The sequence below is a fragment of the Candidatus Enterococcus moelleringii genome (genome assembly GCF_017377575.1).
GTDB classification, from domain to species: Bacteria; Bacillota; Bacilli; order Lactobacillales; family Enterococcaceae; genus Enterococcus_A; species Enterococcus_A moelleringii.
In genome coordinates, this window is record NZ_JAFREM010000040.1 from 1 (window position 1) to 50,474 (window position 50,474).

Here is a 50,474-nt window from a genome sequence, read left to right on the forward strand (position 1 = left end):
GTTAATCTCTTTATAAGTTACACATAGTTAATTAATATGTGTTTAATAAACGGATAGTAAGGAGTTGTAAGAGATGCCAATCATTCGTTTAGAGTCAACTAAGTTAAGTAAGGAACAAAAAGAGCAGCTGGTAAAGGATTTTACCAAAAACGCAGCCAGAATCATGGAGAAACCAGAAGCCGCGTTTCATGTGATGATTCAAGAATACGATTCAGACAATGTGGGAGTCGGCGGACAATTATTAAGTGAAAGAAGGAAAAATGAATGACAACAATTGAAGAATTAGCAGCACGGCTGGAATTAAAGGAACTGGTGGATCGTTTTGCCATTGAATCTGACGAAAATAATTTAGAGGCTTACCGGGAGATGTTTACCGCGGATTGCCAGGTTAAAATCTATTTCAATCATCAATTAGGAATGGATTTGAACAGCATCGATGAGTTAATTGAGGCCTTTGAAGGATTCGGCACGCCAAAGGATTCTTTCCATTTTAGCGGATTGCAGGTAGTAGACTTTCAAGACGATACTCATGCAAGCGGTCAATGGTACCTTTTAGCTTCACTCGTAGATGAAGTAGAAGGCAAAGAGCTGCTGACAACTAATCGCGTTCGCTGCGAAGACAGCTATGTGAAGGATGCGGGTCAATGGCGCATTGCCAAAAGAGAACAGAATTTTGTGTTTTCTGATACGAAGGAATTAGCTTAAAAATCAGATAAAATAATTTACAGGAAAGTTCAATTGCCTGGTTCCAGGAGTGAACGAATCGGAGGGATAGTATGTTTTTAGAAAAGATAAAAAGTCCAAAAGAGGTAAAAGAATTGTCCGGCCAAGAGCTGCAGGTGCTGGTAGATGAAGCTAGAGCCGCTTTACTGGAAAAAGTCAGTCAATATGGCGGACATAACGGTCCCAATTTAGGGGTCGTAGAAATGACGGTGGCGATGCATTATGTCTTCGATTCACCCAAGGATAAATTTATTTTTGATGTATCTCATCAATCCTATATTCATAAAATGCTAACCGGACGAGGTCAAGCATTTACCGATCCTGATCATTATGAGGATGTGTCGGGGTACACCAATCCGCAAGAAAGCGAGCATGACCTATTCACCATCGGGCATACCTCCACTTCACTTTCATTAGCCAACGGTGTGGCAAAAGCGCGGGATTTAAAAGCAGAGGACTATAACGTTGTAGCGGTGATAGGCGACGGCTCCTTATCTGGTGGACTGGCTTATGAAGGACTGAATAATATTATTGAAGTGGGGACAAATACGATTGTGATCGTGAACGATAACGATCAGTCGATTGCTGAGAATCATGGCGGGATTTATAAGAACCTGAAAAATCTAAGAGACTCCAATGGTCAAGCAGAGGATAATTTCTTTAAATCGTTAGGCTTTGAGTATCATTATTTGGAGGAAGGAAACAATGTGGAGCAGCTAATCGGTTTGTTTGAAAGCGTCAAGGATGCCGATCATCCAGTTCTGCTGCACATCCATACTATTAAAGGTTTTGGGTTTAAATATGCTGAGGAAAATCGTGAGGATTTCCACGCTGGCGGTCCCTTTAGCTTGGAAACCGGCGAGTATCTTTCCAGCGGTCCGGCTGTTCCAACTTATACCAGCGCAACTGCGGATCTTTTGATTGATAAAATGGCCAATGATCCTAAGGTTGTGGTGGTAAATGGCGGTACCCCGATGATCCTATTTAGCCAAGAGCAGCGCAAGGCATTAGGAAAACAATATGTGGATGTAGGCATTGCTGAAGAACATGCCATGACCATGACTGCTGGCTTAGCTAAAAATGGCGCGAAGCCGATTTGGGCAGTGTTTTCTACCTTTATGCAACGCAGCTACGATCAAATTTCCCATGACCTGGCCTTAAACCATCTGCCAGGAACCATTTTAGTCTTTATGGCTTCGGTAAATGGCATGAATGATGAAAGTCATTTAGGTATTTTCGATATCCCGATGCTAAGTCACATTCCGAATTTAGTGTACTTAGCACCCACTAACAAAGAGGAATACTTGGCGATGCTGGATTGGTCGATTGAACAGTCAGATCACCCAGTAGCCATCCGCGTACCAATGGGCGAATTAAAAGAGACCGGCGTGGCGGATACGACCGACTATTCCCAGCGTTATAAAAATGAAGTTACTCAAAAAGGTGCTAAAGCTGCAATCATTGGGGTGGGCAATTTTTATCAGTTAGCCCTAGAGGTTGCGGAAGAATTAAGTACTAAACACGGCATTAAAGCTACCCTGATCAATCCCAAATTTATTTCCGGTTTGGATCAAGAATTACTGGATAGCCTAGAGAATAATCATGACCTAGTTGTAACGTTAGAAGATGGTGTTTTAGAAGGGGGCTACGGCCAAACAGTAGCCAGCTATCTGGGAGATAAAGACGTAAAAGTGATCAATTATGGCGTGGATAAACTGTTCCATGATCGATATGATGCACCTGAGCTGCTGTCACAAAGCGGGATGTCCGTAGACAAGATTGTTCAGCGGATTTTAGCCAATGTTGACGTATCACTAGCCGATCAGCTTGCTATTATCTAAAAAATAAGGGAAAGATACAGTATTGATGGTTACGCTGCTGTCAGCGAAATTATTTCTTGTTGAGCAAAACAATCTAACCGATCGACAAAAGCCCAATCCTTCCACCAGAGGATTGGGCTTTTCCACTGCAAAAAAAGAACACCCCACAGGATGTCCTTCAAAATCTCCGCTACACATCTTCCGTTTCAATATACTGGAAGTTATTGATAATTATTGTAATTTTGAATAGACTAGATACTTACCAAAAGATACATAAAAGCATGAAAATTATTACTTCAAATATCAATAAAATATAGGCTCCTTTCAGCATATAACTCCGTTTGTAATAAATCGAATTTTCTTCTTCTTCCTCAATAAAATGTCCAGTTGAGGCAGTTGTTTTATCTTTTTTAATCATACCATCACCTCTTCTGATTGCTGCTTACATGAGTGGCCTTCTTAGTAATTCTAACTACAAGTTTTCTTAAAGTCAGTTGGGAAGTACATCGCTAAGAAATATAGTTATTGATCCACAAATGACTAGACCTAGTGAGAACCACAAAAGGAATGCTATAAATTGGATGATAATAACTCCTAAACACGAAAGCAACATTTCTCCAAGACTATATTCATAGACATATGACGGAATTTTTGAGTAGGTATTGCTGAGCAACAAAACTAAGAAGGGGAAAATTATCACTATTTTCAAAGGTAACATATTGCGGATCAACAAAACTGAGATTAACGTGTAAATAACCATCAAAAATTGCAGATATAGAATCGATTGAAAGTTTGATGGTGACAGCGCAGTTGTCCAGAGATTATATTCAAATAAGTAATATGCACAATAGCCAAAACAGTAAATGGTAAAGACGATAAACAATATCCCTCTTATTAATTTAATCATTGCTATCCCCCGTTACAGCATACATGGTGACAAAGTTTTTTAAATAACCATTAGGCTTGAGGTAGCTTATATCGCTACCTCACTAGAAGTTTAAATGGGTTCAACGTCTTTTCTATCAGTATAGTTTTGTCGTTGCTCTTGGTAGTTTTCTTTAGCAACATCCATAGATTCTTTGAGTATCTGGTTGAAAGCTTGATAGGCTTCTCGGTCTAAGTCGCGCAACTCTTTTTGCAAGGCTTCACGTTCAGTTTTTACTTGGTGTTTCAACTGAATAATTTCCAAAGACGAAAGTAATGATACTATGCCCAAGTAGACTAAAAACAATACGCAACATATTAATAGTATTAACAATATAGTCATCATATTTACCACCTGGCTAATCTATTGCTGGCACCCATTACATAACTATTTACAATGTATTGGTAACGTTCAGCGGCTTGAGGAGTAATATTCGTCAAGTGTTGTTCCAATGCTGACAAGGTGCCAGCGTGTTCCAGTGCAGTATAAGTTAGATAAGCTCTTCCATCTTCATGGAGCTTGGAAAGCATCACTTCCTTTACTTTCTCTCCGCCTTGCTTTTGAATTGCCCACTTGGTTGCCATTGGTAAATTGTCGGTGTTGCTGCGGTCAAAGATGCTTAAGTGGTTGTCCATTTTTGATTTCCTCCTATTTGAATATATTTAATCACTTGAGAATTAGTCATCGTGCATATAACTAGCTTCTCAAGGGTGATTACTACTTATCTTGTTAAGGCCAAAGACAATGTGCAGTTGCCTTTGGTATAATAAGGTGAGTTTACTATTGGCTCGGTCTTCGTATCTTTATTAAAACAGATTTTATAAGTGCCAATCTAGTGATAGAATAGTGAAATTCTAGTGAAACTTAATGAAACGAAGATTTTTTTGGGGGTGAAGGTATGTATTCTAGTTTTGGATATGCTGTATTTGTAGATTTGCTTGATAAGTCATCTTACGATAATAAAGACTTCAATAAATCTGACTTTACAAGAAATCTTATATGGACAATTGACGGCAAGGATAGCGAGTTTTTAAATATACAAAAAAATCAAGACTATGTTTGGAGACTGAATAATATGAGGTGTCAGACAAAAGCTGAACTAGCCTTGAAACTACATGAAGAAAACCCTGAATTGGAAAAATTCATATCAAAGACTTTAAATGAAAATATTCAGCAAGCTGAGTTCAAACAACTTATTATTGCAGCTATTAATGTAACGGATTTTAACGTTGGACAGAAAGAAAAATTATTAGCTTGTTCAGATGAGCCTATTGAAGTGTTCACTACTAGCGTGTTAGAAGAAGTGCTAAGGACCGGTGAAAACTCAAAGAAAAAGAATTTGAAGCACTACAAAACAACTGTTACGGATATTTTAACCTTTGGAAAATTCAGGGATAATGAACTAGGAAAAAATAAAACTGAACAAGTTGATGAAAATGATGAGCGGAAAAAGTACGAAGAGGATAAACAGAAACAAGTGGGGCAACGTACTCCTAAAGCTCCGATTCAGAAGCCCTTAAACAAAAAAACGACTAGGCAAACGATTCATATTTGGGTGGCGATAATTTGCTTAGCTATATCGATTATTCTCTTCATAAAAAATCAAAATACATTCAATAAAATTGCAAGAGGCGATACTTCTTTAAAAACTGAGATTTCTGAAGTTCAAGAAGTGAAGGCTGGTTGGGGTCCTGCTAGAAAAACTTTTTCGTCGTTGAATTTGCCGGATGAAGTCGTTTTTAATTCTATAGAAAATGCTAATCTGTCTGGTTTTTTTTCAGGAGATGAAAGAAACTTTTGCGTAATCAAGAAAGTAGATAGTAGCGAATGGAAAGATGAAGTAGTTTTAGAGGTAGGTTCTGAATATAAAGTTATCAATTTTTTTCACAACAATTCTAAAAGTATTACCGCTGAAAATGTTCTAATGCAGGCTAACATTCCGCAAACAGTAAAGAAGGATGAAGCTAAGAAGATATACGCGATCATCGATGCTAGCAATGCCAAACCAAAAGAAGTTTGGAATTCCGTTGTAATTAGATCGATGGAAAATGTGTCATTAAAACTTATTCCAGAATCTACGCGGATAATAAGCAATGGACCAGTAAATGATAGTAAAGTTGATGACAGCTTCTTTTCAGACGGAGCGAAAATTGGTTTTGATCATTTAGATGGTACAATTCCACCGAATGAATACGGTCAAGTAGTATATAGGTTCGAGGTTGTTCAGCCCAATTTTAAAGTGACTATTCGAGTATCAAGACACAATGAAAATGACTGGCAGCCAACACTGGACGTTAAACATGGCGAGCTTGTAGACTTTCTAGTTGAATTTAAAAATACCGGACATACGGATATGGAAAATGTGATTATAAAAATGGAATTACCAAAAGAATTAAATTATGCGTTAGATAGCACTCAAATAGCAAATGGTAGTTCTGAATTTGAACCGGTTGATGTTAGTGATGGCATGACCACTGGTTACAATATCGGTAATTATTCTCCTAATTCAAATGCTTTTATCAAATTTTCTGCAAAGTTACTCTATAGAGATAAAGAAAAAGGCGAACTTATAGAAGTTAAAGCAATTACTAGTACTTCTTCTGAAGAAAAGGATAGTATTTTAAAAATAGCAATAGACAAATAATTTCAATTCGTCTTTTTAATAGTAGCTTTTAGCAGATGAGCTAGCTTGTCATGGAGAATTCAATGTACATTTCGTAACTAAAAAAAAGAATCATTTAGAGGAAAAGTGTCCACTTAGCCCAATCCTTCACACCAGAGGATTGGGCTTTTCCACTGCAAAAAAAGAACACCCCGCAGGATGTCCTCAAAAATCTCCTCTACTCATCTTCCGTCTCAACATACTGGAAGTTCTTGGTATAGGCTTTAAAGTTGTATTTATTCCCCAGGATGTACTTAGCAATATGCAGGGTACGATCACTGGAACGTTCTAGATTCGAGCTGATGTCGATGAATACGACACTGTCGCCTGCTCGGCCTTCGCCGGTGTTCATCAGGCGAATGTATTTCTTCCGCAGTAATTCTACCAGTTGATTGACTTCTTTTTCCCGTTCTAAAATTCTTTCGGCCAATTCAGAATCGTCTTCTTCCAGAACAGTCAGGGCGTCGCGGATATTTTTCCGTACCTTGTCAAACAGCAATTCCAAGTCCTCATCGTAGAGAATATAGCTTTGACGGGAGCTGGTTTTTTTGTCCCGTTTGTCTCTTTGGCGTTGCCGTTCTTCCCGGGCGATGGATTCCTCAATGTAGCGAATGATGTTGATACAATGATCGCCCATCCGCTCGAAGTCCTTGGTGAATTCCATCAGCATCGCCTGCTCCTGACTCTCAAGCTCAGACAATTCGGCTGTTGAAATCTTCACCAGATATTCCGTCAATTCCACGTCAAAACGATTGATCGCCTCTTCGTATTGACTAACATCTTCCTGCCATTCGTTTTTCGGATCCAGATAAAAGCTCTTGGCCGCATCCATTGCCGACAACACGTAACGACCCATTTGCACGACTTCACTAGATGCTTGTTCGATCGCCATATTCGGCGAGGTATAAATCAACGCATCGCTCAAAGCTGTTGGCCGGATGTTCAAGTTCTTTTCGGTTCCTGGAACAATTTTCTTCACCAATGCCTCAATTTGCGGAATGAACCAGAATTGAATTGCCAGGTTGGATAAGTTGAACAGCCCATGGGCAAAGGCAATTTGCATCGCCGGATTCAGGTCAAAGGTATTCGACAAAAAGATCACCACTTGCGTAAATGGCGTCAACAAAATAGTAAAGATCAACGCACCAACTAAATTGAAAATCACGTGTGACGCGGCGGTTCGTTTAGCTGCCACACTGGCTCCCAAAGAAGCGATAATTGCGGTAATTGTTGTTCCAATGTTGTCACCGAATAAAATCGGCAACGCAGCTGACAGTCCAAGACTTCCTTGCATGTACAACTGCTGTAAAATCCCAATAGTGGCACTGGAGCTTTGCAGCACCATTGTTAGTAAAGTCCCGATTCCCACCCCTAAAACAGGCATGTGAGAAACGCTGACCATCAAATCATTAAATTGCGGCAGATCTTTTAGCGGGTCCATGCTGCTGCCCATTAATTCTAAACCAAAAAACAGCGCACCAAAACCAAATAAAATCTGTCCGATATATTGCAGCGATTTTCGTTTCGTAAAAAATAGCAGCAGGGCACCGACACCCATAATTGGCAGGGCGTATTCACTCAGGTTAAACCCGATGATGAAGGCGGTTACGGTAGTCCCGACGTTGGCCCCCATGATTACCCCAATTGCCTGCTTCAAGGTCATAAATCCAGCACTCACCAGACCCACGGCAAGTACCGTTGTCCCTGAACTGCTTTGAATCAAACCTGTGACGATAATTCCAGCTAATACAGCCCGCAAAGGTGTCGAAGTAAATCGATTCAAAATCTCCCGCAGCCGATTGCCGGCCGCCTTTTGCAGACCATCACCCAAATACTTAATACCAAATAGGAAAATTCCTAAGCCGCCTAAAAACATAAAAAACATTTCCTGATAAGACACGGCACAACCTCCATCACATCTTTTAAACCACCATATCTAACATAATAAAAAAAAGGGCTCCTGTAAACTGTTTTTTGCATTTAAAGCGAAATTCTTTTGTAAAATAGAAAAACGGAAACGGTTTTCCAGATGAGCGAGGTGAATTTCGACAAAAATAGCGAATCCGTTCGTATATTTTGTCTTTTTTGATCATTTCAGCTAATCTAAAGGTTGAAAAAGATGATAAAAGGAGAGAGGAAAGTTGAAAGTTGTTTTTCATGTCGATGAGTTAACCAAACTCAGTGAAGCCCGTCACAACATCAAAAATCTATTAACTGCCGATAAAAATGCCACCATCGTGTTAGTTGTCAATGGGGAGGCTATTCAAGGCTATCTGTTGCCAGCACAGGTGGAATTTATGAAAGAATGCCCCAAGGTGAGCTACCATGCTTGCAACAACGCCATGAATGCTTATCATATTGCAAAAGATGACTTGTTGGAAGCCATCGAAGTAGTGCCTGCTGGGGTGATGGACCTGGTCCGACTGCAGCATGAAGGCTATGCGTATATCAAACCCTAAAAAATCGCCGAACTGGATAAAACAGTTCGGCGATTTTCTTCTATTATAGTTCTGAGTTCTCTGCTGAAAAAGCACCCTTAAATTTTATCTGTACTCTCCAAAGTTTAAAAGTAAACTCAGTGAAGGAATGCTATAATAGTAGCAGGACAGTAAGGTAATTAGTTGAATGACGGTGGCTATCTTTTCGAAAAGTGGGGTGGTTTTTATGAACACACTTCGAAAATCTGGAGAAAGGAGAAGCCTTTTGTCAGCATATGAAACAATACAAGTAATCCTTGGCTTTGGTATGTTTACCATTGCTCTGGTAAGCTTGGTTGTTAAGTTGCTTAAAAACGACAAAGAAAAATAACCGTCACCTTTAGCCGAAGGACGATTATTTTCTTTAAAAATAGTTAAATTTGGCCACCGTCTTTAGCGGTGCTGTCTCAAGGGAAGTTGTTGTAGCAACTTCCCTTTTCGTGTTTATTATACCATAGCTCAGTAAAAACTTATACCGACAATTCCTCCAATTTTGACAATTAGCTAAGAGAAATGTATTGTGACTACAATCAACCTCAATATTTTCTCAGAATTTACATTACCGCACCTCTTTTGTCCAGATATTTATTTCACTTCTCCAATAATTCGATCCATCACTGCAAGCATCTATGCATAAAATTTTAAAGCAACTCTTCTTTTCTCCGCCAAATGATATAAAATGGCGGAGAAAAGAGGTGATGGCGGAGAAATAATTCAATTATCACGAGCTGAAAAAATTGACCAATCTAAACTTTATTCAGATCACGGAAAGTTACATATAAAGATGCTTTACAACCATTTTAATATTGCAAACAGGGGTTTTAGCTGTTGTTTCACAACGTGCTTGATTACCAGTACTAGTAGCTTGATAAGACAACCTAACGATACTATTTCTTCGCCCAAACCTTCGATCGAGCTCTCTTTCCTTCAGTTACGATTCTATTTGCCTACGTTTTTCAGCTGTGCAGGTAAAACTAAAAACATGATATAATGTACAGCAATAAGCAGTTTAAAAGAAAAAAATACTCGTACTGTTATGCGTTTTGCCGGTCTAATTGCGAATGCTAAAGTTTTTCATCCCTTTTTTTCGGACTCCAGATAGTCCCTCTAAAGCCACCTCCAAGCTCTCGTTATCCTCCTCTAATTGTTCAATCCTTCTATATATAAGCTGATTTCAGTCAAGACGTGAAATTTTCGTTTTAGATGCAGTTGTCAAAATGCCTCTAACCATAACTAATAAACTTGGAGGAACTCGCAATTCTTTCGAGTTTTTTGTTTTGCATTCATAGACAAGGAGGTCGAAATCCTAGCAAAACGCCTGCGATAAGGATCTTGGATTACCTCTATGTAACTAATTTCATTTTCCGTATTCGAATTAGAATATATTTCAAAAACCTATTGACTTCCTTTGCGGAAACCGTTATCATTCAAAGTGTAATATGTTTCATCTTTAAAAATATTTTAGTAACAAATTCTAAAAAAGCAAGATTAGTACCACACAATTGGTTATTCTTTGGTGATAGGAGAATAACGGAAAAAGGATTGAAAAGCGTCAAGAACAAATTCATTTAACAACATCTATTGCACTTATTTTTTTCAATCAAGCAGGAATAAGGAAAGGAAAATGACTGATGAAATATGAAGAGCTGGCACGGACGATCGTGCAAAATGTTGGGGGAAAAGAAAATGTAAACGATCTCGCTCACTGTATGACTCGTTTACGATTCAAGTTAAAGGATGAAAGCAAGGCAAATACAGAGATTTTGAAAAATACAGAGGGTGTTGTTTCCGTCGTTCAAAGTGGGGGGCAGTATCAGGTAGTTATTGGTAATTCAGTAGGAGATGTCTACAACGATATCAATACTATTTATAAAATTAATGAAGGCGACAATTTTGTAGATGAACCAACCGATGACAAGAAGCTATCGATTTTTGATCGTTTTATTGATCTAGTATCCGGTGTATTTACGCCAACCTTAGGAATTTTGGCAGCAACCGGGATGATCAAAGGGTTAACGATGGTTTTTGTCGCAACTGGGCTATTGGACATGACTTCCGGAACGTATCAAGTCTTGAGTATCATTGGCGACTGCTTCTTCTATTTCTTCCCGGTGTTCTTAGGCTATACTGCGGCACAGAAATTTAGAGGCAATGTCTTTATCGGGATGGCGATCGGAACCGCAATGGTTTATCCGACACTGGCAGGTATTATGGCAGAGGAGCCTTTGTATACCTTATTTACAGGAACGATTTTCGAATCACCAGTTCACTTGACCTTCTTAGGAATTCCAGTCATTTTGATGAGCTATGCATCAAGTGTTATTCCGATCATCGTTGCCACCTGGATCGCCGCAAAGGTCGAAGGCGGATTGAAAAAAATTGTACCAGATGTCGTGAAATCTTTCTTTGTAACTGCTGGAACGTTATTAATCGTGATCCCGCTGACCTTCATCGTTATTGGTCCAATTGCGACCTGGGCTTCGCAGCTATTTGGGGCAGGAACCCAAGCTTTGTATAACTTGAGTCCGGTCATCACATCTGCTGTCTTAGCAGGAGTAATGCAAATTTGTACGATCTTCGGCGTTCACTGGGGCATCGTACCAATCACCTTGAACAATTTAGCTGTACTTGGCTATGATATGACGATTCCAGCCACAACCATCGGCATTTTTGGACAGGTGGGCGCAGTCTTGGCGGTTATGGTAAAAACTAAAAATAAAAAGCTGAAGGCTATGACTTATCCAGCATTTATTTCAGGCATCTTCGGGGTAACAGAGCCGGCGATCTACGGGATCAATTTACCTAGAAGAAAACCATTCATTTTAGGCTGCGTCAGTTCAGTAGCCGGTGGATTGATTGTTGGATTGATGGGAACGAAGGGCTATTCATTGATTGCTGGAATCTTCTTGCTTCCTAGCGTGATCGGACCAAATGGGATTGATCAAGGCTTTTATGGATTGGTAATTGGAATCATCGTGACGATGGCACTGGCTTTTGCCCTGGTGTACTTCTTCTGGAAAGAGGAAGAAGAAGTGGCGTAATCCTTACTAATTATCAGGATTGAATCAAGAAGAGGAGAGTAATTATGGCTACATTTAAAGAGAACTTTATGTGGGGCGGGTCCGTCTCAAGCATGCAGGCAGAAGGTGCCTGGAATACAGATGGCAAAGGTCCAACTGTCTACGATACTAAGAAAAAATCTACTCACGCGAAAACCTCGTCAGACTGGGAAAATGGCATCGATTTTTACCATCATTACAAGGAAGATATTGCCCTGTTTGCTGAAATGGGCTTTAATTCGTACCGCTTTTCACTAAGCTGGGCGCGAATTTTACCAGACGGTGAAGGGGAAGTGAATCAAGCAGGGTTAGACTTTTATGACCGTGTCATCAATGAACTGATTGCACAAAAGATCGAGCCGATCATTTGCTTGTATCACTTTGATCTGCCGGATGCATTAGCTGAGAAGTATGGCGGCTGGCAATCAAGAAAGGTTTTGGAAGCCTATCAGAAATACGCGGAGGTCGTGATCAAGCACTTCGGCAAAAGAGTGAACTACTATATTCCAATTAATGAACAAAATGTCGCGCACACTCTGACAAGCGATCTGCTGCCGAAGGATACCGATCCTAAAGAGTTGGCGCGCTGTGAGGCAATGGCGCAGCATCATTCATTCTTAGCGTCAGCCGCTGTGAAGCACTTAGTCAAGGCATTTGCCCCTCACGCTCAAGTCGGCGGGATGGTTGCCTTCTCACCATTTTATCCAGAAACGTGTCATCCAGATGCGATCCTAAGTGCTCAGATCGCCAATCGCCGGATGACCTATCAATCAACCGATGTCTTTGTCTATGGGGAATATCCGCAAGACCTGCTTCATGATTGGCAAAAAAATGAAATCATGCCTGAGATCACTGAAGGAGACAAGCAGTACTTAAAAGAAGGAACAGTCGATTTCTTACCCTTTAGTTATTACCAAAGCGCAATGGCTAAAACCGGTGCCGATATCACTGTTAACTCCTTCTTGGATTCCTTCTTAGACGGAACACAGCCGAAAAATGAGTTCTTGGATGTAAGCGAATGGGGCTGGATCATTGACCCAAGAGGCCTGCGATTAGCAGCGAAGGAGCTGTTTGATCGGTACAAAATGCCAGTCTTTACAGTAGAATGCGGGATCGGCGTCAAGGAAAGCTTGAATGAGGATTTGACGGTTGCAGATGATTATCGGATCGATTATTTAAGGGACCATGTGGAGCAATTGCGTTTAGCCGTAACTGAAGACGGCGTTGATTTGATGGGCTTTCTAACGTGGGGCCCCATCGATATCTTAAGCTCGCAAGGCGAAATGAAGAAACGCTACGGCTTTATCTATGTGAATCGCGATGAAACGGACCTAAAGGATCTGAAACGCTATAAAAAGAAGAGCTTTGAGTGGTTTAAACAGGTGATCGCTAGTAATGGCGAAGACCTTTGGGACAAAACGAATCCATTGACCTATCAGCAGGCCTCCCACTAACAGACGATAGGCAGAAAAGGGGAAATCAATGAGAAAAGTGAAAAAACGTGCTTTTTTATTGTTGGTATTAGTAGGGTGTGTCGTGTTTAGCGGATGTCAGACAAAGGCTGGAGATACAGCCGATAGTAAAGGGAAGGTTAAGGAGGATGCGGTCATGAAGGTAAAAAGCGAGGATGTCACTTTTGAATCCACCAGAGGCACAAAGATTTATAGTACGATAGTTACGCCAGCGGAAATGGAGGACGAAAGCTATCCAGTTGTCTTGTTCTCTCATGGATTCGTCGGATCAAGAGATGGCGATGGCGCCTTTCCGAAAATCGCTGAGAAGTTAGCCGAAGAGAATATCTTGTCTATCATGATTGATTTTGCTGGGAATAACGAGAGTGAAGAGCCGTATACCAATTACACGATAAAAAATATGAGTGACGATATGGATACTGCACTTACCTATATGGAAGAAAACTACAAAATCGACCAGGACAAGATCGGCCTGATGGGACACAGTATGGGCGCTCGCATGACTGCGCTGAAGCTGAATGATCAGATTAAAGCAGCGGCGCTCTGGGCACCTGCTGCTGCACCCGGGCTCGAAGGCATCTATGATTTTATGGGCGGCAAGGAATCTGTTGAAAAGTATTACCAAGAAGCACAAGAAAATGATTACGCCGTATTCGATTTTTATGGCGAAGAGTATGCCATTGATATGAGCTTGGCTTTCTTTGAAGAAGTCAAAGAAAGTAATCCTGTAGAAAAGATCAATGATTACCAAGGCAATCTCTTTATCGCAGTAGCGGAAAAAGATCCCGCGATTCATAAGGAAACAACCGACCAAGCAGTTAGAGCAGCGACGAATGTAAAAGAATTATCTGTCTGCACAATCAAGAATGCTGATCACGGCTTCAAACATATTGAGGATGAAAAGGATACTAGTGTACAAGGCTATACGATTGATCGGACGGCTGATTTTCTAATCCAAAAATTGAAATAATGACGCAGTTCTAACTAGTAGATAAACTATGCAAGGGTGAAAGGAGAAGCAAATGAAGCGATTCAAAAAGATGATCGTCGGAATGTTGTCAGTAGGCCTGTTAGCAGGGTGTTCAGGAGGGGGCGCTGCGACAGATTCCACCGATGCCGCTTCTGAGAATAAATCAGAAGAAGTTACTGTTTATTTCACACGTCACGGGAAAACAATGCTGAACACTACCGGCAGATCACAAGGCTGGAGTGATGCCCCATTAACGCCGGCCGGTATAGAAGTAGCAGAGGATGTCGGTACTGGTATCGGCGATAGTATCAAATTTGACAAAGTCTATACCAGCGATAGTGGGCGAGCGATCGAAACAGCAGAGATCCTCTTAGACAAAGCCGGGCAAAAAGCAGAAATAAACAAGGACAAACGCTTGCGGGAGTTCAACTTTGGCACGTTTGAATCAACGCTAGGGGCCGAATCAGTAGAGGCGATTGCCAAGCGGAAAGATTTAACAGCCGAGGAATACACTGAAAAAGCAGCTAAAGAAGGCGGCGGCTATAACGGCTTTATCAAAGAAATCTCAAATGATCTAGCTGAAATTGACAAGGAAAATGTCAAAGAAAACGAGAATTGGCCAGCGGAGGATTACGATACCGTAGCGAAACGTTCGAAAGCAGCATTGGATGATATCGTCAAAGAGGCAAATGAAAACGGCGACCAGTCAATCTTAGTCGTCTCTCACGGAATGACCTTAGCAACACTGCTGAATGAATTAGATTCGAGTGTCGCTAGTGAGATCCCAATGTCTGGTTTAGAAAATGCAAGTATTTCCAAAGCGACCTACAAAGATGGCAAGTGGAAAGTCGAAACAATCAATGATATGAGTTACGCTGAAAAGGGCGCAGAAGAATAGTGACTAGATGAATCACGTAAAAGATTCCGTACCCGAAGTTCAGCCATTAACGAGATGCATATAATGAAAAGGGAAGGCGAGTAATCAGCTTTCCCTTTTTTCGCTGTGCAAAGACCACAATAAAAGCTGTCGACACCTTCACATCACAGGATTGACAGCTTTAGTTGATTATTTTTTTGTCTTTTGTTCTCGTTGATCACCGATCCAGTTGAAGTAATAAGAAATAATTTCTGAAAACAGGAACATTTCAAAGCGTACATCCAATTGGCGCAATGAGCCGTCTTCTCTTAAAAAGGTGGAAGCTGCTGGTAAGACAAAGGATTTGGAAACCTTTTTCGCTATTTCAGCATCTTTGTTCATAGTGATTAGGATGGTTTTGGCACCAGCATCATTGGCTGCGTCGATCAGCTCACTGTATAGATCCATGGCAGTAACCGAATAAATGATGTAGACCCATTCCTTCTTTACTGACTGACTTAGATAGTGCATTTGTGTTTCTGTTGTGATCGCCTCATAAAAGACTCCTTGAGAGTAAAGAGAATAGACCAGCTGCTGAGCGGCCAAGCCCGTGTTGTCAAAGCCGATGCATTTAACATCCTGGGAATCATGCATCCATTCTACAAACTCGATAATGTCCTTTTCCATATCTAATTCCTTCAGCTTCGAAAATGAACGCTCGTAGGTATTGATGACTTCATGGAATAAGGAAGATTTATGGACAGGTTTTTCTTGGTTTTTGTCATTGACAAATGAATCCAGTGCCAGCTTAAACTCTGGATATCCGCTGTAGCCGATTTTTTTGATCGCTCGCAAAATAGTGGGGGAGCTCACATCAAAACGATCAGCCATATCATGAATCGACAGCCCCACATATTGTGCAGGATCAGCCATTATTTGCTCAAAAATCTTTTTATCAGTTTTAAACATCTTGGTATAATGAATCGTGATTGCTTCTTCGATATTGTGCATCATCTCAACATCCTTTCCCTGTATTCTTACCCTTATCCTACCAAAAAACGTAACAAATTTCAATCGATCATAGCACCTAGAAATATATTACAGAACGACTTGACTTCGCTGCGAGAAAACGGTATCATATATGTAACATATTACATAAGAAATTACCCGTGAGTAACAAATTACTAAAAGGTCGTGTCCGCAAATTGTTTCCTATCACCAAACAATTTACTGGTGCGACCAAATGATAAAAAGGAATTGAGGACCATGCTAACTTTAAATCCATTATTAACCGATAATGTGGTATTACAGGCAGAAAAGGATCACTTGATCAATGGCGTCACCGACCCTCATCTTCAGGTCACGCTTACGATTAGTGAACTATCTTTAAGTCAAATAAGTGACTCAAAGGGAGCCTTTGTTTTCACTGTACCGCCGCAACCATACGGATTGATCGCTGGGATGCGTATTGAAACCAAAAACGAGATCCAGGAATTAACTGTTCAATATGGCGATGTTTTTCTCTTTGCAGGTCAATCCAATATGGAATACACAATGGCCCTAGAAGCTCATTATTCAGAGGAACTAGCTCAAATCAAGCAAGACAATATCTTCTTTCACGTAGTTCCGATGCCTGAATTCCAGCTGGAGCTGGAGAAAGAGTCTCTCGGGAGTTGGGAACAGCTGGGCTCAGAGAACTTAGGTACGTTATCAGCAGTTGCTTACTATGCTATAAAGGAACACCGTAAGAACTACCCTGATCGGATCATCGGTATTGTTGTTTGCAGCAAGGGCGGAACCAGCGCCAGCTGTTGGGTGAGTAAAGCCGATCTGTCGGAAGATTCAGTGCTGAATGAGCAGATTTTAGCCCCGTTTGTTGAAGCAACGAAAGGAAAAGAGAAACAATATTTTGATACAGAATTTGCCACCTACTTGGCAACTTATCAGGCATACACTGAAAAACGCACTGCCTGGGTTGAAGATCACCCTGAACTGACTTTAGGACAGATCAAAGAACAGATCGGACATTCACCTTGGCCGCCGCCAGCCAATCCGTATCTCTTCAATCGACCAGGCGGACTTTATCAGAAGATGTTCAAACGAATCGCCCCCTTTACCTTTTCATCCGTGATCTGGTATCAAGGAGAAGAGGATACAGTGATCGGCTCGCTCTATGATCATTTATTGAAACGGTTGATCCTGCGCTGGCGCAAAGATTTAATGGAGCAGGTTCCGTTTTATCTCGTTCAATTACCGATATTTAAAGACAAACCGCAGCATGATTGGCCAAGTGTTCGGCAGGCACAAGCACAGGCTGCTCAAACCTATCAAGATAGTTTCCTAATCACCACCTTGGATTGCGGCGAAGTAGAGGATATCCATCCAACCGAAAAAGCTGTCCTTGGTCAACGCGTCGGTGAGATCTTAGACAATGTCTATTATGACAACGCACCTGTCGCAAGAGTAGCCAGTTGGAGTGATACCAAGATCGTAATCACAGTGGATCAGGCCGCCTCTTTGAAATTGCTGGAGGAATCGGCAATTAAATCAGGTGGAACAATCGAAAAGATTTCTATCGAAGGAAATCAATTGATTATCGAAGGAACTGGTCATACTATCAGCTATGCTTGGGAGAATGCTCCTGTGGTTGCTTTATTTAATGAAGTCGGCTATCCGGTTGCACCCTTCAACTTTGAAAAGTGATGAACTAGAATCTATTTCAAAGCAATAACTTAACAAAGAGAAGGAAGAGATGTCTATCTTCCCAAATTTGTAAGCTTTACTGTGTTTGATGATGTACCAATACATCAAAAAAGCACCAAACTCATATAATAAAAAGAAGTCCTAAAGTGAATATGCTGCCAAATACGCTTTTATAAATCGTTGCTTATTTTTATAATAAGTAGCGATTTATTTTTATTTACTGTTATAATTGGACGTAACAAACATAACGGAGGAAAATCCATGGATTCAAAAAATATCTTCGATAGCAACCGGTCTGCGTGGAATGAAGCCTTAAATTACCATCAAAAAGCCAGAAGTAATTCTTTACAAGAAGGATTCCAAGATTCTGCTTTTACGACCTTTGACAGAGATTGCGATGCTGTACTATTAGAAAAACTAGCTGAAATTGATTTAACGGATAAAGTGATTGGTCAGTTGCCTTGTAACAACGGAAGAGAGTTACTATCCTTGATGAAACTTGGGGCAAAAAAAGCAGTTGGTTTTGATATCTCAGACAATGCAATCCTAGAAGCAAGACAACTAGCAGAAATAGCTGAAATGGATGCGACATTCGAGCGAATCAATATTTTGGACATTGATGATAAATACAACAATTATTTCGATTTCATTTATATATCAGAAGGCTCACTTCAATGGTTTCCAGATTTGAATGCGTATTTTGCAGTCGTTAGCCGCTTGTTGAAAAAGGGTGGGCAACTGCTGATTTTTGAAATGCATCCCATTGCTTACCTATTTGAAGTCGACTTTGATGCCCAAAAGCCCGATTTTGATTTATTAATCCCATACTTTGAAAAAGGACCTTATCAGTATAAGGACGGTCTAGATTATATCGGTGGTGTTGAATATGAATCCAAGGAAGGTTATTGGTTCATGCACAAGCTATCAGATATCTTGAAAGCCCTTATAAAGAATGGGATGATTTTGGAAGATATCGAGGAGTACAATTTAGAGATGGCGAATAATGAGTCTACAAAGGTGTTGGATAAGTTTCCGTTGAGTTATATGGTTGTGGCGAAAAGTGATAGATAAGAACGATCAATATTTGTATTTGCTAACTTATACAATATAAAATGATAGATTGGTTTTTACCCAGTTGGAAAATACAAAAACTAAAAATGTATGTTTGGAAAGAATAAATCACTCTTGGCAAAGCAATTAGCATTTCAATAAGTAGCATGTAGTCACAGCATTGCAACTACACCCCCACAAAATATCATTTACGATTATGATGAGTCAAAAATAGCCGTGCTGAACCAGCGCGGCTAAAGCTTTTCATTCCATTTTTTCGGACTCCAGATATTTCCCTCTAAAGCCACCTGCAAGCTTTCGTTATCGTCCTCCAGCTGTTCGATGTAGCGGAGCGTTTCTTGGATAACCAGCTTGTTTTCTTCATTTTGCAACGACTGCAATTGTTCAGCCAACCAGGTATTTCGCATGTTTTTCACCTCAAAGGGAGTGTAACACAACTTAGAAATTTGGCGGGCAGGTATGCTTGTTAAAGGTCGAGCAGGCTGAGTTTCCTCCGCCAAATAATCTGAAATGGCGGAGAAAAGTGGTGCTTGGCGGAGAAAACCTACTCGATTCCTTGGCGCTCCTGATACGTCTTCGTCTCATACAACGGCGCCGTCGTCTGTCCGCCATGTTGCGAATAGACACTCCGAGATTCACCAGCTAGTTCAGTTTCCGCTTTTTCCAATCGTCCCAGCGAATTTTTGTAGCTAAAGTCAGCCGGATCGACCGGTGCTAATTGCTCATTGCTATAGAAGCGCAGTAAATCTCCATTATTGATCTTATCGGACATTGCCAGCTGCGTAGTTACCGCTTCTTTAAGGCCATCCGCCGCTGAAGCATCCTCTGCTAATTCTCCGGTTTGTGTCTGGTACAACGATCCACGATGAGAGGTGTACTCAGGAGAAACAAAATCGCCATTACGAAAGGCCACGGTCTGGTTATGTTCTGCTGAGAATAAATCCTGTCCTAACAACGGATAGTCCTGGCTGTTAACCCCCAACAAATGCAGCAGGGTAGGCAACACATCCACTTGACCACCATATGTCGATTGAATTCCGCCATTTTCGGCCCCAGGAATATGGAACATCAGCGGTACTTTTTGCATCTCTGCTTGATTAGCGCCGTTCCAAGTTTCGCTGTCTTCACCTAGCAAACCTGCCAAGTTTTTATTCCGCGATTCAGAAATACCATAATGATCCCCATAAAAAACCAAGATCGAATTTTCGTACAAGCCGCTGTCCTTCAAGTAATTGACAAATTCCTCCACCGATTGATCCAAATAATTCTCGGTAGCAAAATAACCGTTGATCGTCTTATCCTCGGTCGTCGCCATTGGAAATCCGGCATTGTCACCTTCTAAATCCGCATAAGGGTAGTGATTAGATACCGCAATAAATTTGGCATAAAAAGGCTGTTGCAAATGCTCCAAATAAGGTGCCGATTGCTGGAAAAATGGTTTGTCATGAAGCCCATATTGGAAAGAATTGTCCTCATTCACGTCATAATAAGAAGCATCAAAGAAATTTTGATAGCCAAAGCGCTTATAAGTCTCGTTGCGATTCCAGAAGTTCCCAGCATTCCCGTGGAAAGCCGCGCTGGAATAGCCCTTCGTCTGATTCAAAATCGCCGGCGCCGCATAAAAGGTATTTTTATCCCCCAATTGGCTGAACAACGATCCCTGACTCAAGCCGAACAACGAAGTTTCCAACAGCGTCTCCGCATCGCTGGTTTTCCCGGCACTCACCTGATGATAGAAATTTTCAAAGCTGAAGGTGCTCTTATCATGATACATGCTGTTCACAAACGGCATCACCTCATGCTCCACACCAGCTTCGTCCTTTAATTTGTAATCAATCACAAACTGCTGAGTACTTTCCAGATGGATGTAGATGACATTTTTCCCTTCAGCCAGCCCAAACATCTCTGGGTTCGGTTGGGCAAAGTGATCCGCCATATAATCCTGAACCTCCACCAGCTCATTGGGACTAGCCTCCGCCCGAACCTGATACGTATTGTAAGTCTGAATCCCATCCAGCACGGTGTACACATTCACACCCAAATATTTCACTAAATAATTGCGGGAAAAATTCCGCGTCAGAAGGCCAGTGCGACTAGTTTCTGCTAAAAACAGATTGCCGGAAAACAGCAGTAAAGCCAACGCAGACATTGAAAGCGCCCGACGTGCACGAATTTTCTGAGTGGAAACCTGAAGCTTCTTTTTCCAAAACAGCAGCGGAAAAATTGCTAAGTCAATAAAGTACAACAAATCCCGACCATGCAAGAGCTGCATCGCACTTTCACCTAAGCCGCCGCTAACCTTGCCCACGCCTAAGATTGTGTTCACCGTTAAAAAGTCCGTGAACTCGCGATAATACATAATATTGGCAAACAACAACACCAGCTGCAGCGCATACAAAACGAAGGCCGTAACATACGCCAGCTTTTCTCTTCTTATATAGAAGGAAATCGATAAAATTAGTAAGCTGGATGCCAGCGGATTGATAAACAGGATGAAATATTGCAGCGCATTATCGATCCCCAAATCAAATTCCACAAAATAAGCAAACAACGATTTGAACCAAAGTAAGCAGACTAACAAAACTACCAAACCAATTCGGGTGTTTATGAACCCCTTTAATCTATTTTTCAATTGACGAACCCCTTTTTTCAAGAAAACAACTTTCTATTAGTTTACCATTTTGAGAAATAGAAAAGGGATTTTTGTTAAAATTTACAACTTTTACTAATATCTTTTGAGGAATGTGTGAATCGATAACTGGTCATGATGGATTCGATTTATCGGGTGAATAACTGGTATAATAGAAAAAAACCGCAAATATCACGGATAGTTGAATAGATAAATACAAAGTGAGGGACGATAATGGGACTATTTGATCGATTCAAAAAGAAAGCGCAACCTGCACCAACTGTCACAGCTCCTGAACCCTGCCAACCAGAAAAGCCGCAAAGACCTAGTTCTGCCAGCAAAAAGCGAAAAACCTTGCCTAAAGACTTTGACGAATTGTTGGAAGGCAGAGATATAGACGCGCTGAAAGCAGTATTCGACAAATGTGCTTTGGATGCTTATAGCAGCTACAATAAACAGACCGCACTGGCCTTTCGCGGCATTCCGGATGAGCTTGCCCGCTGGCTGGTGGATCAGGGCGCGGACATTAACGCAAAAGACAGCTACGGAAACACACCTTTACACCGCCAAAGTGCCGTTTGGCATAGCAATGTTCAGCTGTTTATTGATTTGGGTGCCGATATTGAGGCAGTTAACAATCAAGGGGAAACACCGCTGCACACCGCGGCTTGTGCCTATATCCCCAATCATGTGCAGACACTAGTTGCCAACGGCGCAAACATAAATGTACGAAACAACCGTGGGCTAGCTCCGCTTTCGCTGGCCTTGGGTCAATGCCAGAACGCGCACATTAGCCGGATGGCGGAAGTTACCGAAATTTTACTGAAAGCCGGGGCACCAATCACGGAGGAAACGAGACAAGAAGTAGAACGCATCGGAAAATCCTTTGAGTTTGCCCGAAGTAACTTTAATCCAGACTTTTTAGAGGAAACGGAGGCAGGCTTGGAATCGTTGTATGAAGCTTTTGACGTCTTACCCGTTTTCAAGCGGAAAGTCCACGACGGCCATTCACCTATTACAGTGACCGCTACTCGCTGGCAGGATCAACATCAAGAACTGTGGAATCTGCTCGTTCCTGCAAGTGGACATGCCAAGACAGTGCAAGGCGAGGCCATTCGCATAACAGGCCGCATCTCTGACGAAATCTATCGAAACGGCAGCGCCAATTGGGATGCGGATTATCGTAAAATGTTGGAGGCACTGCAGAAGTTCCTCGGTTCAGGCAAAGCGCTGCCTGCTGAAGAATTAAAAGAAACCGCCGCGCTAGTTGAAGCTCTCTGTGACGGGACAGGTGAGGAAGAAGCTGCTCGGTTGACTGAACTGGCTGTGAAGTGGGTGCTGGAGAATCCGGAGCCTATCACAATGGAGGAACCGGGGTATAAGCGGTAAAAATCTAGGGAAAATTAGGGCACCAATACTATACAAGGAGTTTGACATGTTGATGAAGAATTTTACCTACAATTCCGCAGCAAAGGAATATCGAACGCAACAAAATGGTCTGGAAGTTTGTCTAGATAAAGAGATGATGAATCAAGAAACTGCTGATTACACTGTAGAAATTTTAAAGGCGTATCCAAACCGCTTGAACACTATTTGTGATGTGTTACTGGCTGATGAGGGTTTTAATGAGTTTTTCCCGCATGCCAGCAAAGATAGGATGCCGCAAAAGCTGCATGAACCATCGATCAGGATTCTTGATAAGAATGCAGGCATTATCAGTTATTGCAACCACGAGTACGACGGCACACATATTATTGATATTGAGTTTTCTGGTATTTTAGCGAGCTTCGATACCGTCAGTATTGATGGATAATCGGTTGTTTCTACTATTGTTTAGGACTAATTAGACACGGTTTTTTCGTTTTTGTATTCGCAAAGCGGAAGAAGACTTATGGTGAGCTTGACTTGATTATACGATCAAAAAATAGAGAATCCAATACCAAATAAAATTGTCTCGGCCTTTATTTGTAATTTTAGTATATAAATGTAAAATATAATTATCAAATACGAACGGAGACGTAAAATGCAAGAAGTCTTTTTATTTTTCGATGATTCCGGAGTGCTGCATAAAAACGCTCCAAATAGATTTTTCATCTACGCAGGCTTGATCTTTGTTGGAAAAGATGCTAAAGAAAATGCTAAACGCAGATATTGTGGAGTAGTGAAAAGAATAAAAAGCAATAAGAATTTAGAGGGAGAACTTAAGGCAAGTTTACTAAAACCCAGTGATAAATATGATTTATATAGAGTGTTAAAAGATGAACAAAGTATGGGCTTGACTGTAGATATCAGCAAAGTTCATCAAAGTATATTAAAAGAGAAAAATTCGATACACAGGTTTAAAGATTACGCTCTGAAGCGATTAGTGAAGGCGAAAATGGAAGAGCTTATTGCTAAAGGCTTATTGGATGCAAATGAAGATGTGAGAATAAATATATGTGTTGACGAGCAAGCTACTGCAACGAATGGGTACTACAATTTCAGGGACTCAGTATACGAAGAGTTAAAAAACGGGATAATAAACTACAATTATGAAACGTTCCATCAGCCTATATTTTTTGGAAATGTAGAAATTTCAGTCAGTTATTGCGACTCCAAGCACAATTATTTGGTGCAAGCGAGTGATATTTTGGCAAATAGACTTTGGACATCCTTTAAGATAAATCAACCGTCGATGAGAAATATTCCTAACCATTTATGCTTAAAACTGCCTTAATTAATTTACTTTAAAACTTGCATAATCTGAATCGATTGGTTATGATGTAAGTACAGATAGACATATGTTCTATACTGCGTACATGTAGGATTTGATAATAGTTATTAAGCGTAATGTAAGTACGCCAACCTACATGGGAAGTCGCCTTGAGCGGCTTTTTTTTTGTAGAAATTTAGTATAAAAAGTACTTTTTTAATGCGTTAATAGCCTATGATTAGAGATTTGAACCATTAGAAATCTTTGCAACACTGGTGATTTTAAGCAAAGTAAAATTTTGTCAGTTGAGGCTAATGCCAAAGTTGCATTTTGAATATGTTGTAAGGGCTTACTGCTGATGCCATAATGAAAGTACAGAAAGACAAAGGAGGAAACAAGAATGAATTCAGCAGTAAAATCAAGAATTCAAGCGTTTGGCGGTTTCTTAACGGGGATGGTACTGCCAAACATTGGGGCATTTATTGCATGGGGGTTGTTAACAGCATTATTTATGCCAAATGGTTATTTTCCAAATGAAACATTAGATGCTATGCGACCGTTTATGCTGAGATTTATGCTACCGACGTTAATGGCGTATTCTGGTGGTAAAGCAGTGTACAAGAGTCGAGGCGCTGTAATTGGGGTAATTGCTACTTTCGGTGTCATTGCTGCAGCTGAAGTTCCGATGTTCATTGGAGCGATGGTGATGGGACCACTGGCAGCTTTAGTATTAAAGAAATTTGATGGTTTGATTGATGGAAAAATAAAATCAGGATTTGAAATGTTAGTCAATAATTTTTCATTAGGTATTATCGGAATGTTAATTGCTATTTTAGGAAATCTAACATTTAGTCCAATGATTCTAGGTTTGAATGAATTCTTTAGAATAGCGGTTGAAGCTTTAGTCGACAGAAATTTACTATTTGCTATGCCAATCTTCACCGAGCCAGCTCGTATGCTGTTCTTAAACAATGCGATTTCTCAAGGTATTATGAATCCTATGGGAATACAGGATGCTGCGGAAGCAGGACAGTCAGTGTTCTTCTTGCTTACTTCTAATCCTGGCCCAGGTTTAGGGTTATTGCTTGCTTACTGGAAGTTTGGAAAAGGAAATGCAAAAGATAATGCGCCGAGTGCTGCTATTATCCACTTCTTTGGTGGTATTCATGAGATGTACTTCCCTTATGTGCTGATGAAACCAGTATTGATTATTTCGACAATGGTTGGTTGGATGTGTTCAAATCTTTTCTACAACTTAACCGGAGCGGGTTTAGTAGCTTATCCTTCACCAGGAAGCTTTATCTCTTATATGCTGATGACGCCGCCTGGAGAGCATATCAAAATTATTACCGGAGTTGCCATTGGAATTGTTGTCAGTTTTGCTATTGCTTCTCCTATTTTAAAAGCGGACAAAAAAGTCTATACAGAAGAAGACTTAGCGATTTCCACTGACAAGGTTCAAGAATTAAAGGGCAAGAAGAAACCCGCTACTTCACAACCAGTCGCTGAAGCTACAACTGTATCAGCAGTAGCATCAGGAATTCCTATGACAAAAGATGTCAGTTTAATTGTCTTTGCCTGTGATGCCGGTATGGGATCAAGTGCTATGGGATGTTCTGTACTGAAGAAAAAAGTGAAAAATGCAAGACTAGATATAGAAGTCATTCATTCGGCTATCGAAGAAATACCTGCGGATCGAGCACAAATTATTGTTTGTCATGAAAGTTTGAAGGATCGGGCAAAAAGAATTGCTCCAGAAGCCTATTTTGTCACGGTATCCAACTTTGTTAACGCTCCAGAATACGATAAACTAGTGAGTGACTTGTCAAATTAATACTCAGGCCTCAAGAATTTCTCCCACAGGATTTTTTTGAGGCTTTTAATGAGGAGGTGGTAATATGGACAGTCAAACCTATCAAGTTCTTACAATTTTAGTCAATGAGCTTGACTATGTTACTTACAAAACGATTTCGAAAAAAATAAATGTAAGCAGCCGAACGGTAAGTCGCATAATTCCCACGGTGATCACCTTTCTTGAAAGAAACAATTTTAATTTTAGTGTAAAAAAAGGCAGAGGGATAAAGCTAAATTTAGACGAAAACGAGCGAAGCAGGCTAGAAGAATCACTTGTTTCCCAAAACGTAAACTATTATTCATCAGAAGAGAGAATCGCATTCATTATTACTGAATTGTTAGATTCGGATGACTCGGCTAAAATTGATTATTTCGCAAATGTATTAGGAGTATCTCCAATGACAATTCATAGCGATCTGGCCACCATAGAAAATCGCATGAGCAATCTTAATTTGAAATTATGCAAGCAACGAGGTAAAGGTATTACTGTTGAAGGAAGCAAGTTTGACAAGGCAATGTTTTACTCGGATTTCCTATATGGAAATATTGATGTTAGATTGATTGAATTTACGCAAGCCAATCCATTTTCTATTATCATGTTTGGCAATCATTTATCGTCTTCAATCAGGGAAAAACTATATAAAAAGCTGCCGATCGAAGAAATGCGGACAATTCACTCCCGTTTCGAAAAAAGCGGGACTAGATTAAGATTTCTTTTAGCAGATGGTGGGTATTTTAAATTAGTGCTTACTACGAGTCTCTTAAATAGGAATTCAGAGTCTACCACGGAATATAGCAAAAAGTATAATGATTTAGTTGAAGAGATTATCGATATTTCACTGAGTCAATCAAAGAAAATTGTTTCAGAAGAAGAAGCCGAATTTATTGATCGGTACATTTCTTCTGCTAGAAAGACTAACAATACCGAAAAATGGAGCAGTAAATTCTCTGTTTCAGAAAATTTTGAAGAAGAAATAAACCGTGTTCGTTCTGCCTTTTACCGAATCTTCGGTAATAAGATTGATATGACTAGTGTATTTATCAAATCTTTTGATAATCATGTCTACCTTTTTCTGCAACGATACAATAGCAACCTGCAAGTGAAAAATCAATATACACATATCTTTAAGGAAGAGTACCCTCAGATTTTTATCAGAATTCATGATCTGGTGGTTGAACTTGGGTACGAGAAAATCATCGATGATGAAGTAGTGTTTTTAGCTATGCATATTTTGGGTGCGATACTGGATAAAAACAATTCTTCCAATACAAAGAGAGTAGCCGTAGTATGCTCCAGTGGATTTGGTACATCGAAAGTATTGAGAGAATCGATCAAGAAACGATTTCCTCAAATTGAAATTGAAGACGAGTACAACGACAATATTATCAATGAATTTGAATTCATTAAAAAAAATATTGATTTGATCGTTTCTACCATACCAGTAGATACAATTTTTGTTCCCAATGTTATGGTAAATCCATTTTTATCGCAAAATGATGTAATTAAGATAGAGAACATTCTAAACTTAAAAAATTCTGACATTGATTATCCAGTATTTGAAACGGACAATTCGATAGAAAAGATACCTGTATCAAACGAAAGAACGAGATTAATAGATAGAGTCTTAGAGACGTTCTATTTTAGTGAGCTGTCAGAAGTTGAATCAATTGATCAAGTGATTGAAGAAATATCAGCAGCCACAATGCCAGCCGATAAGGCACCTTTGCTTGCGGAAGCTCTTAAGGAACGAGAAAAGTTTGGTAGTTCTGTCATTGATGATCACGGTGTCTTACTATTGCACTGTAAATTTGATGATCAAATTCAACTGGGAGTTATAAGAATTGATCGGCCGGTGGAGTATCATACAATTGATGGACTGGTTAAAATTGACACGATTATTTTAATGGTTGTTCCTACTAAAAAAAGAAATGAGATTGTCCAACTTTTCGGTACAATTAGTTCATCCTTAGTATTGGACGAGAACTTTTTGAAAAGTGTTAAGAGTTTAGATTTTGAGAAACTATCTAGTGCACTTCGATCTTCAATGGAAAAAATGGGCTAGCTACAAAATAGCAGCTGGCATTCTAAAGAAAAATGGTAAAACTTTAGGTTTGCATAGTTTTAGTTCTTACTGTTCTTATAGATTTGGCACTTTGGAGAACTGACAAAAATGCTGCTGATTTATGTGGTAAAGAGTTTCACTAAGTGCCAGAATAAGAGTACAAAAATGATGAGGTGATCGGATGAGTTCAACAATATTAAAAAAAGAAAACATTGTACTAAATGTAGGGCAACTTACAAAAGAAGCAGCCATCAACAAAGCAGGCAGATTGCTTGTTGAGAGCGGATATGTAAGTGAAGCATACGTCAAAGGAATGTTTGAAAGAGAAGAAGTATTTAACACCTATATAGGAAATGGCGTAGCTATCCCCCATGGAGTGAGTCATTCAAAAGACGAAATCAAAGAATCCGGAATTGTTGTTTTACAGTCAAAAGAAGGGATTGACTATGGGGATGAAAAGGCCTATTTAGTCATTGGTATTGCTGGAATAGGAGACGAGCATTTAGATATTTTATCCAGCATTGCGCTTACAGTACAGGATGAAAGTAACGTTCAGAAAGCCGTTGAATCGGATTCTGTTGATGAAGTTTATGAGTTGTTGACATCAGAATTGTAAAAGAAAGGTCGTTAACTATGAATAGCACACTAATTATCGGAGCTGGAAAAATTGGTCGGGGCTTTATTGGACAGCTGATGAATTTAAATGGTTGGCATATCTATTATGCAGAATATGATCAATCTTTAGTTGATGCCTTGAATCAAGAAAATCGTTATGAAGTTCATATTTTAGGTAATGAGGAAAGAAATAGCGTAGTAGATAATTATGAGGCTTTCAGATTAAATGAGGCTAAGCTAAACGATGCTTGGAAAAACTCTTCTTTAATTTTTACAGCGGTAGGAGGTAAGAATCTGCCATCAATTGCGAGGGGATTAGCGGAAGCGTTTAAAGCCAACCCTGAAGCAGGATTAAAAAACATTGTGACCGGAGAAAACTGGAAGAATCCGGCAAGCGATTTAAGAGATGCGATTTATGAACACTTATCGGCTGACGACATTCGCTTGTTTGAGTCGCAAGTCGGTATTACTGAGGCAGTGATCATGCGTATTGCAGTTGAGTCTAGTAAAGAACAAAAGGAACAGCATCCAGCCGATGTATGGGTACAAGATTTCTGGGATTTACCAATTGATCGAGCAAGATTTTTAGGAAACCCGCCGAAGCTAGAGTTTGTAGAGTTTATTGACAACTTTGGCAGCTTCTTGGAAAGGAAACTTTATACAAATAATACCAGCAATGCAACGATTGCTTATATGGGTTATCAAAAAGGATTTGAATATACCGCTGATGCAGCGAATGATCCTAGTATAGAAAGAGTTTTGGATAAAGTTTATGACGAAATAAATGAAATGGTCGTACGTGAATTGGGTGTGGATAAATCTGATCAAGAGGACTTTGCCCAAAAAGCCAAAAAGAAATACTCGGATAAAACAATTGTCGATCAACTCTACCGACATGCGGCCGATCCTATCCGAAAGCTAGGACCTAACGACAGGTTAATTGCTCCCGCAAAAATGGCTTTAAAGAATGGCATTCAGCCAACCGCGATGGTTCAAACAATAGCAGCAGCCTTGCAATACGATTACGAAGGAGATCCGATCGCTCAAGAGCTGCAAAAAACCATTCAAGAAAAAGGAATTCCCTACGTATTAAAAAATATTTCAAAGCTTAATGAAGAAGAGGAACTTTATCAGTTGATCATTGAAGAATTGAAAAACCAGAATATAGAGGTATAAATCAATGGAAAAAAATAAAGTGATAATTATCGGAGCGGGTCAGACCGGCAGAGGATTCATCGCACCATTTGTAAAAAACAGTGAGAAAGAAATTGTTTTTATCGATAAGAATCCGGAATTGATCAATAAATTAAATGAAGAAAGCAAGTATACAATTTCTTATTGTGGCAATGCCTGTGATCCGATCATTATCGATAATTATTCAGCATACGAACTAAATTCCAATGAAGCGGTAAAAGCTGTTAGTGAGTCCGATTTAGTCTTAACAGCAGTAGGTGGAGACAACATTCAAGAGTTAGTGCCATTATTTAAGAAGGCATCGGAGGAAAGAAAAGCACCAGAAAGACTCACTATCGTTTGTTGTGAAAATGGTATTGATGTCAAACGACCTTTAATTAATGCAGAAATAAAGGCTGCCGTTACAGAAGGAATCATTTTTTGTACAACACTTGCTCAGGATGAAAATTCTCTGGCGTTATTGACAGAATTGTATCCGAGTATTCCTTATGATGCAGCAGTGAGTGAAGTAAAAGTGGATGTTTCGGGATACATTCCAGAAATGAGATTTTCTGATTTAATTCAAAGAAAGATCTATACCTACAACTGCTTAAGTGCGTTTATTTCTTATCTAGGATCGTATAATGGATATGAAGTTTATAGTGAGGCTGCAAATGATGAAGATATTAGTTATTTGATGGAGAAAGCAGCTATCCCGTTAAACAAAGCGATTAGTTTAGAATATGATGTTCCATTAGCTGATCAGACGGAGTTTTCAGGATTAGCGATTAAAAAGTTCAAGAATCCGGATATTGTAGACACGATTTCAAGAAATGCTCGTGATGTTCTTAGAAAAATGGGACCTACTGAGCGCTTAATACGACCATTACGTTTAATAAAAAAATATGAGTTGGAAGATACTTATCTGTTAATCGTTATCGCAGCGGCCATGTACTATGCAAAAGGTGAAGGGGATTTAGAAGAGGATACTTTGGAGAAAATTTCGGAAATTTCAGATTTACCTGGCACAATACAGAGAATCAACGTCCTTTTTGATTTATTTGTAAAGGGAGCATCAGTGAAAGATATAATTGAATTCGTTTAGAGTGAATAATTTAATGACTGACTATAAAAAATTAAGGGAATTCGAATTTTAACCACCGACTTCATTAAGCCGGTGGTTAAAATCATTTATCAACAATCTTCTATTCCCGAATCGGAAGCTCTGGAAATTCTTCGCGCCTCATCTTCTCCGGTACAATATACACAAGTTTCTCTTCATTGTAGAGTTCGTACTGACCATCGTCCATTCTAACAAGATAAGAGTTATCTTTGGTGATGCTCATAGTCGTTCTTTCTATTTCTTCTGAAACATAATAAGGTTCAAAAATAACGCTGCTAGACAAGACAAAACAGAATAAGCCGACAAATACCATAGACAAAATCTTTGGCTTTTTTTTCGTAGTATGAAGAATATTCCTGGAACGAAGCAGCAGGTAGGATTGGCTTGTTCCAGAAAAGCTGGTAACTAAACCATGTGCATCTTTCTGACTGGTATCAATAAATTTCCCCAAATTTATCAACGCTTGCAGGTATTCGATTCTTCTTTCTGTTGAAAGATTTTCAATTACTTGATCATCAACCTTTAGTTCGATAATCAGATCCAAGTGACTTCTGAATAAATGTACGATGGGATTCCACCAGTAGATGACCGCTATCAGCTCGTACAGGTACTTGATGAATAAATCGAAACTTGAGATATGCAGAAATTCGTGTTTCAAGATCAGTTCGATTTCCGATTCTGTTAGTGGTACGTTTGGCAGTATGATTGTTGGATTGAATAGTCCCACTACACAAGGCGAAATAGGTTTGTTGACGAAAACAATTTGAGTTTGCGGGTAAGAGTGATCTCGCTTTGCGTCAGCCAATTTCTTCAGTGTAGAAACTTTCCTTAGTCTAAAAATGAATTTGTACCCAAAATAAAGCGAGCCGATCAACCAGAAAAAACAGATCAACTCAAAAAATCTGAAATGGGCGTTACCAACTGTGTAGAAATTTTGTTCTAAAGCCATGCTTAATGCAGGCAAAACTCGATAAGATGGAAGGGAACGAGTAAAGAAAAATTCAAAAGGAAACATCAGCCGTATCATAAAGACTAAGCTGATCATCATCAGAAATTTTGATGAAGTGATCTTATTATAGTTGATTAACTTCACAAGAATCATCGCGATCAACGCAATGATTGAACTTGTCACCAACGTAATAATTAATGAAGTCGCAGAAAGAATCATTCATCCAGCAGCTCCTTCTTTTTCTCCTCTAGTAACTTTTCAATTTTAGAAATTTCAGCCCCCAACTCTTCTTTAGGTTGCTTAACCAGAAACCCGGCCAATAGTTTTGACATACTGAAGTCATCATATTGGTCCAGGATGAAGGTTTCTTCGTCCACAATAGGAGAGTAGCTTCTAGTAAGAACGGTACCGCTATAAACGATCTCGGCCGTTTCAATCAGTTTATTTTTGGCTAATTTTTTCAGCACACTTTGAACTGTACTCATTCCTAATGAAGGATTTTTTTCGATTATTTGCCGCGCTGTTAGCGGTTTGTCACTCCCCCACAAGATAGTCAGTATTTCCAATTCTTTCTTAGTTAACTTGTACTTTGACATAGCTCATTCATCTCCTTAGACGTTCTAATTAATTGTAATTATAGCATAAAAAAAGGCAGCCTTTTTCAAAAATAGATCAGACAAGGTTGTGATACTTAAAGAGATTTACTGATGTAAGATTTCTTTTTTCAATTGCCTAACATTGTATTATACTTAACTTGAAAAGTGTCATAAGGTATAGTCACTACATTGGACATAAGGCATTACTTGAAAGTTACTAAAAAATTTTGTCGCCACTTAATTTGATATATAAAAGGAGGTATTAAAGTGACGGATAAAGAGATGGTGGTAAGTGAAAGCGGAGCTCAACTATTGGCAGAAAGTAAATTTAAACCGTTCATTCCTGGACAGAGACAAGAGAATAATAAAAAACAATTGGTCGAACTATTCAGTAAAAGCTCAGCAGCTAACATTGAAAAAGAAACAGTTAAGAAGTAGCTGTTTTGCTGAATCCTAAAATGAATGACTCGTTTCCACGATCAATCGTAGGAGGCGAGTTTTTATTTGACCAAAAAAAGCACCAGCAACCTCTAGTCACTGGCACTCCCAAATCATTCCTCAACACCCTCATTCATCTCCGGTTCGGGTGAATCTGTCACAGGCTGACTGACAGGTTCTTGAACTGGTTGGATATTCCCCAGGCTGATGCCAATTGTCAGATGGGTATCCATCGGCACGTACTCGCCGTAGCGACTCATCTCAATGACCGTTCCCTTCGGCTTATCGGAGTCCATATAATAAACATCATAGGTAATATTGGCTCCCTTGGCCGAATAGGTTTCGAAAAACAGCTTTGGCAGATCGCCTTCAAGCGCGTTGTCACGCAGGTCTTTAATGTAAGGTCGGCCCTCAGAATAAGTCACTTCAATCGTTGGCGGGTTATCCTTTTCATCAAATTCGGTACCGGCGGCGATGTTTTGACTAATAAAGTGACCAAATGGCACGGTTTCCGAGTAAACACTTTTCAGCACAGCGGTGACTTTATTGGAAAGTTCCCGGGCTTGTTCCAAAGTATAGTTCTGGTAATCAGGCACGACTAGCGGTTTGCCTTTAGAAATCTGAATCTTAAACTCATCTTGTTTGGCAATTTTAGCGCCGGCCGCAGTGGATTGAGAAACCACACTGTCTATTGCAATCGATTGAGAAAAGACTTTTTCAGTCACCAGCTTCAGCTCGTTTTTCTTGGCCCAATCCGTGACCTCCGTCAACGTTTTGTTGGCGAAATCTGGGACTTCGATGTTCTTTTCGAAGTTCTCTTTACCTCGGGAATAATAAACAGAAAAACGATCTTTGCGTTTGTATTCCTGCAAATTCAGTTCCTTATCAGCGGCTTCCTGTTTAATGAACTGACCTTTGCCGATCGTGTCATGGTACTGTTGAACAACTGAGACGTTTTCTGCCTTATTCTCCTTGATCCAATCTTGAGCCGCTTCAATAGTCATGGCTTCGAAGTTTGGCAAGGACAGCTGTTCTTCAGGATCAGGTCCTAAGCTAACCGTCAACGTCAGAGTATCGCCTTTTTTGATCTTATCGCCAGCTTTGACATCTTGTTTCGTCACGTTATTGGTAGCAATGTCGAAATCATACGTGTTTTCGATCTTCAAGGGAACGCCTTCTTCAGCACTCCATTCCCGCGCCTGAGCAATTTCCTGCTTCAGAAAATCTGGCACCTTTACTCGAGTGAACTGATAATAAGCGATGAAAATCCCCAGCAGTAAAACTAGACCGCCTAAAGAAAACAACAGAATCTTCTTTTGTCTGCGCTTCCTATAAGTAGGATCAAATTCCACGTGCTCATCGGTTGGTTCAGACTCAATCAGGGGAGGAGGGGCAGGAACTTCGATCGGTTCGACTTCCTGCTCTTCCTCAACTTCTTTTTCCGGTTCTTTGGCTTTCTTTTTTTCCTGATCGTCGAAATTATCATTGGTAAAGTTAGATAAGAAATCACTCATAACGACTCATCACACCTTTGCGCAATTGAAGCACCTCGTCGGCCTGTTGAGCAATTTCGCTGGAGTGGGTAACTAGAATGACACATTTTTGATGCTTATGAGCCAGCTCTTTAAAAATATCAACGATTTCCTGCTCCAGCTCTTCATCCAGATTTCCGGTCGGCTCATCGGCTAGAATAATGTCACCATTCATGGACAATGCCCGAGCAATCGCCACCCGCTGCTGCTCACCACCTGAAAGCTGAGTCACCAGACGATTGGCCTTGTCTTCGGTAATGCCGATGTATTTCAATAAGTTGTAGGCGACTTCTTTTTTCTCTTTCGGCAGGTCATTTTGGGTAATCGCCATGGGGATCAACACATTTTCCACGGCAGTCAAATATGGAATCAAATTGTAGCTTTGGAACACAATGCTGATATCATTTTTGCGAAACTTCTCATGACCGATCGTGGCGATATCTTGGCCGTTATACAAAATTTGGCCCTCTTTCGGCGTATCTAAGGCACTGATCAAGGATAAGAAGGTGGTTTTACCAGAACCGGATTTTCCTAAAATGCTGTAAAGCTTGCCTTTTTCAAAACCAACGGAGACCTTTTTCAAGATAAAACGCCGTTGATCGCCATCCTGATAGTAATAATCGATATTTTTTGCCTCTAATAATGTCATTGTCTTTCCTCCCTACATCATAATTTTCTTCGGATTCAGGCGAAGAATGTACAGCAGTGGCAAAACGGCCGAGAGCAGCACGGTACCTACACCCACCAGCAGATAAGTCACGATGTAGCCGATGCTGAAGGTTACTTTGTAGGCTTGTTGAATATCCATGAAGGAAAGATTGTTTTGCATCAAATTGTTGCCGTAATAGACCATGCCTTCTTGGCTTGAGTTGCTGATCCAATCCGATTGAATCAAGGACTGAGAAATCGCGCCGCCCAAGAAGTTACCAGTAATTAACGAAAGAACCAGCGCGATACTGCTGATCATCAAAAGCTCCAGCACAATCTGCGTAATCACTTTGCCGCGGCTTTCGCCAAAGGAAAGGTAGATGCCCAGCTCGTGTTTGCGATCTCGCATGAACAATAGAACAACCAACGAAAGAATCAGCAATGTCGCAATTACGGCCACAATCACCACATATTTGGAAATAGTGTTCAGTTTGTTTAGGCCACCAGCTACTTGATCATATTGGTCACTGGAAGCAATAACTTGGTAATATTCTGGCAAGAGGGCGTTGGCATCTTCCCGAAAGGCTTCGATGTCATCCGGTGAATTCAGCACGTAGGTTGCTTGATAATTATCCTCCATATCTTCTAAAGGAGCGTCCGTCCCACTTGAATAGGCCTCACCCAGCTTTTTGCTCAGGTCGCGGGCCGCACCCTCGGTGGTATAGATGGTGTTCAGTTGCTCCAGCGCCCGCCACTGATTTTCTGCCGCCTGTTCTTGGCTTTGTTGGGCATCCGGGTCTTTTTTCACAACCGTAAAAATCCCAGACACCTTCATTGGGAAATCGAAGGAAACGGTTTTCGGCTGCGGTAATTCTCCTGACTCACTAGACTGTGCTTCAACGGAATCATCCATCACCTGGTTAGTTGCATCTAAAACAAAAGAATCGCCAACTGATAAGCTGTTGGCTTCAGCGACATCCAAACTGATAATGGCAGCATTCGTCCCATTTTTGATGTCGTTATCCGTAAAGCCCTCGCCTTGCGTGATTTTCACTAGTCCTTCAGTAACATCCAGAAATTCTTTTTGGTTGAAGCCTTTAATGTTAAACATGTAAGGTGTACCGCCATACCCAACATTGTCATCAGTCGCGCTTTTTAATTTAACGGTACCTGTGCCAGTGGTAAGAAAAAGATCGTAGCGCTTCACATAAGAAAGATCACCGATCTCCCGATAGACTTTGGCTTTCGGAGGCTGCGGATAGGCCATGTTCATCATTTCTTCTTCGGAAACATTACTCATTTTTTTATCATAAGCTTCGTAGTCCATCTGGACACTCGTGACAGCACCCATGCTGCGCTTGGTTTCTTTTTCAACATTCACGGTGGATTGCTGAATTGCCACCGCTCCGGCGATCACATTTCCTAAAATAAATACAACAAAAAACAGAATCAGAGATTTGCCTTTCCGTCTGGTGATACTCTTGAGTGCTCGTTGTTTAAAGTCCATTGCTTCGCTCCTTCTAATTATATTTTAATCTAATTATTCCATAAAGTTTAATGAGTTACAATAATGAGTTGAGTGGTTCTTGCAAATATTCGCCCTTAATGAAAAAATCTAAGGTTAAGAAAATTATAGCGCCTTCAATTTACTTTTTTCTTAGCTAGCAACATGCCATCCTTCAACAAGATTTTTAAACTTTCTAGTTGTATGGCTAATAAATAATTCACCTCCTAAAAATAGTATACAATACGAATTCAGCGAGTGTCTATAAAATTATTGATAATACATTTTTTTGTAACGAGGAACCGAATCACTTTATTTTGCCTTCTGGCTCATGGGTAAGTTTCGTAGGTCTTATTGATTAATTCGGACAAAATGCGAGATGTGAAGTAGAAAATTCCACAACAATAACCGTGTATGCAAAATTGCTAAAGAATGATTTGCTTGTTATCATAGAATTATCAAATAAAATTAGGAGGGAAAAATGAAAAAGCTAAGTATTATTCTAACAAGTGGGTTAAGTTTGGTGTTATTATCGGCGTGCACTGGGGGAAGTAATGAAACTGCACAGGAATCTTCTAGCAATGTTGTCTCTACATCAACTAGTAGCAGTATTTCGAGCAGTACCACGCAATCAAGTCAGACCGAAAATGAGAAATACGACGAACTACCACAAGAACTAAAAATAGTAGCAATGGCTGATATTGTTGACTCACGTATAAAAGACTATCCAAATTTAGAAGGGCTTACTTTGCATTATTTGGTAGACAATGACGATGTTTATCTTTTTATCACAAGTGGTGTAGGTAGTGGTCACCCAATCTATAAACTTTCTGTTAGTGAAGAGGGAGTGACACCTGTGCAAGGTGTAGTCTATATGGGGATGTCAGGTGGATACGAGGAAGCCGAAGTAGATAATCAATTAGTAACGAAAGAAACACTTCTTGAAAATTATAACGATGACAAAACGAATTTTGATAACTCATCTAAGAACGTAGAAGAAGATACACACCTGAAAGAACTCTTTAATGAACAAATGAATCAAGTCAGCAATCCATCTCAACAAACTAACGCTGCTGCTGAGCCAACTGGTACACAACCTTCAGATGACGAAATGCTCAAATACTTCGTTGATTATGTTCTAGATGATGTTGGTGGTTCCAGTAGTTCCATAAAGGATCAAGCTAACTATGGTGTTGACGAAAATGGTGCTAAAATGATTCGCTATGGGGGTAGTCAAGGTGCCTATGCAACAATCGAGGGTAATCGAATTATTTATACTGCTTACTCATTTGGAGGAGTTTCTGATGATGGAACGGTGGCTAAATCGAGTCTTTATTCAGCCTATTACGACTTCGTAACTGGCGAACATGGTATGTTATAGACCATGTGGTATCCATCATGGCAACAATTACATTTAAATTAAGCGATAAAGACAAACTTTTTGGAAAACAGGGCAAAATTCAAAGGAGATTTCTTGTATGAAGATAAAAAAGCAAAAACCTCTAAGTGAAAAGAAGAAAAAAGCGCTGAAAACATGGTGGTTCCTTGTAGTCATAGGACTCGTACTCTATAAAACGATTGATTACTTCATTTCATTTACTTACTTACCGCTGATATTTCTATTTTACCTTGTCGGTGTGTATGTATATTTGTTCCGGAGGTATGATCGCGCGTAGGTTCCACCGCTGAAGCAAAGCCACATGTATCGAAGTTCCGAAAAATACTTATACTATAGAAGAGATAGCCATTTGCTAAGAATGGTTATCTTTTTTCCTGCTCACAATTTTAAATTAGGTAGGCGAGTTAGTGAGTATCTCAATCCATCACAAAAATATTGATTAATTCCGATTCACAGGTAATAATTAGTATAACAACAAAAAACAGATTAAAAAGAAGGTGGGAAATAAACATGGCATTAATAAATCGTTGGTATCAACTATTGCAGCAGTTTATTTCCCACGATCATTTATCCCTCGCCGAGCTTCAAAGGATCACAAGTACCACCACGCAAACCGTGAAAAAAACCATTCAGCTATTAAATGAACAATTGGGTCATACAGCAAAAATAGTTGAAGCTGCCGGCAGTTATCAGCTGAAGGTCTTGGATTTGCCGCAATTTGAAGCCGTAATGAATGGCAGCTTGAGGCAGCAGGCGGACTTTAATTCAAGCTCCAAACGAATGGCGGTGCTGATTGACTGTTTCATGAAGCGATCCGATTATGTCGTGATTGATGATCTGGCTGAATTGATCGGCGTCAGCCGTTCGACGGTCAATAAGGACTTGCGGAAGCTGAAGGAAATACTGATTCCATTCGATGTTTCCTTGACCGGCACCCCCAATAAGGGACTACTGCTGGAGGGACAGGAAGAAAATCTGCGGCTGCTTTATCTGTATCATGCCTATGATTATCTGACACCACCTGAATTAGATCAAGACGTGTCACAGTTGATCGAAGCCATTGCCGAAACCAAGAAGCTGGATTTTCGAACAGCTGGTTTACTGAAGAAGGTCATCACCTTAACCTTGGAACGAATTCAAGCAGGTAAAAATCTTTCGGCAGCGATTCCTTACTATATAAATTATTTCGCCACCGATCCTCAACTGGAAGAATTGTGGGGGACGTTAGAAATTAACTGCAGTATCACTATCAGCCAACTTGATTTTAATTTTATCTGCTTTCCGTTAAATATTTTCAATAACAATGTGGTAGAGGAAGGATTAGCAGAGAACCTGCAGGTAAAAGAACTCTTTCATCTAATGATGCAGAAAATTCAAGAATCTGTCCTGATCACGGTGGATGAACAGATATTGTTTAGTAAATTGCAGGCTCATTTTATGTTTCTGGTCAATCGCATCATTTTCCACATCCAGCTTCAAGATATTTTTGACCAAGAATTTCGCAATAAGCATGCCTTCTCCTGTCAGCTGGCAGATCTTGGTGTGACAGCACTGGCGAACTTTTTAGCCAAGCCAAAGCAGGAATCCGAAGTCGCCTATTTGGCGATCTATTTTGAGTTGGCGTTGAAGGAAGACCCCGATGATGCGGCCAAGGAAATTGCGGTGGTCTGCAATACCGGTAAGGGAACGGCTCTGATGATTAAGCGGCAGCTGGTGAGCGTCCTTGGTTCCGATATTAAAATCACTCACTATTCAGAGGAAGAATATCAAACCAAAGACCTGAATCGCTATTTTGCCATTTTCACCACGATTCCTTTACCCGAATCTGCAACTCCGACGACGGTCATCAAGCTAAACGACCTGTTTAATGATAAATGGCTGCTGGGAGAGTGGAAACGAATCATTGCATCAAAGGCAGCTGCATTTGAGAATACTCACTTTAGTTTTGAGAGCTTGGACGCGTCACGAACCTATGAAGACAACTTATCCATGATGTTGGATCAGCTGATTCAACAACAGCTAGCGGATGAAGACTTCAAGAATTACATCCTGAAAAAATCACAGGAAGCATCCGCGGTATTGGAAAACGGCATCGCCTTTCCCCACGGGATTAATCCAAACAGCAGTCAAATCGTGGTGTCTATCGGTTCTTATAAAAACGGCAAATCACCGGAAGAAATCGAACTGGTATTTCTCGTAGCGATTCCTGCCGATTTGACCATGGAATCGGAGGCAGAGCTGTTGAGCTTTTACGACACGATTTTTGTCATTTCTGCCGATCAAGACTTGCGGGCACGGATGCAAAAGGTCAATTCGCGGGAGGATTATGCTCGGTTGTTGATGGATAAGCAAGGTGGTATTAAATAAACAAGAAAGCTGTACTCTTACTTAAAGAGTATGGCTTTTTTTTACGGAAAGAGACTGTTTCAAGCTAGATTCCTGAAAAAAGGCATTCTGATCTCTGATACAATATAACGAAAAGCACTAGGAAATAAACCAGTTAAGCATGTATTCAGTTTGCGGGTCTCTACTATAGTATCCGTCATGTTCCCTTCTTTTATAAATACCCATAGGTAAATAACATCACCAAGTGGGGTTTTTGGAAGGGGAATTTTTTGAATGAAAACGCTTGTACATTTTCAAGAGCAGAAACTATAATAAGGACATAAGGAAGATGAACATTTTGATAAACGGGAAACAGCAAGGAAAGAGGGGTTAGCAAATGCTTGAAGAAAAATATGTAATTGTACTAAAGGAAATAATTTCTAACCCTATTATCACAAGAAAGGGGTTGGAGAACAAACTACAACTGTCAAAGGATCAAATCAAGTATGCCGTCAATAAGATTAACGACTACTTGAACGAAAATGAATTGCCAAGTATACGAAGAACAAGAAATGGTGGATTTATCATTGATGCTGCCATCATTAGCTTCATTCAAGCCAGTGAAGAAAAGGAGCAGGCTACTAACCAGCTTTTTTACTCAGAAGACGAAAGAATAATGATACTTGCACTATTATTATTCAACGAATCCTTGGATTTGTCGCTTGAGTATTTTTCTTACGAGTTGAAAGTTAGTAAAAATACGATTTTACGAGATCTTTCAAAGCTGAAGGATAAGCTGACCATCCACTCAATCGAAATAACTTATTCTCGTACACAAGGCTATTGCATTTCCGGTAACGAACTATTCATTAGAGATTTCATCAAAGAAACTCTCTTCTATGTTAACAAAATGTCCAATGGAACTCAAATACTAGATCGATTTTTTGGAGGAACAAAGGAAGAACGTTCCTTAACAGAGAAGAATTTAAAGGCGATTGAAAAGCAGCTGGAGATACGATTTACCGATGAACAATTTGAAATTTTACCGTATTTTCTGTTGATTCTGTTCAGTCGCATCCAGCACGGAAAAATGGCACGGGAGAAAACGTCGGAAGAAGAGCTGTCGATTTATCAGCTGAAAGAAGTCCGGCTGATTGAGGAGATTCTTTCCTTAGAAAAATTTGGCAAGCGAGAAACCATCTACATTTCGCTGCAAATCTTAACCTCAAAAATTATTTCAGCCGAATTCGTAAATGAAACCATCACGGAAAAGCTGCGCAAAGCGTTAATACTATGCATTGATAATTTTGAAGTGAAGACATCGATTGAATTAAAAGGACGGGAATCGATTCTTAACAGCTTGATGTATCATCTGACGCCAGCATATTACCGGATTCGCTATTTAATTAATGAGAACAACGATCTATATGAAAAAGAATTTTTAGACAATGTGATTGCTCAATATGATTTTTTGAATTCAATCATCAAAGATTGTTTCAAGCCGTTAGAAGATTTATTAGAAGTACCGTTACCCGAAATCGAAATCATGTACATTTCCTTAATTTTTGGCTCAAAAATATTGCCACAAGGCAAATCGGATTATCCCAAAATGAAGACGGCGATAGTCATTTGTCCTAAGGGCGTGACGTATTCCCAATTAATGCTTTCGCAGTTAATGGATATTTTTCCAGAAGTCTATTTTTACGAGCCAGTGTCTCATCGGGCCTTTGAAAAGAGCAACCTGAAGGTGGATATTATTTTTTCAATTGGTCACTTTCATTCCTATGATAATTGTTTTGTGGTTCAAGCAGCTATGAGTGACGAAGAAAAGCAGCAATTACGCTCGCAGGTTTTTAAGAAAATATTCGGTGAAGAAGACAAAGCAACGATTGTTGAACGGATTATGGGAGAAATCATTGAGTACCTCCCTAAAGAAAAAATCGCCGATATTCAGCAAAGTATTTTAGAAATTTTAGGTGAACGATTGCCGACTAGAAAAGGCTCAAGACTCCAGCAAGCAGAGCACGCAATTATGCGTATCAGTGACTTTCTTTCAGCTAGTAAGATTACTATTTTGGATCAGGTTGCTGATTATAAAGAAGCAATCAGGATTGCCGGGCAGCCATTGTTGCTAGAAGGGGCGGTCACGGAAGCCTATATTCAAAGTGTGATTGACAGTCATGATTTTGAAGATCCTTATACCATTCTGGGACAAGATGTAGCGATTCCTCATGCGTTGCCAGATGAAGGGGTTAAGAAAATCGGGATTAGTTTGCTGATTGTTCGGGAAGGCTTTCTTTATTCTAAGACACAATCACTGAAGCTGGTCTTTCTAATTGCTCCGATCGATAAAAAGCAGCACAACCAGGCGATTATCGATATCTTAACGATTGCTGAATCACCAGAGCTGATTGAAAAATTAACCTCAACAAACGATAAACAACAAATACTCGATCTACTAAAAGAAATTTCTATTTAAGAAGGGAATTTAATTCATGAATAATCAAGAAATCAAAGATAGCATGTTAAATACTTTATCAATCGAAGCCAATACGATTGCTCAGATCAGTGAAACCGTAGATATGGATGTCTTAACGAAACTGGTCCACAAAATTGGCGCTAAAAAAGGCAAGGTTGTCGTCACTGGCTGTGGAACTTCTGGCGCTGCCGCGAAAAAAATTGTTCATTCATTATCGTGTGTGAGTGTGCCAGCGGTTTATCTGAATCCTGCCGATGCTGTTCACGGCTCTATGGGGATTATCGCTGAAGGCGACATTGTCATCGTTATTTCAAAAGGTGGAAACACGAAGGAATTAGTCAATCTGCTGGATTCAATTAAAGCACAAAAAGCCTATATCGTAGGTGTTGGTGAAAATGAAGAATCAACGATTGGCAAATACTCTGAGTTGTTTGTCAAAATCTCAGTGGAAAAAGAGCCGGACACCTTTAATATGTTGGCTACAGCTAGTACCTTAGCGGTGATGTCGACTTTTGATGCGGTATGTATTGCGTTAATGACTTACACAGGATTCACCAAGGAACAGTTTGGTATCAACCATCCTGGGGGAGCTGTTGGCGATCGTCTGTTAGGCAAATAAGTGAAATGGAAGGTAACTGCGTATGGGTGAGTTAGTTAAGATGGTAGATTCGAAAAATATTACTTTTTTTGATGAACAAGATCATTTAGATAAAGAAAAGCTGTTGGAGACAATGAGTGCACTTTTGCATAAGAATGGATTTGTAAAGGAAAGCTACATTCAGGCAATCAAAGATCGCGAAGCAGTATTTCCAACCGGTCTGAATACGACGACCTTCGGGATTGCGATTCCTCATACAGATAGTAAACATGTAAACGAAGCAACGATTGCAGTGGGCATATTAAAGCAGCCGGTCATCTTTCAAGAGATGGGTGCTGAAGAAGTTGAAGTGCCTGTCCGATTGGTCTTTATGCTGGCAATCAAAGAACCAGACAAACAACTGGAAACTCTGCAATCAGTGATTGCTTTAATCGAGAGTGAAGAAAAAATGAAGGCACTTGTTCATGCAGAAAGTGAATCGGATGTTATTCAGCTGTTAAACTAACAAAAAAGTCAGGAGTAGTGGATATGAAAAGTCTCTTTGAAGAAATAAATGACCGGATGCTTGGGGAGGTTGGACGAGGAATTGTTGCTTTTCTGATCGAAAATAAGTACCTCTTTTTAGTCCTGTTCGCTATTTATGGTTTTGTGCTTCTGTACTCAAAAATCGTTTATATGTATTACGTTCCAACAAAAATCAAAAAAATCGTTACCGAAAATCCTTCGTTAACGACTGATCAGTTATATACAAAGTGGAAGAAAGAAAAGGGGCAAGCTCCTGGGTATCTCTTAATTCCAAGTAAAAATGAAATGTGGGTAAAACCGTTAAATCGCTCGAATGGCTGCTACCAGATGCTTTATTTTAATCGAAAGAGCAGCTATGCCAGCGAACTAGATATGATTGAAAAAATATCCGAAGATCTGAAAGGAGATTTTCACCTTGGTTAACAATGAAATTATGCCTTCACTATTTGGGGCTGATATCGGAAACTTACAAAAAGAAGTTATGCCTTTAAAAGATTTAGGCATTGAAATTTTGCACGTTGATATGATGGACGGAAGCTTTGTTCCGAATATTGCCTTTGGTCCTACTCAAGTGGCAGACTTGAAAAAAATCCTGCCCTTTCAATTTGATGTCCACATGATGGTGGAAAATCCTGACAAATTCATTCCGCAATTAGTGGAAGCAGGGGTGGAATATATTAGTATCCATCAAGAAGCCACTGTTCATCTGCTGCGGGGGATTCAGCTAATCAAACAGTTAGGTGCTAAAGCTGGAGTTGTATTGAATCCAGGTACACCAGTTGAATCCATCAAAATGGTATTAGATGAAATTGATTACGTGCTGTTAATGACGGTTAATCCGGGATTGGGCGGACAAAAGCTGTACCCGCCGATTTATAAAAAAATTGCTGCAATGAAGGAATTGATTGGTGAGCGGCCGATTGACATCCAAGTGGATGGCGGCGTCAATAATGAGAACATCAAGGCGTGTGCCGAAGCTGGTGCCAATTGGTTCGTGGTAGGTTCTTACATGTTTTCCGGCAATTCTGCTGAAAAACTAGCGTCATTAGAAAATGCGTTAAATTAAGGAGATTGTTGATAGATGAGATCATTGAAATTATATGGAAAACAAGATTTGCGTTTTGAGGAAGCTGAAAAACCGGTTCTGGAAAAGGAAACGGATGTCATTATTAAAGTCAAAGCAGTCGGCATTTGCGGCTCAGATTTATCTCGCTACAAAAAATTAGGACCCTATGTTTCAGGTATGGTATGGGGCCATGAATTTTCTGGCGAAGTAGTAGAGACAGGCAGCCAAGTTCGCCACGTAGCAGTTGGTGATCGTGTAGCTGGGGCACCTTGCTTTACATGTGCCGATTTAGATGTGGAAGAAGAATGCTACTTCTGTAAAAAATCCGAATTTGCTCGCTGTGAAAATCTTACAGTGATTGGTGCTCGCCATGGTGGAGCCTATGCTGAATACATTCGTTTACCAGAGAAAAATTGTGTGCCGATTCCAGATTCTGTTGATTATGAATCAGCAGCTATGATCGAACCTTCGGCAGTAGTTGTTCATGGGTTTTACCATACTAATCTGACTGCCGGCGATACGGTGGTAGTGGTTGGTTGCGGAAATATCGGTCTATTGTCGATTAAGTTTGCTAAGATTTTTGGTGCTACTAAAATAATTGCAGTGGATATTGCCGATGAAGCCTTGGAAATGGCTAAGGCTGCAGGTGCTTCCCACACGATCAATTCATTAAAAGTGGACACCTTAGAAACTATCGCCAGCTACACTGATGGCTTGATGTCAGATATTGTAGTGGAATCAGCCGGCTCACCGATTACCTCGGCGCAAGTCTTCGCTTATGCGAAAAAAGGCGGTGGCGTAGTATTTATGGGTATCCCGTATGCCGATATATCGATTGAACGTTTCTATTTTGAAAAAATTGTCCGCAGCGAGCTGAAGGTATGGGGCGCATGGAGCTGTGTATCCGCACCGTTCCCTGGAAAAGAATGGCATACCATCATGGCACTTTTAGAAAATGGTCAACTAGAATTAAAATCGATGATTACCCATCGACTGACCTTAGCTGAAGGACCAGAAATTTTCGATACTATTACCCATAAAAAACCAGAAGATAATTTTGGAAAAGTGATGTTTTTCCCAGAAAAAGAATAGACTGAAAAAGGATGAGTGAGAAGAATGAATCGAAAAAGAATTTATGTGTGCTGCGGTACTGGAATTGCGACTTCAACAGTGATTGTGAAAAAGGTGTCTGAATTTTTAGATGAAAACAAAGTTCCGTATGATATTAGCCAATGTATTGTTTCTGATGTTCCTTCCAAAGTTGCTAATAAAAAGCCGGATGTGGTGATTAGTTCAACCACTATTTCCGCTGATTTAGGAGATGTTCCAGTTGTCTTGGGTCGATCGTTTCTAACCGGCATCGGCAAAGACAAAACTAAACAAGAAATCAGAGATATTCTAGGATTCTAACCATAGGGAGGAAAAGAAATGTCAGTTGTTTTTGACTTTTTCAGATACATTATTGATTTAGGTGTTAGTGTAATGATGCCAATCATTATTACCATTTTGGGAGTAATTTTCGGCCGGAAATTATCAGTTTCGTTTAAAGCGGGGCTGACAGTAGGGATTGGGTTTATTGGGATTAATGTGATGTCAGGGGTCATGATGAATGCCATTACCCCTGTCACACAAGCACTTGTTGACAGATATGATTTTAGCTTAACGGCTACCGATATTGGCTGGGGGATCGGATCTTCCATCGCTTGGGGAACACCGGTAGTGCCGTTTGTATTTATTGCGATTATTGCCACCAATATCGTCATGTTGATGCTCAATTTGACGAAAACGATGGATGTGGACATTTGGAATTATTGGCAGCCATTGTTCATCGCTAGTGCGCTTTACTTAACGACTGGCAGTATGATTTTGGCAGTAGCTAGTGCAGTCATCAACATGGCGATTATCTTTAAATTAGCTGATTTGACGCAAAAAGATGTCTCTGACGTACTAGGCTTAGAAGGGATTTCCTTGCCAGCGATGCAAACAACTGGTTGGGCTGTCCTGGGTTATCCAATGAACTGGGTATTAGACAAAATCCCTGGCATCAATAAAATCAATTGGACTACCGAAAAAATCCAACAGAAACTAGGAATTTTCGGTGAACCAATGATGATGGGCTTGATGATCGGTGGACTATTGTCAGCAGTAGCAGGGATGCCAGTTGCCGATATTTTGACAACCGCAGTGTCGATTGCGGCATCATTAGTCTTGATTCCGAGAATGGTTTCGTTGCTGATGGACGGGTTAATCGTTATTTCTGAAGCAGCGCAAGAATTTATGGAGAAACGTTTTGAAGGTCGAGAAATCTACATTGGTTTAGATGCCGCATTAGGGATTGGTCATCCATTTGTTCTGTCATTAGGATTACTGATGATTCCAATCACGTTAGTTCTAGCGTTTATCTTGCCAGGTAACAAGACCTTGCCATTGGCCGATTTGACTGCTTTGCCGTTTTACATGATCTTTGCAATCTTGCCATCGAAAGGCAACTTATTTAGAGGAGTGATCACCGGTATCTTCATCGCCGCAATCACCTTGTACATTTCGGGAATTGCTGCACCAATCATGACCAGCTTGGCAGCTGATATTGGCTACCAAATTCCTGGCGGTGCGACAGAGATTACCTCACTAGCGGTAGGAACCCAGTGGTACTCATGGATTGTCTACTTCTTATTAAGTCTTTTAGCATAAAGTAAATAAGCGACATGGGTTAGTCTTTGTAAGAGACTAACTCATGTCGTTTTTATTCTGCGTATTTTTTTATATGACCTCTTATCAACAGCTTAGGCTAATTTACATTGAAAAACTATGTTTTCCGCTCTTCTAAAAATCCTCTAGTTTATTAGAAAGAAATGAGATAAAGTAAATATATGATCAAATGATTGATCCACGCTTTTTAAATTGTTTACAAGGAGGGGAAGCCGTTGAAAACAAATAAAAGCCGCATCATGGAATTAATAAAGGAGAGAAAGGAAGCTTTCACAACGATTGAACTGGCTGATGAGTTAGGAGTTACGCGTTCGACAGTCAGTAAAATATTGAATCAATTGGTGAAAGAAAATGTGTTGGAGAAAGTTGAGAAGTATCCGGTAAAATACCGACTAGCCGCTGGAAAAGAGCAGTCGGTATTTGCCAACGTAGTGGGCTATGATGGGAGTTTGTTGAAACAAATCGTCAGCTGCAAAAGTGCAGTCACCTATCCGCCTAAAGGACTGCCTATTTTAATCTTAGGGGAATCCGGTGTCGGAAAAAGTTTTTTAGCGGAGTATATTTATGAATATGCCAAAGCTAAAGGTGTCGTTAGCCAATCTGCACCATTGAAAATATTGAACTGTGCCGATTATGCCAATAATCCAGAACTTTTATCAGCAGCACTTTTTGGCTATGCCAAAGGTAGTTTTACTGGAGCAACCACGGAAAAAGAAGGCTTATTCGATGGGGCTGATGGCGGATATTTATTTCTAGATGAAGTTCATCGCTTGCCGCCGATTGGACAAGAAAAGCTGTTTCGCTATTTGGACAAGGGCGTGATTTCTAAGCTGGGTTCTCAAATCGAGCAAAAGCTGGATGTTCGCTTGATTTTCGCCACTACGGAATCAACTTCTGTTATGCTGGATACCTTTGTGAGAAGAATTCCACTGGTTATTCATTTGCCAAAATATGCTGAACGGCCAATTGATGAGCGGTTTCAGGTTATTTATCATCTATTTGAGAAAGAAATGCAGAATCTGACCAAGCCAATCGAAGTCTCCAGCAACTTATATAACCAACTAATCATGTTTGATGAAAAGGGCAATATTGGAGCAATCAAGAATGTAATCAAAGTGGCCTTGGCGCAAGCCGCCCATCGCCAAACAGGTGAGATCATTAAAGTGAATTCCACCAATACGTATCTTTCCAATTACAATAATTTTAAATTTGTTACCTCGAACATTGTTGTAGATAAGAACGATACGTACCGTTTTCAAAATAGAAGTAAAAAAATAGAGAGCTTCACCAAGAGTAAGTTGGATGAAATCTCAGAGCTGTTAAAAGCGAACGACGATAAGGAACGTTTGCGAGCAGCGATTCTAGATTTGATTAAAGAGATTGATAAAACAGAAGAAAAAGAAATCAATTTCAAAGTCTTTTACCCATCTATTCTGAATATCTTAGAGTACCTGGACACTAATTACGGCTTTAAGTTCAGTAAACGTCACGTAACTTTTTTCTCTAAACTGGTTTCACAGATTAACAAACAAATGTTGGATAATACGATTAATGATCAGGATTACGAAAAAATTCTGCGCTTAGTCAAAACCAAGTACTATAAACTATACAAAATTTCGACAGTTTTTGTAGAATTAGTGCGGATTAATCTAGACATCGAATACCTGAGCAACTATTTTACCCTTGTCTCGTTTTTGTATTTTTTACGGAAATCGGGGGACCAAAGTGAGATTCCTTATTTGATTCTGATCTGTCATGGGGTTTCAACAGCAACTAGTATTGCCAGCCTAGTTAATCAAACCTTTAGTCAATATATCTTTGAAGGAATTGATATGCCTTTTGATGCCACTAAAGAAGATGTGCTGAGAAAGCTGAAGAAAAGCTTGAAAAACATTGACTCTTCCAAAGGAGTCCTGCTGCTGGTGGATATGGGATCGCTAATCGGAATTATTGATGATATTGAAGGAGAGATCACTGGTGAAGTTGGTATTATGAACAATATCTCTTCGCAGGTGGCACTAGAGGCAGCCAATTTAATTCTACAAAAGAAATCCATCAATGAAGTCATTATTCATCTGGAAAAAGGTGTAAAAAATATAACCAAGTATATTCCGGCTAAAGAAAAGAGTAAGGTCATTGTTATATCTTGTATGACCGGAATTGGCAGTGCCAATAAGATTAAGAAAATCTTGACCAAATGCTTTATAGACACCAAAACGGAATTCATCTGTTGCGATTTTAATACGGTTAGAAGTGAACAAGAGATGCAGGAAATTACTAAAGAGTACAGTAAAGCTTTGGTTATCACTACTTCAAAAAGCAATATTCCCGGAAAATCCATCACTCTTCATGAACTGCTGAGTGAAAAAGGGGAAGCAGTGGTCAAAGAGTTCTACACCGAAAGCGCCAACGGAGAAGAGCTTCGCCAAATTTTTGATAAACTGACGAAAGAATTCACATTAGAAAATCTGATGGAACAGTTAACCATCTTAAATCCAACTAAATTAATCAATGACGTAGCTGAATTCATCTCAGAGATCGAAGAAGACTTAGATAAAAGCTACAGCTCCTCTGAAAAAAAAGTCCTGTTTATGCATGTATCTATCATGATTGAGCGTTTATTATTAGAAAGCCACAGCAATTTAGAGAGCAAGTGTTCCAATTCTGTTGAAGAGTGTGACGCAAAGCTAGCCGAAGTGTTGAAAAAACGACTAAGTGTGATAGAGAGTAAATATAATGTGACGGTTAATGCAAGAGAACTGGGGCTTTTACAAAATATAATATAGATAAATGGTTGTTAGAGGCTGTGACATAAGTCG

44 protein-coding genes are annotated in these 50,474 nt (G+C 40.0%); 32 read left to right on the top strand and 12 right to left on the bottom strand.

Translation table 11 applies throughout. The features are described 5' to 3' along the window. Nucleotides 1–73: 73 nt before the first annotated feature. The 3 genes from dmpI to JZO70_RS20945 all read left to right on the top strand — a co-directional run bounded on the left by dmpI (nucleotide 74) and on the right by JZO70_RS20945 (nucleotide 2,564). Nucleotides 74–268, top strand: coding sequence for a 4-oxalocrotonate tautomerase DmpI (gene dmpI / locus JZO70_RS20935; RefSeq protein ID WP_242704064.1), 195 nt, complete (start codon nucleotides 74–76; stop codon nucleotides 266–268). Beyond that, complete coding sequence (locus JZO70_RS20940) at nucleotides 265–705, top strand: nuclear transport factor 2 family protein (RefSeq protein ID WP_207675644.1); 441 nt, start codon at nucleotides 265–267, stop codon at nucleotides 703–705. Before dmpI ends, JZO70_RS20940 begins: the two co-directional genes overlap by 4 nt. 71 nt (nucleotides 706–776) lie before the next feature. Then, nucleotides 777–2,564 carry a 1-deoxy-D-xylulose-5-phosphate synthase gene (locus JZO70_RS20945; protein ID WP_207675645.1) on the top strand — a complete coding sequence of 596 codons (1,788 nt, stop codon included), beginning with the start codon at nucleotides 777–779 and terminating at the stop codon, nucleotides 2,562–2,564. 238 nt (nucleotides 2,565–2,802) lie between these two features. Here the strand turns inward: JZO70_RS20945 and JZO70_RS20950 are convergent, their stop codons facing one another. From JZO70_RS20950 to JZO70_RS20960, 3 genes are all read right to left on the bottom strand, one after another. Next, nucleotides 2,803–2,961: a hypothetical protein gene (locus JZO70_RS20950; RefSeq protein ID WP_207675646.1), complete on the bottom strand. Its 159-nt coding sequence runs from the start codon at nucleotides 2,959–2,961 to the stop codon at nucleotides 2,803–2,805. 579 nt (nucleotides 2,962–3,540) lie between these two features. Next, nucleotides 3,541–3,810, bottom strand: a complete 270-nt coding sequence (locus tag JZO70_RS20955) for a hypothetical protein (RefSeq protein ID WP_207675647.1) — start codon at nucleotides 3,808–3,810, stop codon at nucleotides 3,541–3,543. 5 nt (nucleotides 3,811–3,815) lie between these two features. Continuing rightward, nucleotides 3,816–4,103: a hypothetical protein gene (locus JZO70_RS20960; protein WP_207675648.1), complete on the bottom strand. Its 288-nt coding sequence runs from the start codon at nucleotides 4,101–4,103 to the stop codon at nucleotides 3,816–3,818. Between the two features lie 263 nt (nucleotides 4,104–4,366). Between JZO70_RS20960 and JZO70_RS20965 the strand changes: the two genes are divergently transcribed. After that, nucleotides 4,367–6,112 (top strand): DUF11 domain-containing protein, encoded by a 1,746-nt coding sequence (locus JZO70_RS20965; RefSeq protein WP_207675649.1) that lies wholly within the window; start codon nucleotides 4,367–4,369, stop codon nucleotides 6,110–6,112. Nucleotides 6,113–6,308: 196 nt separating this feature from the next. Here the strand turns inward: JZO70_RS20965 and JZO70_RS20970 are convergent, their stop codons facing one another. After that, complete coding sequence (locus tag JZO70_RS20970; protein ID WP_207675650.1) at nucleotides 6,309–8,030, bottom strand: Na/Pi symporter; 1,722 nt, start codon at nucleotides 8,028–8,030, stop codon at nucleotides 6,309–6,311. A 241-nt stretch (nucleotides 8,031–8,271) separates the two neighbouring features. Here JZO70_RS20970 and JZO70_RS20975 point away from each other — a divergent pair, with 241 nt between their 5' ends. From JZO70_RS20975 to JZO70_RS21000, 6 genes are all read left to right on the top strand, one after another. Beyond that, nucleotides 8,272–8,589 carry a DsrE family protein gene (locus JZO70_RS20975; RefSeq protein ID WP_207675651.1) on the top strand — a complete coding sequence of 106 codons (318 nt, stop codon included), beginning with the start codon at nucleotides 8,272–8,274 and terminating at the stop codon, nucleotides 8,587–8,589. 205 nt (nucleotides 8,590–8,794) lie between these two features. Continuing rightward, nucleotides 8,795–8,938: a type I toxin-antitoxin system toxin PepG1 gene (gene pepG1, locus JZO70_RS20980; RefSeq protein WP_347565218.1), complete on the top strand. Its 144-nt coding sequence runs from the start codon at nucleotides 8,795–8,797 to the stop codon at nucleotides 8,936–8,938. 1,300 nt (nucleotides 8,939–10,238) lie between these two features. Further along, nucleotides 10,239–11,648, top strand: coding sequence for a PTS transporter subunit EIIC (locus JZO70_RS20985; protein WP_207675653.1), 1,410 nt, complete (start codon nucleotides 10,239–10,241; stop codon nucleotides 11,646–11,648). Between the two features lie 44 nt (nucleotides 11,649–11,692). Beyond that, nucleotides 11,693–13,120 (top strand): glycoside hydrolase family 1 protein, encoded by a 1,428-nt coding sequence (locus tag JZO70_RS20990; RefSeq protein ID WP_207675654.1) that lies wholly within the window; start codon nucleotides 11,693–11,695, stop codon nucleotides 13,118–13,120. 28 nt (nucleotides 13,121–13,148) lie between these two features. Continuing rightward, complete coding sequence (locus JZO70_RS20995; RefSeq protein WP_207675655.1) at nucleotides 13,149–14,108, top strand: alpha/beta hydrolase family protein; 960 nt, start codon at nucleotides 13,149–13,151, stop codon at nucleotides 14,106–14,108. Nucleotides 14,109–14,160: 52 nt separating this feature from the next. After that, entirely contained in the window at nucleotides 14,161–15,006 is an 846-nt protein-coding gene (locus tag JZO70_RS21000; protein WP_207675656.1) for a histidine phosphatase family protein, read from the top strand. A 168-nt stretch (nucleotides 15,007–15,174) separates the two neighbouring features. On the opposite strand, the gene JZO70_RS21005 is transcribed toward JZO70_RS21000, so the two are convergent. After that, nucleotides 15,175–15,978 (bottom strand): MurR/RpiR family transcriptional regulator, encoded by an 804-nt coding sequence (locus JZO70_RS21005; protein ID WP_207675657.1) that lies wholly within the window; start codon nucleotides 15,976–15,978, stop codon nucleotides 15,175–15,177. Nucleotides 15,979–16,230: 252 nt separating this feature from the next. On the opposite strand from JZO70_RS21005, the gene JZO70_RS21010 reads away from it, so the two are divergent. Further along, entirely contained in the window at nucleotides 16,231–17,667 is a 1,437-nt protein-coding gene (locus JZO70_RS21010; protein ID WP_207675658.1) for a sialate O-acetylesterase, read from the top strand. 261 nt (nucleotides 17,668–17,928) lie between these two features. Beyond that, nucleotides 17,929–18,738 (top strand): class I SAM-dependent methyltransferase, encoded by an 810-nt coding sequence (locus tag JZO70_RS21015; RefSeq protein WP_207675659.1) that lies wholly within the window; start codon nucleotides 17,929–17,931, stop codon nucleotides 18,736–18,738. Between the two features lie 233 nt (nucleotides 18,739–18,971). Here the strand turns inward: JZO70_RS21015 and JZO70_RS21020 are convergent, their stop codons facing one another. Further along, nucleotides 18,972–19,145 (bottom strand): hypothetical protein, encoded by a 174-nt coding sequence (locus JZO70_RS21020; protein ID WP_207675660.1) that lies wholly within the window; start codon nucleotides 19,143–19,145, stop codon nucleotides 18,972–18,974. A gap of 137 nt (nucleotides 19,146–19,282) precedes the next feature. Further along, nucleotides 19,283–21,370 carry an LTA synthase family protein gene (locus JZO70_RS21025; RefSeq protein ID WP_207675661.1) on the bottom strand — a complete coding sequence of 696 codons (2,088 nt, stop codon included), beginning with the start codon at nucleotides 21,368–21,370 and terminating at the stop codon, nucleotides 19,283–19,285. 231 nt (nucleotides 21,371–21,601) lie between these two features. Between JZO70_RS21025 and JZO70_RS21030 the strand changes: the two genes are divergently transcribed. From JZO70_RS21030 to JZO70_RS21065, 8 genes are all read left to right on the top strand, one after another. After that, entirely contained in the window at nucleotides 21,602–22,756 is a 1,155-nt protein-coding gene (locus JZO70_RS21030; RefSeq protein ID WP_207675662.1) for an ankyrin repeat domain-containing protein, read from the top strand. 46 nt (nucleotides 22,757–22,802) lie between these two features. Then, nucleotides 22,803–23,180, top strand: coding sequence for a hypothetical protein (locus JZO70_RS21035; protein WP_207675663.1), 378 nt, complete (start codon nucleotides 22,803–22,805; stop codon nucleotides 23,178–23,180). Nucleotides 23,181–23,390: 210 nt separating this feature from the next. Next, nucleotides 23,391–24,083 (top strand): DUF3800 domain-containing protein, encoded by a 693-nt coding sequence (locus tag JZO70_RS21040; RefSeq protein WP_207675664.1) that lies wholly within the window; start codon nucleotides 23,391–23,393, stop codon nucleotides 24,081–24,083. Nucleotides 24,084–24,459: 376 nt separating this feature from the next. Next, nucleotides 24,460–25,893 carry a PTS mannitol transporter subunit IIBC gene (locus JZO70_RS21045; protein WP_207675665.1) on the top strand — a complete coding sequence of 478 codons (1,434 nt, stop codon included), beginning with the start codon at nucleotides 24,460–24,462 and terminating at the stop codon, nucleotides 25,891–25,893. A gap of 64 nt (nucleotides 25,894–25,957) precedes the next feature. Beyond that, complete coding sequence (locus tag JZO70_RS21050; protein ID WP_207675666.1) at nucleotides 25,958–27,976, top strand: BglG family transcription antiterminator; 2,019 nt, start codon at nucleotides 25,958–25,960, stop codon at nucleotides 27,974–27,976. Nucleotides 27,977–28,157: 181 nt separating this feature from the next. Continuing rightward, on the top strand, nucleotides 28,158–28,592 hold the full coding sequence (locus JZO70_RS21055) for a PTS mannitol transporter subunit IIA (RefSeq protein WP_207675667.1): 435 nt from the start codon (nucleotides 28,158–28,160) through the stop codon (nucleotides 28,590–28,592). 17 nt (nucleotides 28,593–28,609) lie between these two features. Continuing rightward, on the top strand, nucleotides 28,610–29,767 hold the full coding sequence (locus JZO70_RS21060; RefSeq protein WP_207675668.1) for a mannitol dehydrogenase family protein: 1,158 nt from the start codon (nucleotides 28,610–28,612) through the stop codon (nucleotides 29,765–29,767). A 4-nt stretch (nucleotides 29,768–29,771) separates the two neighbouring features. Beyond that, nucleotides 29,772–30,869 carry a mannitol dehydrogenase family protein gene (locus tag JZO70_RS21065; RefSeq protein WP_207675669.1) on the top strand — a complete coding sequence of 366 codons (1,098 nt, stop codon included), beginning with the start codon at nucleotides 29,772–29,774 and terminating at the stop codon, nucleotides 30,867–30,869. Nucleotides 30,870–30,969: 100 nt separating this feature from the next. Here the strand turns inward: JZO70_RS21065 and JZO70_RS21070 are convergent, their stop codons facing one another. Together JZO70_RS21070 and JZO70_RS21075 are read right to left on the bottom strand one after the other, a co-directional pair. Continuing rightward, nucleotides 30,970–32,055: a M56 family metallopeptidase gene (locus JZO70_RS21070; RefSeq protein WP_207675670.1), complete on the bottom strand. Its 1,086-nt coding sequence runs from the start codon at nucleotides 32,053–32,055 to the stop codon at nucleotides 30,970–30,972. Beyond that, nucleotides 32,052–32,432 carry a BlaI/MecI/CopY family transcriptional regulator gene (locus JZO70_RS21075; RefSeq protein WP_207675671.1) on the bottom strand — a complete coding sequence of 127 codons (381 nt, stop codon included), beginning with the start codon at nucleotides 32,430–32,432 and terminating at the stop codon, nucleotides 32,052–32,054. The genes JZO70_RS21070 and JZO70_RS21075 overlap by 4 nt, the downstream gene beginning before the upstream one ends. A 267-nt stretch (nucleotides 32,433–32,699) precedes the next feature. Here JZO70_RS21075 and JZO70_RS21080 point away from each other — a divergent pair, with 267 nt between their 5' ends. Beyond that, nucleotides 32,700–32,870 (top strand): hypothetical protein, encoded by a 171-nt coding sequence (locus JZO70_RS21080; RefSeq protein WP_207675672.1) that lies wholly within the window; start codon nucleotides 32,700–32,702, stop codon nucleotides 32,868–32,870. Nucleotides 32,871–32,983: 113 nt separating this feature from the next. Here JZO70_RS21080 and JZO70_RS21085 read toward each other — a convergent pair whose 3' ends face one another. Genes JZO70_RS21085 through JZO70_RS21095 form a run of 3 tightly spaced genes read right to left on the bottom strand, consistent with a single transcriptional unit; the run spans nucleotide 32,984 to nucleotide 36,557 of the window. After that, nucleotides 32,984–34,384 carry a PASTA domain-containing protein gene (locus JZO70_RS21085; RefSeq protein WP_207675673.1) on the bottom strand — a complete coding sequence of 467 codons (1,401 nt, stop codon included), beginning with the start codon at nucleotides 34,382–34,384 and terminating at the stop codon, nucleotides 32,984–32,986. Continuing rightward, nucleotides 34,377–35,051: an ABC transporter ATP-binding protein gene (locus JZO70_RS21090; RefSeq protein ID WP_207675674.1), complete on the bottom strand. Its 675-nt coding sequence runs from the start codon at nucleotides 35,049–35,051 to the stop codon at nucleotides 34,377–34,379. Before JZO70_RS21090 ends, JZO70_RS21085 begins: the two co-directional genes overlap by 8 nt. A gap of 12 nt (nucleotides 35,052–35,063) precedes the next feature. Further along, on the bottom strand, nucleotides 35,064–36,557 hold the full coding sequence (locus tag JZO70_RS21095; RefSeq protein ID WP_207675675.1) for an ABC transporter permease: 1,494 nt from the start codon (nucleotides 36,555–36,557) through the stop codon (nucleotides 35,064–35,066). A gap of 478 nt (nucleotides 36,558–37,035) precedes the next feature. Between JZO70_RS21095 and JZO70_RS21100 the strand changes: the two genes are divergently transcribed. The 11 genes from JZO70_RS21100 (at nucleotide 37,036) to JZO70_RS21150 (ending at nucleotide 50,441) form a co-directional block, all read left to right on the top strand. After that, nucleotides 37,036–37,935, top strand: coding sequence for a hypothetical protein (locus JZO70_RS21100; RefSeq protein ID WP_207675676.1), 900 nt, complete (start codon nucleotides 37,036–37,038; stop codon nucleotides 37,933–37,935). Nucleotides 37,936–38,463: 528 nt separating this feature from the next. Then, a complete protein-coding gene (locus JZO70_RS21105; protein ID WP_207675677.1) occupies nucleotides 38,464–40,320 on the top strand; it encodes a BglG family transcription antiterminator in 1,857 nt (618 codons plus the stop codon). 355 nt (nucleotides 40,321–40,675) lie between these two features. Further along, nucleotides 40,676–42,757, top strand: coding sequence for a BglG family transcription antiterminator (locus JZO70_RS21110; RefSeq protein WP_207675678.1), 2,082 nt, complete (start codon nucleotides 40,676–40,678; stop codon nucleotides 42,755–42,757). Nucleotides 42,758–42,773: 16 nt separating this feature from the next. Then, a complete protein-coding gene (locus JZO70_RS21115; RefSeq protein ID WP_207675679.1) occupies nucleotides 42,774–43,376 on the top strand; it encodes a KpsF/GutQ family sugar-phosphate isomerase in 603 nt (200 codons plus the stop codon). A 22-nt stretch (nucleotides 43,377–43,398) separates the two neighbouring features. Continuing rightward, nucleotides 43,399–43,860, top strand: coding sequence for a PTS sugar transporter subunit IIA (locus JZO70_RS21120; RefSeq protein WP_207675680.1), 462 nt, complete (start codon nucleotides 43,399–43,401; stop codon nucleotides 43,858–43,860). A 23-nt stretch (nucleotides 43,861–43,883) separates the two neighbouring features. Next, nucleotides 43,884–44,303, top strand: coding sequence for a hypothetical protein (locus tag JZO70_RS21125; RefSeq protein ID WP_207675681.1), 420 nt, complete (start codon nucleotides 43,884–43,886; stop codon nucleotides 44,301–44,303). Continuing rightward, the gene (gene rpe / locus JZO70_RS21130) at nucleotides 44,296–44,946 is read left to right on the top strand and encodes a ribulose-phosphate 3-epimerase (RefSeq protein WP_207675682.1); all 651 of its coding nucleotides are present in this window, start codon (nucleotides 44,296–44,298) and stop codon (nucleotides 44,944–44,946) included. Before JZO70_RS21125 ends, rpe begins: the two co-directional genes overlap by 8 nt. A gap of 15 nt (nucleotides 44,947–44,961) precedes the next feature. After that, complete coding sequence (locus JZO70_RS21135) at nucleotides 44,962–46,038, top strand: galactitol-1-phosphate 5-dehydrogenase (protein ID WP_207675683.1); 1,077 nt, start codon at nucleotides 44,962–44,964, stop codon at nucleotides 46,036–46,038. A gap of 24 nt (nucleotides 46,039–46,062) precedes the next feature. After that, nucleotides 46,063–46,356, top strand: coding sequence for a PTS sugar transporter subunit IIB (locus tag JZO70_RS21140; protein ID WP_207675684.1), 294 nt, complete (start codon nucleotides 46,063–46,065; stop codon nucleotides 46,354–46,356). An 18-nt stretch (nucleotides 46,357–46,374) separates the two neighbouring features. Then, a complete protein-coding gene (locus tag JZO70_RS21145; protein ID WP_207675685.1) occupies nucleotides 46,375–47,637 on the top strand; it encodes a PTS galactitol transporter subunit IIC in 1,263 nt (420 codons plus the stop codon). Between the two features lie 233 nt (nucleotides 47,638–47,870). Further along, nucleotides 47,871–50,441, top strand: a complete 2,571-nt coding sequence (locus JZO70_RS21150; protein WP_207675686.1) for a sigma 54-interacting transcriptional regulator — start codon at nucleotides 47,871–47,873, stop codon at nucleotides 50,439–50,441. The last annotated feature ends 33 nt before the right edge of the window (nucleotides 50,442–50,474 follow it).

What these genes read in the sequence shown, in the direction of transcription:
- dmpI (WP_242704064.1), top strand. Translation starts at nt 74, where the DNA reads ATGCCAATCATTCGTTTAGAGTCAACTAAGTTAAGTAAGGAACAAAAA.
- JZO70_RS20940 (WP_207675644.1), top strand. Translation starts at nt 265, where the DNA reads ATGACAACAATTGAAGAATTAGCAGCACGGCTGGAATTAAAGGAACTG.
- JZO70_RS20945 (WP_207675645.1), top strand. Translation starts at nt 777, where the DNA reads ATGTTTTTAGAAAAGATAAAAAGTCCAAAAGAGGTAAAAGAATTGTCC.
- JZO70_RS20950 (WP_207675646.1), bottom strand. Translation starts at nt 2,961, where the DNA reads ATGATTAAAAAAGATAAAACAACTGCCTCAACTGGACATTTTATTGAG.
- JZO70_RS20955 (WP_207675647.1), bottom strand. Translation starts at nt 3,810, where the DNA reads ATGACTATATTGTTAATACTATTAATATGTTGCGTATTGTTTTTAGTC.
- JZO70_RS20960 (WP_207675648.1), bottom strand. Translation starts at nt 4,103, where the DNA reads ATGGACAACCACTTAAGCATCTTTGACCGCAGCAACACCGACAATTTA.
- JZO70_RS20965 (WP_207675649.1), top strand. Translation starts at nt 4,367, where the DNA reads ATGTATTCTAGTTTTGGATATGCTGTATTTGTAGATTTGCTTGATAAG.
- pepG1 (WP_347565218.1), top strand. Translation starts at nt 8,795, where the DNA reads ATGAACACACTTCGAAAATCTGGAGAAAGGAGAAGCCTTTTGTCAGCA.
- JZO70_RS20985 (WP_207675653.1), top strand. Translation starts at nt 10,239, where the DNA reads ATGAAATATGAAGAGCTGGCACGGACGATCGTGCAAAATGTTGGGGGA.
- JZO70_RS20990 (WP_207675654.1), top strand. Translation starts at nt 11,693, where the DNA reads ATGGCTACATTTAAAGAGAACTTTATGTGGGGCGGGTCCGTCTCAAGC.
- JZO70_RS20995 (WP_207675655.1), top strand. Translation starts at nt 13,149, where the DNA reads ATGAGAAAAGTGAAAAAACGTGCTTTTTTATTGTTGGTATTAGTAGGG.
- JZO70_RS21000 (WP_207675656.1), top strand. Translation starts at nt 14,161, where the DNA reads ATGAAGCGATTCAAAAAGATGATCGTCGGAATGTTGTCAGTAGGCCTG.
- JZO70_RS21005 (WP_207675657.1), bottom strand. Translation starts at nt 15,978, where the DNA reads ATGATGCACAATATCGAAGAAGCAATCACGATTCATTATACCAAGATG.
- JZO70_RS21010 (WP_207675658.1), top strand. Translation starts at nt 16,231, where the DNA reads ATGCTAACTTTAAATCCATTATTAACCGATAATGTGGTATTACAGGCA.
- JZO70_RS21015 (WP_207675659.1), top strand. Translation starts at nt 17,929, where the DNA reads ATGGATTCAAAAAATATCTTCGATAGCAACCGGTCTGCGTGGAATGAA.
- JZO70_RS21020 (WP_207675660.1), bottom strand. Translation starts at nt 19,145, where the DNA reads ATGCGAAATACCTGGTTGGCTGAACAATTGCAGTCGTTGCAAAATGAA.
- JZO70_RS21030 (WP_207675662.1), top strand. Translation starts at nt 21,602, where the DNA reads ATGGGACTATTTGATCGATTCAAAAAGAAAGCGCAACCTGCACCAACT.
- JZO70_RS21035 (WP_207675663.1), top strand. Translation starts at nt 22,803, where the DNA reads ATGTTGATGAAGAATTTTACCTACAATTCCGCAGCAAAGGAATATCGA.
- JZO70_RS21040 (WP_207675664.1), top strand. Translation starts at nt 23,391, where the DNA reads ATGCAAGAAGTCTTTTTATTTTTCGATGATTCCGGAGTGCTGCATAAA.
- JZO70_RS21045 (WP_207675665.1), top strand. Translation starts at nt 24,460, where the DNA reads ATGAATTCAGCAGTAAAATCAAGAATTCAAGCGTTTGGCGGTTTCTTA.
- JZO70_RS21050 (WP_207675666.1), top strand. Translation starts at nt 25,958, where the DNA reads ATGGACAGTCAAACCTATCAAGTTCTTACAATTTTAGTCAATGAGCTT.
- JZO70_RS21055 (WP_207675667.1), top strand. Translation starts at nt 28,158, where the DNA reads ATGAGTTCAACAATATTAAAAAAAGAAAACATTGTACTAAATGTAGGG.
- JZO70_RS21060 (WP_207675668.1), top strand. Translation starts at nt 28,610, where the DNA reads ATGAATAGCACACTAATTATCGGAGCTGGAAAAATTGGTCGGGGCTTT.
- JZO70_RS21065 (WP_207675669.1), top strand. Translation starts at nt 29,772, where the DNA reads ATGGAAAAAAATAAAGTGATAATTATCGGAGCGGGTCAGACCGGCAGA.
- JZO70_RS21070 (WP_207675670.1), bottom strand. Translation starts at nt 32,055, where the DNA reads ATGATTCTTTCTGCGACTTCATTAATTATTACGTTGGTGACAAGTTCA.
- JZO70_RS21075 (WP_207675671.1), bottom strand. Translation starts at nt 32,432, where the DNA reads ATGTCAAAGTACAAGTTAACTAAGAAAGAATTGGAAATACTGACTATC.
- JZO70_RS21085 (WP_207675673.1), bottom strand. Translation starts at nt 34,384, where the DNA reads ATGAGTGATTTCTTATCTAACTTTACCAATGATAATTTCGACGATCAG.
- JZO70_RS21090 (WP_207675674.1), bottom strand. Translation starts at nt 35,051, where the DNA reads ATGACATTATTAGAGGCAAAAAATATCGATTATTACTATCAGGATGGC.
- JZO70_RS21095 (WP_207675675.1), bottom strand. Translation starts at nt 36,557, where the DNA reads ATGGACTTTAAACAACGAGCACTCAAGAGTATCACCAGACGGAAAGGC.
- JZO70_RS21100 (WP_207675676.1), top strand. Translation starts at nt 37,036, where the DNA reads ATGAAAAAGCTAAGTATTATTCTAACAAGTGGGTTAAGTTTGGTGTTA.
- JZO70_RS21105 (WP_207675677.1), top strand. Translation starts at nt 38,464, where the DNA reads ATGGCATTAATAAATCGTTGGTATCAACTATTGCAGCAGTTTATTTCC.
- JZO70_RS21110 (WP_207675678.1), top strand. Translation starts at nt 40,676, where the DNA reads ATGCTTGAAGAAAAATATGTAATTGTACTAAAGGAAATAATTTCTAAC.
- JZO70_RS21115 (WP_207675679.1), top strand. Translation starts at nt 42,774, where the DNA reads ATGAATAATCAAGAAATCAAAGATAGCATGTTAAATACTTTATCAATC.
- JZO70_RS21120 (WP_207675680.1), top strand. Translation starts at nt 43,399, where the DNA reads ATGGGTGAGTTAGTTAAGATGGTAGATTCGAAAAATATTACTTTTTTT.
- JZO70_RS21125 (WP_207675681.1), top strand. Translation starts at nt 43,884, where the DNA reads ATGAAAAGTCTCTTTGAAGAAATAAATGACCGGATGCTTGGGGAGGTT.
- JZO70_RS21135 (WP_207675683.1), top strand. Translation starts at nt 44,962, where the DNA reads ATGAGATCATTGAAATTATATGGAAAACAAGATTTGCGTTTTGAGGAA.
- JZO70_RS21140 (WP_207675684.1), top strand. Translation starts at nt 46,063, where the DNA reads ATGAATCGAAAAAGAATTTATGTGTGCTGCGGTACTGGAATTGCGACT.
- JZO70_RS21145 (WP_207675685.1), top strand. Translation starts at nt 46,375, where the DNA reads ATGTCAGTTGTTTTTGACTTTTTCAGATACATTATTGATTTAGGTGTT.